We start from the raw sequence: 42,892 nt of genomic DNA on the forward strand, positions 1-42,892 counted from the left end.
ATTGGAACTTCAATTACCATAGACATTCCTTTAAAACAAACATTGTGAAGAAAACAAGTATCATTATAGCAGACGACCATTTGATGTTTTTAGAGGGCATCAACACCATATTAGCCGACATGCCCGAAATTAGCGAAGTGCATCTTGCAACTGAAGGAGAACAGGTAATTCGGTTACTGAAGCAGTTTGAAATAGGATTGGTAATCAGTGATATCAATATGCCAAAAATGGATGGTATTGAATTGTTGACCGAAATAAAAAAGAAGCATACCACTGTAAAAATTATAATGCTAAGTATGTTGGACAACCACAGAACGGTACACAAAGCCATTCAAAAAGGTGCCGATGGGTTTGTACCAAAATTCACCAGTAAAGAAGAATTGCAGAAAGCGGTACGTACCGTTTTAGATGGAGAACAATACTTTTCCGAAGTTATTAAACAGCGTTATATGGAAAGTATTTTTGAGCGTAAAAAATATAAGAATATTGAGCTATCCCCAAGAGAAAAGGAAGTACTCTCGCTTTTAACAGACGAACTAACCTCTAAAGAAATATCAGAAAAATTATTCATTTCGGTTAACACGGTTGAAACCCACAGAAAGAATATTCTTTTGAAAACAGGCTCAAAAACAACTACAGGAGCGGTGAAATACGCCATAGAATCTGGCTTGTTCGATTAAGGTTAACCAATTTTACATTTGAATCCCTTCTGCTTCAACCCGTAATTTGATAAGTTCTAAAGTCTCATCATAGGAAATTTTATCATTTTCCTGAGAAATCATTTCCCCAAAATACAAATGTTCCGTATCTATATCATAATAGGTAACATAAATTCCGGTTAAAGGGTTTTGCCATTTCTCATTTTCATCATTGTTTACCGTTGTGTCTTTCAGATATTGTACCCAAGCAATTTTTGACAAACTGGTTTTATCCAAAATAATTTTGCGATAATTTTCGTCTATTTCATAGTTGGAATATGACTTATCCAAATCGGACTGTACACGCTCTTTTATTTTATTTTCTATAGTATCAAAATCGTTCATTGTATCCGAAAGCATGAACATTTGTGGATACCATTGACCTTCCATACTCTCTAACGGAATATCTATATATCCTTCAGGGTGGGTTTCGGTTTTAATGAATAAGGACATTGTATACGGAATGTCCAATTCCTCATAAGAGCTATTTAGACGGGCAATAAATCTTTCAACTAAGCCATGCAGCGTAATACTTTCAATGTCCCCTGGAACAAAAATTTCAAATCTATCGTTCTCAAAATTTATTTCAGTGATTTCATTTATAAAATCTGCTTTTACTTTTTGTCGGGTACCATAGCGTTTTTGTTCTCTTTCATAAAGGTCCGAAATTTTTAAGTTTTCCCTTCCATAATACGATAAGGTATCATTCTCCAAAATCTCTTTTGGGTTGACATGGCAATAGAACTCAATTTCGGGTATTTCTTTATGAAAAAGAACTACAGTAAACATATTGGGGCTCATGGTAGCGGTATTAAAAAACCGATTCAGTTCTTTAAAACCAAGCTCTCCATTGTGTTCTTTTTCTAAGTATTGCTGCAAATTATTAGCTGCCTTATTCATTGATATTCCGCCCATAAAACGCGAAAAATTACTAACGAAAATTATAAACAGTAATATTAAAACGCCAATAACAATTAATATTTTCATAACTATAATTATATGAAGTAAAATTAGGTTAATTGTAATGCAATCACTTCACGGAATTCCGTGAGTTTTACATTTCTCTTAAATGTGGTGCTTAAAGCCTAACGTTCTAAAACATCCTTGAAGTATTGAAGAACAATATGTAGGAGGTTATCATACAAAAACTATTAAAAAGTAGACAAACATTAACTGGGCAACTTTAATAATAGATTATTTAAAAGTTGCTACAAGCGCATACTCACAGCTTGTCCCAGATGCATTAAAAAAAATGCTCTAACGATTTACGGAAAAAACTATTGCAGAAAGTATTAGTAATATTGAAGTATTCTGTATTGCCAACGAAGATGCAAAAGACAAAAAGAAGGTAAAAATAGCAAATCGGATTTTTTACTTATTGCATGTTGGGAAAATCATCACTAGATATATTTTTTTAATATGGTTTATAGGGAATTCTTAGAGAGCAACATTTAAGAGTTTTGTTTTATAAAGATTATGTTGTTACTAAAAAAAGGAAAGCTATAACAGCTTTCCTTTTTTGCTTATTTTAAATTGGCATGTTATTACAAAGTCAAATAATTAAGTATTAAAACATTGTATTACTATTCTTCTATTTGATTTATAGTCGTCATTCTTTTCAAAAGAATAGGCACGAACAAAGCGAATTTGGCATTGAATTCTTCCTGTGATGCCGCTGTGTTTATTGTCTTAACCATACTGCCCCAACTATTGAATAAAGCCTCTTCGGCATTTTCGCCATCGGTGTCTATATTCATGGCTTTTACCAGTTTAAAGTTTTCATCTTCATTGTAAAAACCAGTGGTTTTTACCTTTTCAAATATGTTTTCTAAGATACTTTGAGTTGCCAATAATTCAGTTACTCTAAGTGTTGCTTCTTGTGATGATTTAATAGATTCAAAAACATCTATCATTAAATTCTGTACCTCATCATTGATACTTGGGTCTAAATATGTCAAAATTGTATGTGTTTTAATTGTTCGTATTTATCTTATAAAATTGTTTTGGTCTTCCTGGTAATTTTAGGTTCTACCAATACGTACCCACTAAAAATGTCATCCGAATAAAGGCGATAACACTTTCTGAGTTGAGTTCTATGGGCTCTTTCAAATCGGTTACCTCATCATCATCTATGAATGCTACAAAGAGTCCGTCTTTGAAAGCCAGCAATACATTATCGATTGCTTTTTGCTCATCGGCGAGGTCTTTGTTAACTAAATCACCAAAATCTACCTTTCCGTTTTGTGCTTGATCTTGAATTTCTGCAGGACTTAAAAACCCGACCACATTAACTTCCGTTCGTTTTTTGTTGAACCCCGCAACTTGGTTTTTTACACAACCTATTAAAAGTTCTTCTAGATTTCGTGGAGTTTCTTCTAAGGTAAAAGGTACTTGCTTCACTTTTTTTTTGCCCAGTCTTTTAAGCTGTAATGTGATTTCCATTGGTTTCTGTTTTGTTGTTACATTAGGGATTGTCGAGGAAAGCCCGACTCCACCTAAGTGGGGTAACGCCTATATAATTTATTACTAGCTGTTTATCTGTGCTAAAATTGTTGGATCTTGTATTTTATTATCTTCTGACAGCAACTTCATTTTTGATATGATTTCGGCAGATTTAGGGTCATCGTCAACGAAGGGTAAGAACATGCGCCCTCTGTGCTGACTGTGTACTGGAATTATGGACAACGACAAGCCTTTTTTGCTCACCTGACCGCTACCTAAATGTATGCTGTACTCGCCCAGCGTACCCTGTATAAATATGTGTCGCTCTTTCACCGTAATATTGTTGAGTTTGAACAATTTTGCGGATTCTTCGGCTAAGGCAGCACGCATTTGCATGGTACTGTGGCTCGCTTCTGGGTCTACGCCGCCAACGTGGGCAACACTTACCACGAGGTCCACATCTCGCATAATCTCACTAAAAACCACGGACGGTATCTCAGTCAGCGGAATGCGCTCATAAGTTTCTATGGAATGAAAACACACTTCCTCTAGCGTTGGCGCCTCTACCTCTGACGGGGAATACCAGTCTGCCATAGCATACATGGTAGCGATAATACCCCGTTTGTGATACACTTTTTGCAAGCCTTCGTCCCTACTCACCGTCCATCCGCGACCTCTTAAAAGTGCCACGGTTTGCTTAGGCTGAATCTGGTGCCCTTGGTAACGTTCTGACCTATTGCTGTTCTCGCGCTCATCTTCAGTGAGTAAATATAATTCTCTAAATACTTGCTTAAACGGCTGAACCAAACGCTCGGCGAAAAGGTGTTTTTGATATACATCCCACTCCACCGCAGTATATAAATGCGATGCGTGAGCAATAACCAACTCATCGTCTTCTTCTAATTGATGGGCTTTGCCGGAAACATCGGTAAGGCTACCATCTTTATAAAAACCAGAGATCTCCTTTTCTGGAGCGAACATTACCAACTTACTCAGCATCACCTTTACAATAGGATGCAGCATCATGTTATGAATCTCAAAAGCAGTAAACTTATCTTCATTCACCATTGCATTTTCTAACGATAAACGGGTTCTGCTGTACTGCCTAGATAAATAGGTTTTGTTTTCTTTAAGCGAGATGACCTGGTTGTCTTTTCTAAGTTTTGCAGGAATAGATTTTAAGGCTTTATCGCCTTTAGTAACCTTAATTTCGGTTTTACCCAAATCATTTATGACCAAAGCAATCTCAGTATCTTCAATAGTCAACACCGCATTTTCCATAATGGCTTGGGTAGCTTTCGCCTCCATTGCCCAACTGAAACGCACACGGTCTTGATAGCCCGCATTTCTAGACAAATTATCTAATGCAATTTCTACTGCTGCCTTTTCGCTTTCTTGACGCTGTGCCCCAAACTTCTTGCTTTCCTTTAAAAAATCTTGTAACAGATTATACCGTTTCAACAAATCTTTTTCTGGTACGGTTTTGCTCAGCGGAATCAACCCCAAAGCACGCACGTAATCTTTATCTCGCTTATCTTTAATCTTCTTTAAGGTCTCGGTGATTTTCACCTCGCCCAACATTACACTAGAGTACAATTTTACCAATCTGTGACCATTACCATCGGTAATATACTTTGCGGCATCATGCAAGATTTTCCAGTTGGCTTTACCCAAACTGCCATACACTTTATTGAACCAATCTATATCTATGGCCCCCAAGGAAAAGTCGGACTTTGGAATGTTAGAGTACCTAGAAATAATGGTTTCTTTCTCGCTAGTCATATGATCAGAGGCATGGGCTTGGAACCACCAAACGGCATCTTCCAATTTTTCTAATCCTAAATATTCACCGATAACACCTGCCCATTGGGTAGCGTAGCAAGCTACTTCTATCAGTCGTTTTTTGGGTATTTTATGCTCATCTGCAAGCGCTACAAAATCGGCATAACTTTCAGTTTCCTTAAACGTAGTTTTCTTTAAAATAGAACTGAACAACGATTTTTTACTGTTGCCATAATAGCTGTAACCACGCTCAAAAGTATCTTTACCTAAACGTTGCAAAATCTTAAATACATAGTCTACACCTTCTACGGTACGTATAGGAAAAATAAAATCCGTTGCGGGTGTCACTAAATCACCACGTTCCAGTTCAGTTTGCAACAAGTTTGTTTTTAAGGGTAAAAACACATGTTTAGGAACGGGGTTTTCTGCAATTGTACTCCTGCGAAATCTATAGCTAGAACCACCATCAATGATAGACATGAGCTCGTTAGAATATAAGGCTTGAAAAAGAAGGTCATCATCATTAATCAATCCTTCTTTATACAATTTTAATGTGATATCAGTATCGGGAAAATTAAGGTTTCCCGTTTTTCTTCTTTCTTTGGTCATTTCCCTTACATCTGTAACCGGATCCGGGTGACCAAGGTCTTGCGCCACTAAAAACATATGAAGGTCCCAATACCTTTTTAGGTTTTCTTTGCTAAGTAGTTCTATTTCATTTGAGCTTAATTCACCTGAAAATGACGTTATAACATGCGCCCAATTAGCGGTAATGGAATAATGATAGCCACTTAATTGAAACTTAGAATACCTTAACCTTTCTGGGAAGGTAGCCACCATATCTTCAAAGACATCTAACTTATAAGAAACAACAGTGCTTCTATCCGCATACGCTTTAAAAAGACGTTTTAAAATAGTACTGTAAGTTCTTATTTTGGAATAATAATTTTCTTCGCTATTGACATTTAGACCCGTTAAATCAGGAAAAAAATGCTTCATAAAAGGCTTCAGTTCTTCATACTGCCCAAAGGGATAACTCTTATGTTTTAGAAAACGAATTGCGGCACTCATTTCAAAATCGTTCAGTTTGCTTTTCTCATACCATGCCACCCAAATATTTGACAAAGGTAGATTATGCAAATGGTCTTCTGCCGTTGCATGCTCATCTAACCTTTTTATATCATGAAGTCCTTTGTTAATGAATGTAGTATCGTTTTCCCCTTGATAACCTTCCATTTGGTATTCATAATTACCATTTTCGGCAACCAAGTCAATAAGGGTATTTACGGTTGTTATAATTTTATCGATATCTATAATATCTTTAAACTTAAAGTCTGAAGATATTGAACTTTTAATACCTAGTTTATCCAAGAAACTAGATTTACTTTCAAAGCGCGGTTGTGGTTGGTACAGGGCACTTAGATTATCATAATCGATAGCCCCAAAACCGTTGCTGAAATTGTACTCCTCCTTATTTTTAATAAACTTATTTAAAAGAATCTGTTCGTTTTTAGTGATTTTAGGTCGCTCGTTATAAGTAGCCACTTGAGCTTCAACAAAATCAGGATATCTGTTATCGGCATCTAAAATGGTCAATATCTCCAAACCTGCCAAGCGTTGGTCCACGCTCTTTGACGTCACCAGATTGGTGGCACTGGTTTTTACATCATCATTAGGCAAACTGACCAGTAGTTGAATTACTGCGGTACGCATGCTTTTCCCCTTCCGTCTCAGTAAATCTTCGGCAATTTCCAAATCTGTATCATACAAATACATCTTTCGGAAAATGTTGAGTCCTGTTGCCATAACACACTCATTTCTATTGTACACCGCCTTTCTTGCCAACGCTCTACGCCATGAGAATTTATCATAGTCTAGTTTTACTTTTTTCTCATCGGTTTTATAGTGGTGAAACGCATAACTGTAGTGTACTGGAAAAACTTTACGAATATAAGTCTCCCTAAATTCTGACGGTAACACATCTAAATCATTCGCTATTAGTTCCAGTTGTTGCTCCGTAGCTTCATGCAACAAGAACTGATAAAAATATTGGGAACTAGGAGTAAAACTCCACCAAGAAAAAATCTTGCTTTCATATGCTTTTCCTTTGTCACCAACTGTTTTTGCAACCTCAAAAAGTTTTATAAAAGTGTCATTATCCAATTCCATTTCTGGTAAGTTTACCGCCATCCAATGGTCTAATGCATAATCTTTACCTAATTCTTTTATAAAATATTCAACCAAAGAATCATTAGTACGCTCCGTTTTACTCATAAAGTAGAGCGCTAAAATCTTCTTATTTCTATCTACTGAAGAATACACGATATCCAAGGCTTTAGCATTTGCTTTATCCACATCTAATATACCAATAGACCATAATGCCACCAGCACCTCAATATTATCTTTGCTCTTCAAAAGCGTATCAACTTCCTTTAAGTTTAGAATCAGCGAATGTGCCAATTCTAAAATACGATTGATGACCGATTTCTTAGGCGCTTCCCAGTTCAACCCAAACCAAGTATTTACCGCACGCACCACACTACTGAAACGCGTAAGGTCATTCTCTAACACCACATTAATCATATATTTTAAAGACTGGAGACCGGCTTCATCCATAGATTCCAAAATGGACTGTCGCAAACCTTCTTGACGTTGTGCCGCCAATAATAATTTACCTACCATTTCCCAATGCTTTTTGTCTTCTGACAACAACAAGGCCTTGATAATGTCTTGACTTACACCACCAACTTCGTCTTCTCCTTGAATAATATCATCCAACAATTCATTGAACATATCACCGCTATTCTGCAAAACAATAGCTAAAAAAACACTGTTGCCATGTGGGTAATATGTGCTGTATTGAAAATGTTCTTCTAAGGTGAGTCCGCAAAAACCTATTCGGCTATTGTATAAAAATTGACTAAAAATATTTAATTTATTCTGTAGAATATCTTCGCTGGGTTTAGACCTAAATGCCTTACGACCATAGCTTCTTTGGTAAGGCATGGTATTTATAAAATCCCACATAGCGGCTAAATACGGTGCCTGCACTATACCAAATAACTGTATACCCAAACGCAGACCTTCTTCTGTAGCCCAAGGATTTACAGTTAAAGGATTATCAAACTCGCTATTGAAGTCATTAATGTTATAGTATGTATGCCCCTCTTTTTTAATCCTTCCTAGAATTTGCCCAAGCCTTCTATACGGTTGAGAAAATTGACGGAATTCAAAACGGTCTACTTCTGGTTTTTGATGTTTGCCAATATATTTATGAGCTTCTTCTGCTGGAATCATATGATGCTATTCTTTATACTTTTATTCTAAAAAAATGATTTGAAATAATGTAATACCATATAAACTTATGCTACTCAATGTTATTTTATAGTTTCAAATAATTTATGGCAAGGTAGACGGATTTCAACTTTTTTTTCTAACGGAATTTGGTGATATTTTTATCTACGTGATAATTTTGAATATGACGCTATTGAGACTATCACTCAGTGGAAGACCTTAAAATATCTTTGATTAGAACATATAAGTAAAGAGATGAACACCTATTCAAAAGCCATAGCAAACTTAAATTTGAACACTTTTATTATTAGCGGTAAATACAGTGAAAGAGAAGTTCCAAAATAGATTGGCACAATGAGCTCTCTTCGTGTGCTAGGTATTGAAAGCTTTACTAAAAACACCTTACCTACTGAGTTAGCAGCACTTACTCAATTGAAGGTTTTGAGTATTATTGGATGTAATTTTGAAGAGCGTGTATCAGAAGAATTTAGAAATCTCAATTTGTAGAAATTCATCTACTGGACTTCTGAATTTTCAGGTAGCAATATGAAGTTTATTATATACGAACCGCTGCAAGACAAACTCGTTCCACAACGCTATTTTGATGACGAGGATAAACTTACCCCGCTTCAATTATAATTTGTTCAATACAAAATAGCGCGAATTATTTGATTTTTGAGACATAATAACTCGCATTTGCATCAATACCCAATCTCCTTTAAAATTATATTATGGTGAATATTTAAATTAATAGACATGGACAAAGAGGTGTTATTGGGAAAAGAATTGTGCAACCTGTATGCAATCAACAAACAGGTTCATCAATATTTTAAAAATAGTGATGTCAGTTTTTTAAGCTGGCGCAGACAACAAACTGTTAAAGACTATATTAATTTTAGTAAAAAAAATGAAGAAAGCGTTGCAGAAATGCTACGTACATTACACATAAACCCAGGGAATACCATCGATTCGATTATAAATGAAATCACCGATAATCTTAATGAAATCACCCAACAAACAAAAGAAAACAAAGCATTAAACGGTTTAGGTTACATGATGTCTTTTAATAGACTTGTAAACTATCATAAGGCAAATGTTGAAAATATTAAGTTCATACTCCATGAATTAGATGAAATAAAAATAGGCTGATACTATGTTAATAGACCAACCTATTTAAAACACTAACCAAAGTCTTCTAATGTAAATTTTACTTATTATAATTTTATACAGCGATTTTACTCATAGCAATAATTTCACTAAGGTTTTTAGCAATCAATGGTTTTGTTATAAAATTTCTGACCAGTTCATATTTTTTTGCTTTTTCTATTTCATCTGTCCCAAAATGAGAACTAACAATATATACTTGAGGTTTATTCACAAAAGATAGTTTAGAAAATTTCTCTAGAAATCCCCAACCATCCATTATAGGCATATTTAAGTCCAGTAAAATAATATCGGGCATTCGCTGTCCGCAATTTAATTGAGAGGTTAAATTTATTAAGGCTTCTTCACCATCTTCATACACGAGAATATTAGCACTCACAAAGTTATTGTGGTTCAAAAGAATCTTAGTGCCATAAACACAAATGGGGTCGTCATCTATAATGCAAACTGTGTCTATCTTCATACCAATTTAATTTTTTAACTCATTTTATATTTTTTTCGCTAAAATACCTTAACAAGATAAAACTTACAAAAAATAAATTACAATAGCTAATCCATATTATATAAAATTCAATAGTCAATGACAAAAAACGTTGACTGAAATCAATGTTTCTCAAAGAATATTGCCTAATTCTTTTTATAGAGAACATAACTGTTATTTATTCTAATGAAAATTTAAAATGTCATCGTTTAAATTAGAATCTGATAAAAATTTAATTTCAGAATCAATTGTAGTATTCTATTTAATTATTGCTTTCAAATCATGTTACCGCTACAACATTAATATCTTAAATTTGAAAAATATTAAACAACAAATACACATGAAAAAAATCACTCTAGTTTTACTTTTTACCTTAATCGGCTTTACCGCTACGCAGGCTCAAACTAATCAAAAAGAAAAAACAGTTACCGTAACAGGTTCTGCTCCGTTAGAAAAAACAATAGTAAAATATAGAATCAAAGCTACTTTGAGTATGGATCAGGTTTACTATGCCGATACTCGAATTGAAAACTTAGCACAATTAAGAAAACAATACTTTGAGGAGTTAAAAGATTTAGATATCGATGTCTCTAAATTCGAAGAAAAAGAAATGGAATATTTCTCTTTAGGATATCAACGTGATGGAACCATTTTGTATTACGTAACCGAATCTAAAGAAGTTGCTATGAAATTAATGAAAACCAATTTATTGGGAGTTCAATTACAATTTCAAGTAAAACAATCCATTTCTTCAGAAAACAGTAAAATTGCTTTAGAAGCTGCTTTAAAAAATGCAAAAACAAACGCCACAACCCTATGCAAAGCAATAGGCACTAAGGTTGGTGACATTATTTCTATTAGTAACAACCCAAATCAGAATGAAGATTGGGAAAGCTATTATATTGACTACACTGAATTATATACTATAAGTGTAGTTTATAAGATGAATTAAGAAAAATTTTCAACAAAAGTAAAAGGCTGATTAGTGATTAATCAGCCTTTTACTTTTTCAATATACCCTACTCAAAGAAAAACCGACACCAAAAAATTAAGGTATACTTCTCAATAAAAGCTAATCGGCACTATTTTCACTGTAAAAATCAGCTTTATAACCTTTTATACTTTGCCTAAGTATTAATATTATTTAAAATCTATAGGTTTAGCAGGCAAATCTTCATCTGTTTTTAAATTCAAAATTTTCATTATAGTTGGTGTAATTTGATTCGCATATAGTTTTACCTTACTTATTTCGCCTTTTGCTTTTACATTAGGTCCAAGAAGTGCTAGCCAAGTATGTTCCGCACCTACAACATCGCTGCCATGGCTTGTCCATTTAGATTCTTCTTGAATACCTTCTCCTCTACCGTGATCTGTCGTTATGATAAAATACGTTTTGTCTTTATAAAAATCATCGTTCTGAACATAGTTCCATAAATCGGCAATCAATGCATCTGTATTTTGCAAAGATTTTATGTAGAAATCAAATTGTCCGCCATGTGCAAAATCATCGGTTTCACCATAGGAAATATATACTAGTTTCGGATGATTCTTTTTCACGTACTCCTTCGCAAAGTGATGCGTAAAAACATCTAACCGTACACTTTTCCAAACAATCGGCGCCTGACGCTGTATCTCATTCAAGAATTTCTCTTTTTCATTCAATTCTCCAACCGCATCCATATAACCCGCATTAACCGGCACCCCACTTCTTTTATCATTTATGATGAACGGAAAAACATCCCAACTGGCAAATGCGGCTACTTTACTTTTAAAAGTTTCTGATCTATTTGCCATTTCTAAAATAGTAACATTATTATTATAATTTTTATCGTTACTATCAATGTTTATATCGTCTGCCTTACCCGTTAATATTTCATTATAGCCCGGATAAGAGAACAACATTTTATTTGTAAGGTTTACATTACTACCTTTATTTCTGTTACCATAGAGTTGTCCTTCTTCAGCAATGGTATTCCAAAAAAATGGCATCAACTTTTTTCTGTTTTCTTCCTCAGACTGTCCAACAAGTTTTTCGGTAAGCCACTCTTTATCTTGGGTGTAATCGCTATTTAGTAAGTTCCTATCTACACCTATAAAAACATCTTGCCACCGTACACCATCCAAGGTAATTAGAAATACATTAGGCTCTTTACCTTCTTGAGCTATAACTTGGATCGAAGCAAAAAGTACTAATCCTAAAAGAATTATTGAAAGTAGTCTCATCAGTAGTTTAATTTTTAGTTTTGAAAGATTGTATTTGAGACCAATCACTCCAATTCAAATGCTGATCACGATAACGTACGCGCCAAAAATAATTAGTATTTGGTTGCAATCTTCTTGTAGGTTCATCAGTTAAATCATCTCCTTTTTGACGATTTTCTAAGTAATACCAGTTTTCAGATTGTTTCCAGCTATCCAACACTAATTTACCAAAATCTTTTGTAGTGGATATTTGCCAGTGAGATGCTGCATGATAGGCATTATCAAATGAACTATAGAACGGTTGCGCCTTTAACATATCGCCCGTAAATGCAATTTCATCTTTAGGTGAAACCACTATTGGTGTTTCCGGTTTATGCTCGTTTGCGTAAATGGTAATTTCATCGGTCTTTTCATTTTCCCTGAACACATGCTCATTACCACGGCTAATTCTTTTAATCGTAAATTTAGGATTGTCGTTGTCACCATCTACCTCAACCATAACAAAGCCATACTCATCTTGGGTTACACTGAATTCATCATAATCCCTGCCTTCAAATTCTCCCCAATTATCAATAGCGCCACCTGCAGTGGCAACATTGATCCATAAGTGCTTATGATTTTTTGATTGACCTCTAGAATACCCATGCGTATGACCAAAAAAATGTAAACTTGGTTTACCGGTTTTGGTTGTGAACGCTTCTAACATTTTTACCACTTTACCTGAGGACTCTTCTTCACCATGAATCCATAATTCTGATTTATGCGGGTGATGTAGCTGTGCGAATACAAAATCGATTTCCTCATTCTTTGCCGTTTCTTCAAGTAACGATTTTAACCATGCAAATTGTTCTATATTATCACGATACCCCTCATTAGAATTTAGCCCAATGATTCTAGTGTTGCCATAATCTTTATACCACCAATGTTCCGCATAAGCAGGTGTACCGTTCTTTGGCAGGCTAAAATACTTGAAATAATAGCTAGAATTTCGTTCATGATTTCCCAATACAGGATAAACGGGTACTTCAGAAATAAGACTTTGCGCTGCCTCAAAGAAATCATTTTGCCACTGATCATATTTTGCTCCGTTCTCTACCAAATCTCCTGGAATTAATACCATAGCCAAATCATCAGAAACATCATTTCCATATTCCGACTTTAAAAAAGGAAGTACACCTTTATTGACTATTTCACTGAACTTATCTGGATTCTGATGGTCTATTTGCATATCGCTCATTGCCAAAAGATTGAAAGACTCGTTATCACTGGCAAACGGTGGTGTTTTAAACTGATAAATATCAGACACGAGCTTACCTGTTTTCACCCGATAGTAATACTGGGTAAATCGTTTCAGTCCAGTTATTTTGACTTCATGAATACGAGATTCATTGAAGTTGATATTATATGCTATTCCGTTTGCCTTTTTTCCTAATTTTGGCGACGTACCATATTCTACCATACTTTCCTCACCCAAAGAAGTCTCCCACATAATGGTCATTTCGTTGGGGTTGGCATCTTGCAAATAAGGCTGAACTAAAAAAATTGTCTTTTCTTGGGCATGTATTACAGCTCCCCACAAAAGGGCAACCATTACATTAAATTGTATTGTTTTCATAAATATCTAATTACACACGCTATCTAGCGCATTTTCTAAAAATAGGAAAGCTTTTTTTAATTCTTTTTTAAAAATAGTCAGTGCAGATGCCAATAGAAGTACATTACCTATAGAGACCTTAAAACTCAATCCGTTTTTAAGGCTGTCGTATATAACTTTCTCCGTTAGGTACACTGCTTTTTCTTTTGTATCTCTAATGGTCACCAATTCTACAGCCCATAATAGTCCACGACCACGAACATCACCAACAAGTTTATACTTCTCTTTTAAAATGGTTATTGCCGTACACATGATTAACGAATCTCCCACCACTTTGTGAAAAATTTTCTTCTGCTCCAAAATATCTTAGGTAGTCAATACTGTCATAGCACCAAGCGGACTCTTTTCATGAGTTTAAAACCCTAATGATATCCCGTGAAATATATTATATCAGTCGCGGATAACAATGACTGCTTGTGGAAAACACCTCTCTATCCATTACCCTAACAAAGAATATCAGGCTCGCTACCGTAATATTTAAAAGCAAACATTTCCTCTATTCTACCAAAGGCAATGGAAATTTCATCTAGAATAAGAACCAATATTGTTCTAGGTTTAAATAAAACTTTAAAATTCCATTATACACATAAAAAAATACGACAAGAAAATTAATTCTTGCCGTATATACCTATTATTAATTTGAATTTAATATCCTTGGTTCTGCACCAAGAAACCTTCTATACCAGAGGCGCCATCAACTGCACTTTGTGGTATTGGAAAAAGTCTGTGGTTTACATCAGTATCTGTTTTGTCTGTCCAAGTATCTTCATACTTTCCAAATCTAATTTGATCAGATCTTCTAAAACCTTCCCAGTACAGTTCAAAACCACGCTCACGAAATAAATCATCAGCGTTAATTGAAGATAATGGATCCGGAGTTTGATCAGGACGTGCCGTTCTTGATGTTCTTACAATATTCACATCTGCTAAAGCACCTGCAGAATCTCCGTTTCTTAATTTAGCTTCTGCTCTCATCAAATAAATTTCAGCAAGTCTCATCAATACTAAATCAACACTACTGTTACCGTTACCGTTTGGTGAAGTACGGCTAAATTGATATTTGGAAACTCTATACCCTGTGTTATGCAATGATCCTTCATTAGTAAAATCTATTGCCAAGGTATGATCTACATAACCTACGTCTCTTGCATCGCTATTCCCTTTTGTTTGTCTTACCGGTAATATCTTTACAGTACCATCCTCACAAGTTAAAAACTGACCATCATCACCTTTTCTAGGTCCCCATTGAATACCACGAAGAATACCTCTATCCATTTCAAAGGCTACTGCGTCAACACAATAGAAACTATTATCTGTTTCTGTTTCCAGCAACTTATCACGTCCTTCCAAATCTGCTAGCTGAGCATCGGGAACCAATGTATTTCTTTGATAAAAACGGGAATCTGCAACTGCAGGATCTACATCGCCATTCGCATCTACCCATGTTTGATAAAAATCAGTTGTTATTGCAGGTCCATCCGTACCATCTGCACTAGGCCATTCCGGTCTAGGAAACATAGCTCCTGCAATAGACCAATATGCCCATCTACTATGCTCATCTGACAATACACCACGCTGATCCAAAGCAAATATTAATTCTGGATTAGAATTATTTTCATCATTGAACAATTCAAAATATTCTGGTGATAAAGAAAAATCTCCAGAATTAATAATACTGTTCGTATAAGAAATTACTTGGTCCATATCTGCTTGGGTAAAATCCGGGGTTCCGTAAGGGTCACGATATACCGCAGCATTTAAATTTAACCTAGCCAAGAAGCCATATACCGCTGATTGTGTCATTCTACCCGGACCTTTATCCGTATTAATTACATCTACCACGGATAACAATTCACTTTCAATGTAATCAATAGCATCTTGTGTTCTTAATACCTCAGAAAGTTCTTCAGATGATTCTTTCTTAAGCACAATACCCCAACTATCTAACAATAGCATATTCAAATAAGCTCTAAGTGCTTTCATTTCATACAACGCACCGGCTGCTTCCGCATCACCATCCTCTGCCAAAGGCTTTAATACTTCTATTGCTGCCAAGGTTCTTGATATATTGGTTGTAAGCTCGTTCCATCCACTGGAAATTAAATCATTTGTTGGAGTGAAATTATGGCTATGCGCTGCCAAAAATTTACCACCATCAAACCAATCTGATCCACCACGATAAGGCAAAATTGCTTCATCTGATGGTATTAATTGAAGTCCATAATAATTGGTATGTCTCCAGGTCCAAGAGATATAGCCATACGCAGGTGCAATTGCCCCGCTAATAACTTCTGCCTGAGCACCCGTTAGCGATTCGTCTAATAATTCTTCGTCTAAGTCTGTACAGCTCCAAGTCAAAAAAGACGCTAGGAACAAGGATGTTATAATTAGTTTATTTTTCATTTTGAAACTATTTTTTTCTTTAAAAGGATACGTTTAAGCCAAACAAGATTGTTCTTGATGAAGGATAGGTGTACCTATCAATACCAAAAGTCTGTATACCATCTACTTCACTACCAGTATTTACTTCTGGGCTATACCCGGTATAATCGGTAATAGTAAATAAATTTTGACCGGTTAATGAAAATCGGATATCACTTACATAATTATCCAAGCCAATTTTACTGGCTAAAAGGGTATACCCTAAAGTAGCATTGTTCAACCTCAGGTAAGCGCCATCTTCTAAGTACCGTGTAGATACCTCATTTGAATTACTAACATCTTCATCAGGAAATTGAATAGCAAAATCTGTAGTATTTAAATTTCTACTAAGTTGCCCTTTTGAAAAAGAAGACATAGCTGTATGATTGTAAATCTTATTCCCAGATACACCGTTAAAATTAAATCCTAAGTCAAAATTCTTATAGTCGAAATTCAAGTAAAATGCATAGATAAAGTCTGGTGCTGCACTACCTGCTGCAATACGGTCATCATCTAAGATTTCACCATCACCATTTACATCTCTAAATTCATTTAAACCATCCGCTCCAATACCTATGAACTCTTTCATATAGAAAGTACCAATAGCTTCATTGTTTAAATAACCATTTATCGTAGCCCCAGTTTGCCCTGCACCTTGTGCCGAACCAGTTGTAATAATTTCGAATGGAGAATCTGTAACTTCATTTTTAATAAACGTAGCGTTACCACCAATATTAAAAGAGAAATCTGAACCGATCATGGTTCTATAATCTAAAGCGAATTCTACACCTGAGTTATGAATTTCTAAATCTTCTAAATTGGTCCAAATCTTTTCCGTAGGCTGAATAGGGTCTACTCTATTTGCAAACAGAACAACATCGGTAGTAACTTTATTAAAGTAATCTACGGTACCTGTTATCTTATTATTAAACAATCCAAAATCCAAGCCAATGTTAGTTTGTGTTGCTACTTCCCATTTTAAGTTAGGGTTTGCCGTACGTGCAGGTACAGTACCAAAAGGATAGCCATCTAATGTGGTAGCACTATCATCTAAAGGATAAGTGTCATTATCACTTTTGCTATCGGTATAACTTGCCAAAGAAACCTTATTATCAATACCTTCTTGATTTCCTGTTTGTCCCCAACTAAGGCGAAGTTTTAAGTTATTTACAACATCGTTTTCTGCCAAGAAAGTCTCTTTGCTAATATTCCAGCCTAAAGCAACCGAAGGAAAATATCCGTATTTATTATTTGCCCCAAACTTAGAAGAACCATCTGCACGCATAGTTGCCGTTAGTAAATACTTATCTTGGTAGCCATAATTTAATCTACCAAAGAAAGACTGCAATTCATTTTTCTCAGCTATTGAAATTAGGCTTGTAGGAAACTCTTGACTACTTATTTGATCTTGATATCTTGGATCAATATCATTATTTGCAAAGCTCTCCAATTCAAATTTCTTCTGCTGAAATAATACTTCTTGATATGAATGACCAACTAAAATTGTAGCACTATGCTCACCTTTATCAAAAGTATAGGTCAAGGTATTATCTATTTGAGTGTTTTCATTTGTTGTCACCCATGAATTTAAATACCCTTGATTTAAATCTTCTAATAATGCATAAGGAGAAAGCTGTTGATCGCGGTTTGTAGAGGAATAATCTACACCTAGATTAAGTTTATAAACCAAACCTTTTACAATTTCTACGGATGGCGAAATATTTGCTAATATGCGATTACTATTAGATTCATCTAAATAAAGCTCATTACGAACTAACGGATTTAATCTGTTATCATTTAACAACGTAGGAGAACCATTTGTATATAACGGAATAGTAGGATTCAACTCTAACATATCTGTCACCGTAGCGCTGGCATCTGGTCTATTGTTTAAAGTTCTAGAAGCGGTTAGGTTTAAATCCACATTCAATTTACCATCAAAAGCTTTCTGATTTAAGTTTAAACGACCAGAATATCTTTTTAATGAACTGTTAGCAAAAGTACCTTGTTGATCATCTATACCTACAGATGCGAAATAAGTAAACTTATCTGTAGCACCACCACTCATAGAAAAATTAACATTCTTTGAAACTCCGGTTCTTGTTAATTCATCTTGCCAGTCCGTATTTGCACCACCATCTAGTAAGGTTCCACCAACTGCTGGCACTTGTCTTCTAAACTCATCTGCAGAGAACACATCAATTTTATTTGCAAGGGTTGCAAACGCCGTAGTAACAGAAACATTCATTTCAGTTTTACCAGCCTTACCTTTCTTAGTAGTAATAACAATTACACCGTTTGCTGCACGCGCACCATAAATAGCAGCTGCAGAAGCATCCTTTAGAACATCCATAGATTCAATGTCTTGAGGATTGATAAAATTCAAAGGATTTGAGCCTACTCCAGTAGTTGTGTTATCGATTACAAAACCATCGATAACAAATAAAGGAGAGGTACCAGATCTAAAGCTACCAATACCACGAATTACGATATTTTGAGACGCTCCTGGTTCTCCACTTACAGAAGTAATGTTTACCCCGGCAACTTTACCTTGTAATAATTGACCTGGATTTGCTACCACACCTTTATTAAAGTTTTCACTTTTAACGGATGAGATAGACCCTGTTACATCTGATCGTTTTTGGGTACCGTACCCAACTACAACCACATCATCTAATTGTGTGGCATCTTCTATTAATTCTACATTAATAGTTGTACGCCCATTTACAGCTACTTCTTGTGTTGAATACCCTAAGTAAGATACTATCAATACATCTGTGGCTTCTGCGTTAATTACAAAATTACCATCAAAATCACTTGTTGTACCGTTTGTAGTTCCCTTCACTTGAACCGTTGAACCTGGTAAGGGTTGCCCGAATTCATCTGTCACCACTCCCGATACATTGTCTTGCGCCCACATAATGGAGGCAAAACCAAGTAAGCAGAAGTTCATTAAAAATTTTAATTTTTTCATACAGTTTGGTTTAATAAAATTTGTTGTTTTTTTATTTCAGGAATTAAGATTGAGTTCTAGAAATTCTTAAATCCTAAAATTAATTTGAGCTGCAAAAGTAGTTTTAGCGATACAAGCGACTGTTAACTTAAGATCACGTTTACATTAGCTTATTTGACCAAAATTGAGCTTTTGTTAACTTAGTATTAAGTTAACGTTTGTAATCGGCTTTAAGAATTCTGCAGCAGAAATCATCTTGTTAAAGTAGATTTATTTTAACAAAATAACAATTAAAATAGCAATAAATAATCAAATTCTAATTTAAAGGTCTAATATTTTAATTATTTTGTAAAAAATCTCATTATTCTCGTAAATACCCTGGAATTCTTGAGACATAGGACCATAGGCAAAAACAGGAACCATTACGCCCGTATGATCGTGCGTAGTAAAATCAGCTTCAATTTCATGTTTAAGTATATTACCTTGAGGAATGGTTAACCCACCAGTTTCATGATCTGCTGTAATAATAACAAGAGTGTTTTTATCCGCATCAGCAAATTTTAATGCTTCAGTGATTGCCCTATCAAAAGATATACTTTCATTTATAACTCCTGTAATATCATTTTCATGACTATAGCTATCAATTTTAGCTCCTTCCGTCATTAAGAAAAAAGGCTTCTTTTTATTATTCAAAAAAGTAAGTCCGTTTTTAGTAGCAACCGACAATTGATCCACATATCCTTCTAAAGATTTTATCTTAATATCAGCAAACCACGCACCTACTTTATCATCTTCACTAGCACCAATGGTGGCTATATCTGAATTCATTTTAAATCCGGACTCTTCAATATTCGCAACAGTGGTAGTTGGTCTCGATATGAATAATTTTAATTTAGAAGTATGTAAGTCAGATGCAATGTCCGCAACCAATCCCCTATCTGTTCTATGGGCAAAAAAGGAAGAAGGTGTAGCTCCTGTTATCTCATCTGTAGTTATTACCCCAGTGTTAAATCCATTTTCAGATAGTATTTCAGTAAGGTTTGGTATTGCCCTACCGTTAACATCTGTACCAATTGCTCTATTATTGGTTTTTTGACCTGTGGCAATTGCACTACCTGCACCAGCAGAATCTGTAGTAAAATCATCGGCAGATTGTGTTTTTATAAAACCTACACTTTTTATTTGTGTTAAGGTTAGCTCCCCGTTGTTAGCTAAAACTGCTGATGAAATTTGCGCAATCCCATTACCATCGCCAATCATTAAAATAATATTCTTAGGCGTACGATTTGCCTTATCAGATTCAAATGTTGGTTTATATACTTTCGAGAAAATTGTATTCTTGACTATTCTTTCCTTTAAAGAAGAAACATACTGCACGCACTTATTAGGCATATCAGTATTTATAAAATCTACACCCATGTTGGCAAAAGCTTTCCAAGCGGATTTAGAATCTGGAGTTGCCCAAAAACGAAATGGCTTTTCTAAATCATGTACCTTTTCTATAACTGTAGTAACCTTATTATAATCATCTACGGTTAGTCTGCCTTTACCATTCCATTCAGAATAATTTTTAAAACTTAAACTTACCATGGCAATTTTATCAAGTGTCTTAGCATCCTTAATAGGTTCTGTACTTTGATAATCGAAAGAAATAAAATCTGGATAGTCTACAAACTCTTCTAAAGCCGGTCTATTACCAGAAATAATGATTTTAATATTTTCATTATTAATAATAGTTGGGTAATCTTGTAAGCTACCAACGATAGCATTTAGCGTTTTATAAGCTCCTGTTTTAACATCTACCATTAACTGAATCTCTTTATCTGAAACCATTTTTAAGGCAATTGCTTCTCTTAATGGATTTAAATACAAACGCTCTAAAGTTTTGTATTGATCAATTTCATTATACTTATGCGCAACCATTAATTTATTATCGACATAAAATACATCTACTTCAATAGATTGCACCTCTGCACCAAATGCTTTCCAGAACGGAACATTCTGTTTGTAATCATTATGAGAATGAACCTTAAAATCTTGAGAAAACCCTGTAGAAATACTAGTTAAAAACAAAAAAATTACTGCTATTCTTACAAGTCTCATAATTCAAAAATATAATGAAGAAAATCTTAATTTGCGGTTTTACCTTAAAAAAATTCGGTTTGCAAATATTATAACTAAAACCCAATATTAACTTAAGCTAAGGTCAAGTAAAGATTAAGTTGATGTCAACATGCTCATATCTATTTACATTTTTTACACGTTTGAAACACTTTTTTATTTATTTTTGGAATCTACCATAACCACCAATGACCGAAAATATAAAACAAATGTTCAGTAAAATGAACGACGAAACTCGTGAGGAAGCCCTTGACTGCCTAATGTCTGAGTTTAACTTGGAAAGCACCAAGTACGTTAAAAAAAACTGGATTATAGGAGGTCGTATACCGGAAGAGAACCAGGAGAAAATTGTTCGTATTTTTCAGAACTTATTAAGAACTCAAGTTTTTAAGATCAAAGAAATAAAGGTTAAGCTTTAAGATCTAGCTTTATAATATTTCACCAACTTCAAGTTTTAATGCTACTCCGCTAATTTTTAAAGCGAAAGATTTTTCAATTAAATAATTTAGAAGTTGAGCACCTTGTTTACCACTTAACCCGTTGGCATGAATATTTGAAATACAATTTCTACGCTCATCGGTAAATCCTATTTTTGGGCTATATGTGGTGTAAATACCCATACTTTCTGGAGAAGACAAACCTGGTCTTTCACCTATACATACAGCCACAAAATCTGCATGAAACAATTCTGCCACAGCATCACCTATTGCTACCCTACCCTGTTCCACAAGAGCAACTGCAAAAGAATAGTTATCGTTTAAATTTAGTAAAAGATGATCTAGCACCTTAAAAGCATTGGTGTTTACCGCTTTTGCCGAGAGTCCGTCAGTAATAACAAAAACAATATTTACCCTTTCAATCTTTTCTAAATTAGCATTTAACAGCAGCTGTCTACCAAGATCAGGTCTTTTTAAATATTCAAGCCTATCGCTTGCTTCACTTTTAAACATATAATATGGTATTGCTTGCTCTTTACATTTTTGAGACAGAATACCAACATCTAACTTGGTTACAATAGCATCTTTTGCCATCGCATGTGCATGTTTTAACGCCAATACTTCTGTCAACGGCAGACCCGTACCCACATTACCTAGTGCTACTCTTGCTTTGGTATGCTGTTTTAGTTGTTGCCATTTATTAGCTAGGGGTATATTCTTACTCATAAATTCAATAACAACTTATTTGTTTCACCCACCCTACATTTGTTGCCCAACTCATCAATTATACCCATTTTCAACAACCAAGCTTCAAACTCTGGCGCAGGTTTTTTACCTAATACTTTACGCAAATACAGTGCATCATGAAAAGAGGTAGATTGGTAATTTAACATAATATCATCTGTACCTGGCACACCCATAAAAAAATTACATCCTGCCACACCTAGTAAGGTCAGTAAATTATCAATATCATCCTGATCGGCATCTGCATGATTGGTATAACATACATCCATCCCCATAGGTAGCCCCATAACTTTGGCACAAAAATGATCTTCCAATCCGGCTCGTATGATCTGCTTTCCGTCAAACAAATATTCCGGACCAATAAAACCAACGACCGAGTTCACTAAAAAAGGATCAAAATGTCTAGCAACTGCATAAGCCCTAGCCTCCATTGTTTGCTGGTCAACACCATGATGAGCATTTGCAGATAAAGTGGACCCTTGACCGGTTTCAAAATACATACATTGTCTACCTACGGTACCTCTATCCAATTCTAAAACAGCACCATGGGCTTCTCTTAAAATACTTAAGTCTATACCAAAAGATTTATTGGCTTTTTGTGAACCGGTGATAGATTGAAACACCAAATCGACCGGAGCTTTATCCATAATCTGTAATGCCGTTGTCACATGGCACAACACACAACTCTGGGTGGGTATATCATACTTTAAACGAACATCATCAAGCATTTTCAATAAATTGATAGTCACATTAGGACTATCTGTTGCAGGATTAATACCTATAACCGCATCACCACAACCATACAACAAACCATCTATAGTACTTGCTAAAACACCTTTCATATCATCCGTTGGATGGTTGGGCTGTAACCGCACTGAAACATGACCTTTTAAGCCGACCGTATTTCTAAAACGGGTAATTACCTGAATTTTAGAAGCAACGGCGATTAAATCTTGATTTCGCATCAACTTACATACAGCAGCAACCATTTCTGGAGTCAATGCTCTGCTAATTTTTAGAATATCTTGACCAGATGTAGTGTTTTCTAGCAACCAATCTCTTAGATCACCTACCGTAAAATGAGAAATATTTTCAAAACCTATATTATCATGAGTATCAATTATTAATCGGGTGACCTCATCTGAATCGTAAGGTACTATGGCTTCATTTAAAAAAACTTTTAAAGACAATTCACTCAATACATATTGAGCCGCAATTCTTTCCGTATTACTATCAGCTGCCAAACCAGCTAAAGCATCGCCCGATCTTAACGGACTAGCTTTTGCCAAAACAGATTTTAAATCATCAAAAAGATAATTCTGTTTCCCCAATGTAAATCGATAAGCCATGCTACTTTTTCCGGATTAAAAATACATACGCCAAGCTACAAGCAATAAAAATGATGAAGGCCGTAAATTGAAGGTATGCAAAAGCCAGTACACAAATTAAGGAAATTACGACCGCGGTCATAGCACTAACGGTTGAAAATAATGCATTAAAATCGGCATGCCGATACAAATCTAACCCAGGTACCGATGACGACACAGAAGCATTCTTTTTTCTTAACACCAATAAGGATGCACTAACTGCTAAATACATACATACCGCTCCAAAAACCGACAACTCAATTAAAAACCCAGTTTGGCTACTCCAAATAGCAACAAGGCTAATGATAAAAACTAACGCCGAAGCAACGGCTCTCTTAGAAATTCCTTTAATTTTTAAATCTGGTAACAAAGGTTCTAGCTGTGTAGTAGCTGCAAAAGCAATTCCCTGTAAGGATGCTATGAGTCCAAATAAACCAATAAATGTAAATAGTTGCACTAAAAAATGCTCTTTACCCAATATCAATGCCATAGATGCCGGCATGGGGTGATTTTCATTCAATATATCCATACTCTCTGGCAATGTCCAATCTATACCTCCAGCAGCAAGAAACAGTACTAAGAGAGCTAAAGTCAATAAGGTAAAAAAAGCTAGATTATACCCTTTGGTGATTGTTTTTCTAAACCCCTTTCTATCTATTGACTTAGTCATAAGGGATATTCCTTCAATGGCCAAAAACAACCAAATTGCATACGGAATAGCCTGAACAAAGCTATCAACATCTAATGACCCAACTCCTGAATTCATGAGGTTTTCCATTTGAAAAGAGCCAACGACCGAACCTTGATACAAAAATAATTCTGCAATAGCCAATAAGGTCAAAATCACCAATAGACGCACCCCTACGTGCATTTCAAAAAGATTTATGATAGAGAAAAATAATATAAATAGTGTAGCTATCCAGGGAGACATTGTTAAATCATCTAATAAAAAACCTAAATATTCACCTAAAGAACTGGCAATTGCCGGAGTGGCAAATAAAAATTCGAACAGAATAGCAAGTCCTACAAAATAGCCCCATTTCGTACCAAAAGCTTTTTCTACATACGAATGCGGACCATCAGCATTAGGATAAACACATGCCAGTTCAATTAAATTTTGCACTAGACCAAAATACATTAATGCTGCAACTGCCACAGGAACAAAAAACCATAACGGCCCGGTAATGGCCCAACCTAAATTCCAACCGAAAGATTCACCAGAAATAACCATGCCTACACCAATTGCCCAAATAGCAAAAACTCCAATTTTCTTAGATATGGCTGGCTCTTCGGTAATCTTCATTTAAATATGATTTATGATTCTAATTACTAACATTCACCTTAAAGCTAAGATTAATTATGAAAGCATATGTCCTTTACATATTTAATAAGCTAGAATTTACACAGAAGTATGAAATCAATAAAAACAATAGCTTCATTTTTAAATATCAATAATTCAAGATTGTCGTATTTTAAATTAAAATAAAAATTAGTGCATAAAAAAACCGACACATTATGAAGATGCATCGGTTGTTCAACTAACTCAAACTTATTCTAAACTCGCTGCAAAGATGCATTGATTAATTATATTCAAGTTTATGTAAACATCAAGCTAACTTTAAATTCCTGCATTTTTTTATTCTTGAAAAAGAAATAAAAAGCATTTAAAAATCTACCCGAAATTTTACTTTCTACCATTTTACTATAATTCACTTTCAAAACAAAGAATAGTTAACCGTATTCAATAACATAATTAGATGCATTAAAGAAATAAGAAATAGTTTAAAATTAAAGAGAAAGATAGATGATGTACTGTATTACAAATTTGTATTTGACCGACTCGGTAATTATATTAATACTTAACCATTTAAGTTCTTATCATGAAAAGCCAGCAATCAAGATACTAAGCAAACTTGTGACACTAATTAATGACTTTAATCATAAAAAAGAAAGAGAAAAGGTATATGAAGGACTTAATTTTTCTTTTTTTTATAAAAAAATCACTTACAATATTAGTGAATACACTAATAAACAATCCTCATTTTGTTATTAACAGAGGGTGTTAATAACATTTATGTGCATTTCATCGAATAAAACCAACTTTTCGTCGTTAATGAATAAAGTTTAAATATTTTCGGAATGCGCTAATAAAATAGCGAGATAAAAACTACCACCATTTACATGAAATTTTTCCCTACCAAAGCCTTTTTCGTCCCTGTAGCAGCCATTGTATTTCTTTTAAGTTTATCCTCTTGTGGGAAAGACTATGACCTTGTTTCAGAGTTCGTAGTAAGAGATAACGTTGAAAAAATAACTAACAATGATTCTGAAAACACTAATTTTGGAATAACCGTAAGTAACAACGTTAGTAGCACTCAAAGTAAATAAAGTACACTTTCTATTATAAAAGTTTATGTCCGGTTTCAGTAAACCGGTGAATTTAACTTTACTTTATTCTAGTAAGATATATCACATTATATCAATCAGCGGCATATCCTAATTCTCTTTTTTTAATTAAAAAAAAGGTAATCACTTTTTATCTTCTAATTTCATTGGCCTAAATAGCTAACAAGGCATCCTTTATTATTCAAATATCAAACCCAAATACAATACAATCATATTGTAGCATTTTCTAGTAACTTTGTAGTACTAAAAATTCTTCGCTATTTGTATACGATAATTGACATAGAAACTACCGGAAACGGTATAAAGGGCAATCGCATTACCGAAATTTCAATATTTAAATATGACGGACATGAGGTTGTAGATGAATTTACATCTCTGGTAAATCCTGAATGTGAGATACCCTCTTTTATTACCGGACTTACCGGCATTGATAATGACATGGTAAGAAATGCTCCATTATTAGAAGAAATAATTCCACAAATAGTAGAGATTACCAAAGACACTATTTTTGTAGCCCATAGCGTCAATTTTGACTACAATGTCATAAAAAACGAGTTTAAACTATTAAGTCATGACTTCTCTAGAAAGAAATTATGTACGGTTCGTTTGTCAAGAAAATTATTACCTGGCTACAACTCTTACAGCTTAGGTAAATTAACCGCAGCATTAGGCATTCCTTTAACTGACAGACACCGAGCAAGAGGTGATGCACACGCAACAGTTCTTTTATTCCATAAATTACTTAGAGCAGAAAATGCCGATTCTGTTTTTAAACAATTCTTGAATTCAAAATCTCAAGAAGCAACTTTACCTCCTGGACTACCAAAAGAAGAATATCTTAAACTCCCTACCACTGCAGGAGTGTATTATTTTAAAGATCAAAAGGGTAAGATTATATATGTTGGTAAAGCTAAGAACATTAAAAAAAGAGTGTTAAGCCATTTCTATGATAAAAAAACAAAGGAGATAACTTTATGTGCCGAAACTGCATCTTTAGATTTTAATGAAACCGGCAACGAGCTTATTGCTTTACTAAAGGAATCTGCAGAAATTAAACACCACTACCCTAAATACAACAGTGCTCAAAAAAGATCCATTCAGAAATATGGTGTTTTCACCTATGAAGACCGAAACGGCATTATACATCTTGCATTCAATAAAATTAAGATGACTCCTAATCCGGTTGCTATTTGTTATAGTCCTACAGAAGCCAGACAGTATTTAGAAACCCTTTGCAGCACTTTTGAGCTTTGCCCAAAATATTGCCATCTTCAGGAAAACGTAGCTGTGTGTTCTCATTACAAAATTAAACAGTGCATTGGTATTTGCTCTGACCTAGAAATGGTAGAAAATTATAACCAACGTGTTCAAGAAGCTTTGCAAAGTATTAAAGATGTTGCTTCAACCTTGGTCATAAAAACCAATGGCAGAACTTTAGATGAAAACGGATTTGTGGTTATCAGAGAAAACAATTATGCCGGTTACGGCTTTGCTCCTGCGGATATAGCCATAGCACAATTTGAAGATCTTGAAATGTTCATAACACCACAAAAAAATACGCTGGAAACCCAGCGTATTGTTGAAAGCTATATAAGAAATCATCCTAATGCCGTTTATGCCCTATAATCTTAAACGATTATAGGGTTGTAGGACAAACATAATCTGTCTTCTCTAAATCTTCGTTTTTAAGTGCTCCGTATCCACCTTTAACATCAATTAGGTTGTGAATTCCTCTACTCTTCAATATTGAAGATGCTATTACAGAACGGTACCCACCTGCACAATGTACTAAGAATTCTCCTTTTTCAGGAAATTCTGACAAATGCTTGTTCAGCTCACTTAACGGAGTATGTACAGCACCAACTAAATGCTCACTTTGGTATTCCCCATCTTTACGAACGTCAAAAACACCAATATCACCTTTATCTATAAGAGCTTTGGCTTCAGAAGAGGTAATAGAAGTTATTTGGTCTATCTCCTTCCCAGCATCTTTCCAAGCATCAATTCCACCCTTTAAATATCCAATGGCGGCATCGAAACCTACACGAGACAATCTGGTGATAGCCTCTTCTTCTTTACCTTCTGGTATTACCAATAATAAAGGTTGTTTGGTATCTGCAATTAAATCTCCCACCCACGGAGCAAAATCACCATTAAGCCCTATAAATATTGACCTTGGTATATGACCTTTTACAAATTCATCTTGATGTCTTACATCCAATACCAAAGCTTCGGTATCATTTGCCGCTTTTTCAAATTCATCTGGAGATAGCGCAACATTACCACGATTTAAAACGGCATCAATATCTTCATATCCCTCTTTGTTCATTTTTACGTTCAAAGGAAAATATTTTGGTGGCGGTAACAACCCGTCCGTTACTTCTTTAACAAACTCTTCCTTGGTCATATCAGCCCTTAAGGCATAGTTCATCTTTTTCTGATTGCCTAAAGTGTCAACCGTCTCTTTCATCATATTCTTACCACATGCAGAACCCGCACCATGTGCTGGGTATACGGTAATATCATCTGCTAAAGGCATAATTTTGGTTCGTAAGCTATCAAACAACGTACCTGCCAATTGTTCTTGAGTCATATCGGCAGATTTCTGTGCAAGATCCGGTCTACCTACATCACCTAAAAACAAGGTGTCTCCAGAGAAAATTGCATAATCTTTGCCATTTTCATCCTTTAAAAGATATGTGGTACTTTCCATAGTATGACCTGGTGTATGAAGTACTTTAAAAATTATCTTCCCTAGTTTAAATTCTTGACCGTCTTCGGCTATGATAGCATCAAAAGTAGGATTAGCGGTTGGTCCATAAATAATGGGCGCACCGGTTTCTTTAGATAAAGTTACATGCCCACTAACAAAATCTGCATGAAAATGGGTTTCAAATATATACTTGATCTTAGCATTGTCATTCTCTGCTCTTTTCACATACGGACTCACCTCTCTCAGCGGGTCAATTATTGCCACTTCACCATCACTCTCTATATAATATGCTCCTTGAGCCAAACAACCTGTATATATCTGTTCTATATTCATACGTTACTATTTTAAAGTTCAAAACCTCTTCTCTTTTAAGATACGAGATTTATTTAATTTAAGCTTCTTTTAGCGTTAGCCATTCTACTATTTTCATAGGCTATTTTTGCAGCCAATAATGAAATCTCATTGGGATCATCAAAGAAATTAACCGCTTCTTTTGTTTTCACGAATAAAAATTCTCGCTGCAGTTCTTTAATAATTCCGGTATTGAAAATGATATCTCGCGTTGGTCCAATTGCTCCCGCTATAAAAAACTGAAGTCCTCTTTCTCGAATATCATGTATTAGTTTAGTTAACATATCTGCTGCGGTAGCATCTATATAATTAATAGATTCCGCATTCAGTATAATACCTTTTAATTGGGGTCCTTTTGCCTTTATATGCTTTAATAACTGCTTTTTAAAATAAGCGGAATTACCAAAATACAATTGTGAATCAAATCTGACAATTAAAAGATCATTACGCACTACCACCTCATCTGCAAAACGAACAACATTCTTATAATAATCAGAATTACCAATATTACCTATCTCTACAAAATGTGGTTTAGATGTTCTATACACCATTAATAGCAAAGAACATAAAACACCTATTAGAATACCTTGGGTTACACCTACAAACAAAGTGATTACAAAGGTTATCAACATGACAAAAAACTCGTCTTTACGGTTTAGCCATAAATGTTTGAAGTAGGATATATCTATAAGTTTTACAACGGAGACCATAATGATACTCGCCAAAATAGCATTGGGCAAATACTGAAACAACGGTGTCAAAAACAATAAGGTCAATACCACAAGAACAACGCTAAAAATAGCCGATAAATTAGTTTTAGTACCAGCTTCATAACTGATTGCCGATCTAGAAAAACTTGCCGTCACCGGATAACCTTGAAAAAATGACCCTACAATGTTCGACGACCCAATAGCTATTAATTCTTGATTTGCATCTATAGTATCTTCACCAGTTTTATCTTCTATGGCCTTACCAATAGAAATAGCTTCTAAATACCCAACCAAAGCCAGGGCAATTGCAATAGGCGCCAATTTCTCCATATCTATTACATCTAATATTGGCATTACAAAAGATGGAAATCCGCTAGAAACTTCACCCACTAATTTTATACCATAAACATCTAGGTGAAATAGATATACAGCCAATATACCTAACACTACTATTATTAAAATTCCAGGAATGTTTTTACTCCATTTTTTAAAGCCCAACAACAACCCTATACCTACCAAACCAATACTAAAATCTACCCAATTGATTTCACCTAGTTTGTAAAAAATATTAAATATGGTTTCGTAAATTTTATTGCTTCCGGCAACGGAAACACCTAACAAATGTTTGAGCTGACTTAGTACAATAATTATCGCTGCGGCAGAGGTAAACCCACTAATTACAGGTTTAGAAAGAAAATTGACTAAAAAACCCATGCGAAGCACGCCTAGAATAAACTGAATAGCCCCAACCATTAAAGTGAGCAAAACAACCATTGCAATGTAGTTCTCCACTCCTGTAATTGCCAGCGTACCAAGACCCACGGCTACCAATAGCGAATCCATAGCAACAGGACCCACGGCTATTTTACGTGATGTTCCTAAAAATGCATAGGTAAGTATTGGTAAAAGCGAAGCATACAAACCGTGAACCGGCGGAAGACCAGCGATCATAGCATACGCCATACCTTGTGGCACCAATACGATACCCACGGTAAGACCGGCCAACAAATCTTTTATGAAGTAAGCTTTTTTATAGGTAGAAACCCATTCCAAAAAAGGGAATATGTTTTTCACGCTGTAAATTTAATCATTCTTTAGGGTACGGAAAGCAGATTCTAAGATAGTTCCTTTATGCATTTAAAAGTCTATTGAACTCCAAAGCTTTCGCTACCCAAAAATCAAGGTCATCTTCCGCATCAAATCCGTCAGGACCAACAAATAGAAAACCTCGCAAAGGCTTTCCCGTAAAATCCATTGGTCTGCTACCCGGTTTATTTAAGAGTTCTTCATAATTCAATTTACCAACACGCACCATCAACTTATCTTCTTCACTTTTTTTATCGAACATTATACCCAAACACATTTTTCCATTAGCCATAAATATAAGACCACCCATCATTTTCTTCTCCTCTAATTCCGCTTTTCCTTTTAAGCGAGGTCTAACCCTATCTGCCAAATACTCACTATATGCCATAGCCTAGAAATTAAATTCTTCTGTTTTCAATTCTGTGTACACTACTTCTTCTGAAATTGAAGCGATATTACCAGCATAGTTTTTACCGCGTAGTTTGCCCACTGTGTGCGCTTGTAATTCTAGATTGTTATCTGTATTCAGCAGTGCGGTCAATTCTTTTTCAAAATCTGCATGTGATGAAAGCCATTGCTCTTCCATATCTTCAGAAAGCATTAAGGGCATACGTGGTTCTTTCAATTTTGGGTTATTATGAATTTTAGCCATCATACCATTACCCACGGTGGTCACTATTGAAAAAGAATTGATTATACCACCATGTTCAGGGTGTACCCATTTAGACCAAAGCGCAGCCAGCGCTAATGGTTCATTATTTTTTCGTTGGATAAAAAACGGATAAGTGTTATTATCAAAGTGATGATGCTCATAAAATCCGTCTACATAAAATATGCAACGTTTCTCATTAGCGGCATCTCTAAATGCGGGTATATCAAAAATGGTTTCTACCCTAGCATTCAAGGTGCTGTTCCAAATTTTCTTTTGTTGTTCAACGTTATTTACCCAGTGCGGTATCAACCCCCAAGTAGCTACTATGGGATAAAATGGATCTTCATTGGTATACACCAAAACCTCAGGATGTGAAAAACCAGATGCATGATGAAGCGGCAAATCGGTTAAAGAACCCAATTTTTCAACAATCTCTTCAATTGCCTTTAAATCTTGGCTTTTCTTTGCTCTTTTTAGTTGCGCCTCTAAACTGGTTTTTACATCATAACACATACACTATATTTTAGCGATGAATTTACTTTATAAAGGTTTTAGTACTACTTTAAAAATTGCAGGTTCATTCTTTAAAACCATAAAGCCTTCTGCCAGGTTTTCTTGAGCCACAGCATATGGATAAAAAGTAATTGGTTCTATACATACCATATTTGGTACTTCTGTCCACAACATAAAATGACTAAACCCTTCAGAAGAAATCTGTAATGATTTTTCATCTTTTAAAGTAATAACATCTGTATTTGGCACTTGCAATGCCCTACTACCAACTTCCATAACTTCTGGTATGGTAATATTTTGTTCTGCTGTAGCAATGATAGCATTTTTAGAATGCAGCATAAATGCCGGGTGATACCCTAACATAAACGGCATACCTTCCTCTCCTGTGATTGAAAAGTTTACCGCTAATGAACCATCAACCAATTCAAACGTCTTTACAAACTCAAAATCATAGGGCCAACTTAGTTTCTCTGCCGTTGATTTCGCCGGAAACTTAGAATTTAAAACTGAGGTATTTGCCGTGTATTTTTTAGAAAATACAGCTTTACTATCTGTATGTTCCAATAAGCTATACTTCATTTCACGTAATAGTCCATGTTGGTCTTGTGTGGCGAATCCTTTAGGTGTGTGCACTTTAAAATCTGCTTCGTTGGTTGGTCCAATAAGCGGAAACATTTCCGTGTCTACACTACGCCAACCAGGGTTCCCTTTTTGGTGCATATACTCATGACCAGAAACTTGGTAGCTTACTAGCTCCCCAACCTCGATTTTTACTTGTTGATCTCCTGCTTTTAATATTGTTATATTACTCATTTATCAATCTATAAATTAATAATGCCGTTCTTTTCGTTAAAGCTTCAATGGTATTAAGATTTACTGTTTCATCTGGTGTATGAGCACCGGTACCCATAGTTCCTAAACCATCTAAACAATCTACATATTCCGCCACAAAAGAAGTATCTGCCGCACCTCTCTTACCTGGGTCATATGCCAAAACTTCGCCTTGCTTTAAATCTAAACTCACCTTGTTCAGTTTGGTCAATAATGCCTTGTTCCCTTCCGTAGGTTGCATGGCAGGGTAACTATCCCTAAAGGTTACTGTAGCAGAGGTGTGCGGTAAATTATCTGCAACTATGGCTCTCATATTATCACTGGCACGTTCTTTTTGTTCTTCTGATATAAAACGTAATCCGCCACGAACCTCGGCTTTCTGGGCTACAACATTGGTCTTACCAAACACACTTCCCTTACTGGTTATTTCATCAAACTCTACAAAAGTACCACCAACTAAAGTACCAGGATTAAAGGTCAATAAATCTTCTCCCTTTACATTTGTATAAAATCCGTTTAAAATTCTTGACATTTCAAAAATGGCACCTGCACCAGTGTTTTCACTGAATATACCAGATGAATGTGCTCTCTTACCTTCTACCTCAACCTTCCAATCAGAAGAACCTCTGCGGGCAACAGTGGCATAATTAAACCCTGTAGAGTTCTCAAAACCCAAACCGATATCGCTACGTTTTGCAGCTTCGATTAAATCATATCTACTTTTTGATAACGGACTACCGGAACTTTCTTCATCTCCCGTATAGGCAACAATTATTTGAGCATCGTCTAGCAAACCGTTCTGCTGTAACGCTTTCAATGCATACAACACAATGACATCACCACCTTTCATATCATTACCGCCTGGCGCATGTGCTATAGAATCATTGACCATTTTAAAAGTCTGAAATGGACTATCCTCTTCAAAAACCGTATCTAAATGACCTATTAACAATAACTTTTTTCCTTTTGTTCCTTTAATTTCTGCAAATAGATGTCCCGCTCTATTCATTTCTTCGGGCATAGGAATCCATGTGCTTTCAAAACCAATATCCTCAAAAGCTGTGGCAAATTCCTTACCAACCTTTTCTACACCTTTAAGGTTTAGCGTTCCGCTATTGATATTCACAACTTTTTCAAGAAATGAAATTGCTTCAGCATTATTTTGCTCAATAGATTTTACAACCTTTTTCTCGGTTTTTGAAAGTTTCTGTGCATTGACATTCGTCAATAAAAACACAGCAATAAAGGCAAGTAGTAGTTTGTGATGCATGTGGTCTGTTTTACATCAAATTTACCAAAAAGGGGTCTAAACAAAGATTAATTATGTAATAAGGTCTAGAAAATTGAACTACTCGAACCTTATAGCTTTTACAGGTGTTATTTTCGTAATAATATATGACGGAATTAACAGCATCAATAAACACAGCAACAACACCCCTGCATTTAAAAGAAGTATAGTCCACAAATCGATACTTACGGGTATGTATTCAATGTAGTACTCTTTAGGGTTTGGAAATTTGAATACCCTGAACTTATCTTGAATAAATATAACACCCAAACCAATAAGGTTTCCCCAGAACAAACCGACAGCAATAAGGTAAGCGGCGTTGTATAAAAATACTTTTCTAATACTCCAATTAGTACTACCCAATGCCTTTAAAATACCAATCATTGGCGTACGTTCTAAAATTAAAACGAGTAACGCCGTAATCATATTAATACCGCCAACAATGACCATGATACCAATAATAAGGGCAATATTAAAATCGAACAAACCAATCCACTCAAAGATTTTGTAATATTTATCTTTTATAGTTTTAGTATCTAAACTGGCAACCGTCTCTCCGTAAATCTCATTCGCTTTTTGATCAATATCATCAAAACTATTTAGAAAGATTTCAAAATTACCTACTTCGGTATCTTCCCATTTATTCATACGTTGAATATGCCGTATATCAGTGAATATATAGAGTCCGTCAATTTCCTCAAATCCGCTATCGTAAATACCGGTGATAGTAAATTTTCTTTGATTGGGTATTTTATCAGCCGCATCATCCCGCAAGAAAAAGGTAAAAAATGAATCGCCTACTTTTAAGTTCAGACGATCTGCCATAATTCTAGAAATAAGCACATCAGAATTCAACTCACCAGAGTAATCGGGTAAAACGCCGTCAATTAAAAACTCATTAAACGAATCCCAATTATATTCTTTGCCCACACCTTTGGCAATAATACCCTCAAAAGTTTCTTCGGTTCGTATAATACCTGCCTTAGTCGCTACAGCTTGTATATGCACAATGCCATCCACCATTTTAAAGTCGGGATAAAACTCTTGGTTCGTACTCACAGGCACAACAGAAACCTCAGAATTATTGTTATCGTAATTATAGATTTGAACGTGACCGTTGAAAGCAGTTATTTTCTCACGTATTTTTTCTTTTAAGCCTAAACCGGTGGCTATGGCAATCAACATCATAATCACACCTATTGCAATTGCTGCAATGGCTATTTTTATTATTGGTGCGGATATACTAATTTTATGCTCCTTACCCTTTATAAGCCGTTTGGCGATAAAATATTCTAGATTCAAATGATGTTATTTTTATCCAATTTCAAAAGTACAGTTTTATTATGGTTTTTGGTATTGGCAACCTGCGGAAACGACACCAAAGCAGATGCTATTGCCACAACCCCAACTAAAGAACTTGAAATAGAACAAGAAGTAAAAGAAATTATAGTAGCCGCTAACCGAACAGAAGCCTATTTACCGCTTTTAAAAGGAAAGAAAATAGCTATAGTCGCCAACCAAACAAGTGTCATTTTTAAACCTGAAGGTCATACTCATTTGGTAGATTCATTATTATCATTGGACGTAGACATTAAACACGTATTTGCACCAGAGCACGGATTTAGAGGAAATTTTGATGCGGGTGAACATGTAAAAAACAGCACGGATGTAAAAACGGGATTAGATTTGATATCGCTACATGGTAAAAACAGAAAACCAAGTCAAAAACAATTGGATGGTTTAGATGTAGTATTGTTTGATATACAAGATGTGGGGGCTCGTTTTTACACCTATATTTCTACTATGCAATTGGTGATGGAAGCTTGCGCCGAAAAAGGAATTCCTGTTATAGTGCTAGATAGACCAAACCCAAACGGACACTACGTTGACGGACCCACCATGGAAGCAGCACACACTTCTTTTTTAGGAATGACCGAAATACCCTTAGTTTACGGAATGACCATTGGTGAATATGCCAACATGATCAATGATGAACTATGGCTAGAAGGTGAAAAAAAAGCAGATTTAACCGTAGTCTCTTTAGAAAACTGGACGCATGATATGTTTTACAGTCTACCAATACGCCCTTCTCCAAATTTACCTAATGATACTTCCATTAGTCTATACCCAAGTTTAGGAATGTTTGAAGGCACCAATATCAATGCAGGTCGCGGAACGGAATTTCAGTTTCAACGTTACGGAGCTTCATTTTTAGATCCCCACGTGTATGATTTTACCTATACTCCCGAGCCAAATTTTGGTTCTAAATACCCAAAGGAAGAAGGTAAATTGTGCTACGGAAAAGACTTATCTAAGTCTGAACGCATGAACGAAGTTACTATGGATTACATTATTGACGCTTATACCAATTCGGTCGATAAAAGTAAATTCTTTATCACTAGCGGTTTCACAAAACATGCAGGTAACGAAAAGCTACAAAAGCAAATTGTAGCCGGTGCCTCCAATACCGAAATAAAAGCGACTTGGCAAGAAGGCATTGAAAAATTCAAGAAAATTAGAGCAAAGTATCTACTTTACTAAAGGTTGTTCATTAACCACATCTGCTAGGTTACTACCATCTGTTGTAGGTTTTCTGTACCCAACAAATGGATATTTCAGTAACGAGCTAATTTGACCGTTGGCCACCTCATCTGGGAATGTGTCTACGCCGTAGATAATTTTCTCTCGATCTAAATGCATGTAGGTACCGAACAAGCGATCCCACCAAGAGAATATATTACCGTAATTAGAATCTGTATATGGTAACACGTAGTGGTGATGTACTTTATGCATATCTGGCGAAATCAACACCCAGCTAATTGCTTTGTCCACACTTTTTGGCAATTTTATGTTCGCATGGTTAAATTGCGACAATACTACAGATAAACTTTGGTACAACATTATAATGCCTATAGGCGCACCAACGATAAAAACCCCAACAAGGGTAAACATATACCTGATCAAACTTTCTAAAGGATGATGTCTATTTGCTGTGGTAGTATCTACATTATGATCCGTATGGTGCACCAAATGAACCATCCACAAAGGTTTTACACGGTGCTCTACCAAGTGCGCCAAATATGCCCCTATAAGGTCAAGCAAGGCAACACCTAAAAACACATACGCCCATAATGGCATTTCTGGCAACCAATTGATAATTCCGAAATCATTGGCAACCGTCCAGTCAGACGTTTTCAAAAGAAAGAATGCCAACGGAAAGTTTACGATTATGGTGGTCAAGGTAAAAAAGAAATTGGGTACGGAATGCTTCCACTTATTATAAGCACCATTGAATAAGGGGACAATACCTTCCAGTATCCAGAAAAAGGTAATACCACCCACCAAAATTAAAGAGCGGTGTGCAGCAGGTATCGATTCAAAATAGGTTATTAATTGTTCCATTAAATAAGTAAGTAGTTAAATTATAAACTGCAGAAATCAACCTGCAACTCAATTATAGTATCATCAGTAAAATATTCAAAATTCTAATGATTTTGTAATTAATTACGTAATATAATAAAGTTTTATTGATTTAACCCGCTACAAATACAGGATACGTATACCATGTCATCCTTGAATTAAGGACATTAAAAAATTAAAATTTTACAACAGGGTAAACTTTATTGGGTCCATTACCCGCCAAGTACCTTGTATTTTATATGACTTTTTTAAAACGATCAGAAACTTCTTATCGTTACTTGAACATTCCATAGTAATACTTCCTCTTTCAACAGGTACGTTATGGTCAGGGTTACTTTTATAACTTACTTTTTCTAAAATTATATCTTTCCACAATACCCCGAAAGAGGTTCCTCTTTTACTAATGTTTTTAAAATTCTCGATAGCTTTAATCTCAAAGTTTGAAATTATGGTATCTACTGAAGGAATATTTTCGTTGGGCTGAGCATTTTTAACAATTGGAATCAAATATTCCACTTCGTTTTTAGTAGGTAAGATTGTTAAAAATTCTTTTTCATTCTGAGTTTTCAGGGCATTAAAAACAGTTTTTACAACCTCAGTATTTCTAAAATTTTCTTGCGCAACGGAAGTATAGGTTACCAATAAGGAAATCATCAATAAAGAAAAATAAAGGGTACGTTTCATCAATAAAGTTTTGGTTGAATAGTATATCTGAGGTAAATAAAAAACTATTAGCTAATCTAATTCAAAAACAACATTTCTTTCGGTATTTGTCTTATACCTGATTTTGGGAGCAATCTCTAAACTAGCCCCATAGCGATAATTTTTACTACTTGGGTTTAGCATATAATCAAGTTGATGTTCAATCATTTTTTCAAACGGGACTAGGAAGTCCGCCGTATCACATTGTTCAATCGTTCCTTTATTCAACAAGTTTAAAACGGTATAGACCGATTCTATGGTACTAAGACAAAGTGCTTCTGGTTGTTGTTTGATGATGAATTTTGATGCTATGCTATTATCAAAACTAACCCTATTTAACTTTTGCAAGTTCTTACTCAATTTAAGCATCTTTCTGGCACAGGGCCAGGTACCATCGAGAATGAAAATATTTGCACCTTTACCTATAAAATTATGCATTTCAGCACTACTTCTTTGAGATAGGTTAAAACTGTTTTTACCCGGGTAAAGTAAAAATGAATTTTCATTACTGTCCAATAATTCATTTACACGAGTATTATCACTAAAATCTACGCCCACTATTATTTCAGAATTTTCAAGTTGAAGATTCGTCATGTAGCCTGTACCGTTCCTTTCTTTTTTATACTCTTTTGGGTGCATTAAAACAATGAAACGCGTTTTAGTCTCAATGGTATTAATATGCTCACAAATACAAGTACTTGAAGGTCTCATGCATTTGTAACATTTTACTCTTGGATTTTTATTTTGGGCTTGCAATATGAAATTCTCTTTATTATTCTAATTACTTCATCAACTTCTTCATCTCCTCCACAATGTTAAAAGCAGCTGGACAAATAGCTACATTCTTTAAAGTAAGGTTACTAATTTGTTGAAATTTTTTTCTATCCGTATGTGGAAACTCACGACACGCTTTTGGTCGAACATCATAAATAGAACAATAATTGTCTGTTCCTAAAAAAGTACACGGAGTTTGTTGCAGCACATAGTCATTTTCTTCATCGACCCTTAAATAGGTTTCAATGAATTTTTGCGGCTTCATTCTAAACGATTTTGAAATACGCTCCACATCTGCATTGGTAAAAAGTGGTCCTGTCGTTTTACAACAATTGGCACAGGAAAGGCAATCGGTACGTTCAAATTCCGCCTCATGAAGGTCTTGCATTATATAGTCAAGATTCTTTGGCGGCTTCTTTCTTAGCTTCACAAAGAATTTCTTATTCTCGTTATGTTTTTCTTGTGCCTTTTTAGGCAAATCCCGTAAAACCTCTTCCATGTCTGAAATTAATTCTTCAAAACTAGCGAAGTAGTACCAAAAAGCGAGACTTTTGTAACTAGAAATACAAGAATTTTGAACAAGGACATTTTAGGAACGGCACTTTTAGATTATCAAAACGGAAACTATACCGAAGATATCACCACACATTCATCTCTGCAAGAAGAAGATATTTTGCCACTACCCTATATGTTCAGGAGTTTCAAAGATATGCCAGAGCTAGAGCAAAAGGCTTTGCAATTATGCAAAGGTGAAGTTTTGGATGTTGGTTGCGGCGCAGGTAGTCATAGTCTTCATTTACAAGAAAAAGGGTTTTCCGTTACTGGTCTAGATACATCTAAAGGCGCTACTGAAGTTAGTGCTATACGCGGACTAAAAAACATTGCACACTCTGAACTACTTAATTACGAAGGTGATAAATTCGATACTATTTTAATCTTAATGAACGGCGTAGGGTTGGCAGGCACTCTAGACGGATTGGAACAATTCTTCACCAAATTAAAATCACTCTTAAAAGATGGCGGACAAATACTTCTCGATTCCAGCGATATTATTTACATGTTCGAAGATGATGAAGATGGTGGGTATTGGATTCCTGATAACGTTAATTATTATGGCGAAGTAAGCTTTAGTATGAAATATAAGAATGAAGAAAGTGAACTTTTTCCATGGTTATATGTAGACTACAATACTTTACAAAGAGCGGCTAATTACAGTAATTTAACATGTGAACTTGTAATGGAAGGCGAACATTACGACTATTTAGCCAGATTAACTCATATGAAGTAATAGGTCACTTATTTTTCCGTTATTCTTCCTATACAAAAGAATCAGTATGTTTAAGTTTAAAAGTTTATTGCTGACAGGTATCTTAGCGTTTGCTATTTCTTGTTCCAAAAATTCGTCAGATTCTGACGAAAACAATTCGCAAACCGAAGTGAATAGAAGTTTAAATTTATTAGCTACCGGAGATTCTGCGAACGATATACTTTCAAACGACACTTACGACAAACTTTTAATAGAAATTGCATATGTCAGCGGTTTTAAACCTACTGATGAAGCTATGGCAGATTTTACGGAATATCTAAAAGAACATACGTTCAAAGAAGATATTGAACTGGTGTATAAGGAATTAACTAGTCCGTCAGAAGATGAACTTTCGCTACAGGAAATAGCAAATTTAGAAACTTCTAATAGAACAGCATTTAATACGGGTAGCACATTGGCCATCTATATTTATTTTGCAGATGCACCGGCAGAAGGTGATGACCTTGATGGCGGTTTAGTAACATTAGGTGCCGTTTACCGTAACACTTCTATGGTTATACATGAGGTAACCGTAAGGGATTTGGCTAGTCTAAGTTCTTCTATTAGTGAAGCAGACGTGGAAACAACTACCCTAAACCATGAATTTGGACATTTATTTGGTTTAGTTGACTTAGGAACCGAAATGGTCAACGATCACCAGTCTGTATCTGAAAATGAAGACGGGCAATTAGTTCCTGATAACCATTGTAATCAGGCTGGCTGCTTAATGCAAGCTGAATTACAGTTTGGTGGTTCTTCAAGAAAATCTTTACTATCAAATTCCCTTGCCCAATATGAGGCCGGCGTAAAATCTGGCTGTAGATTATCTGGCAATACCGTGCTAAGCTTATTACAACAGAATACTGCAAAAACTACTAACACAGTACCTTTAGATCCCGAATGTTTATTAGATATTCGAGCCAACGGCGGTCGCTAATCAATAAACCTATATTTTAAGGGATATTCAAATACTTATGCGTCTGCAATGACACTTTCCATTTAGGGTTGTTCATTACATAATCAACAATCATAGGTACGACCTTATCTCGAACACTCCACTCAGGTTGTAGATATAAAATGCAATTCGAATTGGTTTTTACAGCTTGTTCTTCAGCAAAAATTAAATCGTGTTTGTTATAGACTATCACCTTTAATTCATGAGCTTCGTCATAGATTCGACCTTCAGGTAATTTATTCTTTTTTGGTGAAAGACATATCCAATCCCAATCACCAGAAAGTGTATAGGCACCAGAAGTCTCAATATGGGTTTTTAAACCTTTTTCCTTTAAGGCTTTTGTAATTGGGTTCATATCCCACATTAATGGCTCACCACCGGTAATCACAATAGTATCGGAATATTTAGCTGCATTATCAACAATCTGTTCAATAGCTGTAGGCGGATGCGTTTCTGCATTCCAGCTCTCTTTTACATCGCACCAATGGCAACCAACGTCACATCCACCAACACGAATAAAGTAAGCCGCAGTTCCCTTATGAAAGCCTTCTCCCTGTATGGTGTAGAACTCTTCCATTAAGGGTAAATACACCCCTTTATTTACTTTCTCAAGTACCTCCTCATTTTTCATTCGGCAAAGATACGTTTTAGTTCATTAATTCTATAAGAAGAAGACATTGGTAAATTCTATGCTCATACGCCTACTGTTCGTACATCAAATGTTAAAAAGTAGTGATATTTATGGCTAGTCTAGTCTTTTGGATTGGTTAAAAATGCCCTATTTTTATCGAAAATATAAATAATGGCCGGTACCGCAGATTTTTTTGACCATATAGAAAAAGGATATTCCACAAAAGGAGACTATATTAATATGGGTGCAGCAATGCTTAATGGTGAGGCTGTAAAAGATGCTTTTGTAAAAATTCCGCTAAAAACATTAAACAGACACGGACTTATTGCAGGTGCTACAGGTACAGGTAAAACAAAAACGTTGCAGGTATTGGCAGAAAATTTATCTGACAAAGGTATTCCTGTAATGCTGATGGATTTAAAAGGTGATTTAAGTGGATTGGCACAACCTAGTCCCGGTCACGCAAAAATTGACGAACGTCACGCCAAAATTGGTTTTCCTTTTGAGGCTAGTAGTTTTCCTGTAGAAATACTTTCATTATCTGAACAAGAGGGAGTAAAATTAAGAGCAACGGTTTCTGAATTTGGTCCTGTATTATTGTCACGTATTCTTGACCTATCAGATACGCAATCAGGTATTGTATCCGTAGTATTCAAATACTGCGATGATCAGAAAATGCCATTATTAGATTTAAAAGATTTTAAAAAAGTACTACAATACGCTACAGGTGCCGGTAAAGCAGATTTCACCAAAGAATATGGTAGAATCTCTACAAGTTCAACCGGTGCAATTCT

The 42,892-nt window shown here is 35.2% G+C and carries 37 protein-coding genes; 11 read left to right on the plus strand and 26 right to left on the minus strand.

The genetic code is table 11. The features are described 5' to 3' along the window. Nucleotides 1-680 (plus strand): response regulator transcription factor (locus ABJI11_RS15770; protein ID WP_348354280.1); only part of this gene is annotated, 680 nt, incomplete at its 5' end. A 12-nt stretch (nucleotides 681-692) separates the two neighbouring features. Here ABJI11_RS15770 and ABJI11_RS15775 read toward each other — a convergent pair. From ABJI11_RS15775 to ABJI11_RS15790, 4 genes are all read right to left on the minus strand, one after another. Beyond that, nucleotides 693-1,685 carry a hypothetical protein gene (locus tag ABJI11_RS15775; protein WP_348354283.1) on the minus strand — a complete coding sequence of 331 codons (993 nt, stop codon included), beginning with the start codon at nucleotides 1,683-1,685 and terminating at the stop codon, nucleotides 693-695. Nucleotides 1,686-2,281: 596 nt separating this feature from the next. Continuing rightward, the gene (locus tag ABJI11_RS15780; protein WP_348354286.1) at nucleotides 2,282-2,656 is read right to left on the minus strand and encodes a hypothetical protein; all 375 of its coding nucleotides are present in this window, start codon (nucleotides 2,654-2,656) and stop codon (nucleotides 2,282-2,284) included. A 70-nt stretch (nucleotides 2,657-2,726) separates the two neighbouring features. After that, the gene (locus tag ABJI11_RS15785) at nucleotides 2,727-3,140 is read right to left on the minus strand and encodes a hypothetical protein (protein ID WP_348354289.1); all 414 of its coding nucleotides are present in this window, start codon (nucleotides 3,138-3,140) and stop codon (nucleotides 2,727-2,729) included. A gap of 84 nt (nucleotides 3,141-3,224) precedes the next feature. After that, entirely contained in the window at nucleotides 3,225-8,219 is a 4,995-nt protein-coding gene (locus ABJI11_RS15790) for a DUF5724 domain-containing protein (RefSeq protein WP_348354292.1), read from the minus strand. Between the two features lie 351 nt (nucleotides 8,220-8,570). Between ABJI11_RS15790 and ABJI11_RS15795 the strand changes: the two genes are divergently transcribed. Continuing rightward, nucleotides 8,571-8,723 carry a hypothetical protein gene (locus ABJI11_RS15795; protein WP_348354295.1) on the plus strand — a complete coding sequence of 51 codons (153 nt, stop codon included), beginning with the start codon at nucleotides 8,571-8,573 and terminating at the stop codon, nucleotides 8,721-8,723. A gap of 249 nt (nucleotides 8,724-8,972) precedes the next feature. Beyond that, nucleotides 8,973-9,365: a hypothetical protein gene (locus ABJI11_RS15800; RefSeq protein ID WP_348354298.1), complete on the plus strand. Its 393-nt coding sequence runs from the start codon at nucleotides 8,973-8,975 to the stop codon at nucleotides 9,363-9,365. A gap of 73 nt (nucleotides 9,366-9,438) precedes the next feature. On the opposite strand, the gene ABJI11_RS15805 is transcribed toward ABJI11_RS15800, so the two are convergent. Continuing rightward, nucleotides 9,439-9,843, minus strand: a complete 405-nt coding sequence (locus tag ABJI11_RS15805; RefSeq protein ID WP_348354301.1) for a response regulator — start codon at nucleotides 9,841-9,843, stop codon at nucleotides 9,439-9,441. Between the two features lie 358 nt (nucleotides 9,844-10,201). On the opposite strand from ABJI11_RS15805, the gene ABJI11_RS15810 reads away from it, so the two are divergent. Beyond that, nucleotides 10,202-10,813: an SIMPL domain-containing protein gene (locus ABJI11_RS15810; RefSeq protein WP_348354303.1), complete on the plus strand. Its 612-nt coding sequence runs from the start codon at nucleotides 10,202-10,204 to the stop codon at nucleotides 10,811-10,813. A gap of 188 nt (nucleotides 10,814-11,001) precedes the next feature. On the opposite strand, the gene ABJI11_RS15815 is transcribed toward ABJI11_RS15810, so the two are convergent. The 6 genes from ABJI11_RS15815 to ABJI11_RS15840 form a co-directional block, all read right to left on the minus strand. After that, nucleotides 11,002-12,084, minus strand: coding sequence for a phosphoglyceromutase (locus ABJI11_RS15815; RefSeq protein ID WP_348354306.1), 1,083 nt, complete (start codon nucleotides 12,082-12,084; stop codon nucleotides 11,002-11,004). Between the two features lie 7 nt (nucleotides 12,085-12,091). Beyond that, a complete protein-coding gene (locus ABJI11_RS15820; RefSeq protein ID WP_348354309.1) occupies nucleotides 12,092-13,678 on the minus strand; it encodes a metallophosphoesterase family protein in 1,587 nt (528 codons plus the stop codon). Nucleotides 13,679-13,684: 6 nt separating this feature from the next. Then, the gene (locus tag ABJI11_RS15825) at nucleotides 13,685-14,017 is read right to left on the minus strand and encodes a hypothetical protein (RefSeq protein WP_348354312.1); all 333 of its coding nucleotides are present in this window, start codon (nucleotides 14,015-14,017) and stop codon (nucleotides 13,685-13,687) included. Nucleotides 14,018-14,362: 345 nt separating this feature from the next. Then, nucleotides 14,363-16,120, minus strand: a complete 1,758-nt coding sequence (locus ABJI11_RS15830; RefSeq protein WP_348354315.1) for a RagB/SusD family nutrient uptake outer membrane protein — start codon at nucleotides 16,118-16,120, stop codon at nucleotides 14,363-14,365. A 19-nt stretch (nucleotides 16,121-16,139) separates the two neighbouring features. After that, the gene (locus ABJI11_RS15835) at nucleotides 16,140-19,112 is read right to left on the minus strand and encodes a TonB-dependent receptor (protein WP_348354318.1); all 2,973 of its coding nucleotides are present in this window, start codon (nucleotides 19,110-19,112) and stop codon (nucleotides 16,140-16,142) included. A 300-nt stretch (nucleotides 19,113-19,412) separates the two neighbouring features. Next, complete coding sequence (locus ABJI11_RS15840; protein WP_348354321.1) at nucleotides 19,413-21,194, minus strand: alkaline phosphatase; 1,782 nt, start codon at nucleotides 21,192-21,194, stop codon at nucleotides 19,413-19,415. A 206-nt stretch (nucleotides 21,195-21,400) separates the two neighbouring features. Between ABJI11_RS15840 and ABJI11_RS15845 the strand changes: the two genes are divergently transcribed. Continuing rightward, entirely contained in the window at nucleotides 21,401-21,631 is a 231-nt protein-coding gene (locus tag ABJI11_RS15845) for a hypothetical protein (RefSeq protein WP_348354324.1), read from the plus strand. A gap of 9 nt (nucleotides 21,632-21,640) precedes the next feature. Here the strand turns inward: ABJI11_RS15845 and eutC are convergent, their stop codons facing one another. From eutC to ABJI11_RS15860, 3 genes are read right to left on the minus strand one after another with little or no spacing between them, the layout of a single operon-like run. Beyond that, nucleotides 21,641-22,375: an ethanolamine ammonia-lyase subunit EutC gene (eutC, locus tag ABJI11_RS15850; protein WP_348354327.1), complete on the minus strand. Its 735-nt coding sequence runs from the start codon at nucleotides 22,373-22,375 to the stop codon at nucleotides 21,641-21,643. Then, complete coding sequence (locus ABJI11_RS15855) at nucleotides 22,372-23,742, minus strand: ethanolamine ammonia-lyase subunit EutB (RefSeq protein WP_348354330.1); 1,371 nt, start codon at nucleotides 23,740-23,742, stop codon at nucleotides 22,372-22,374. Before ABJI11_RS15855 ends, eutC begins: the two co-directional genes overlap by 4 nt. 1 nt (nucleotide 23,743) lies before the next feature. Further along, nucleotides 23,744-25,063 (minus strand): amino acid permease, encoded by a 1,320-nt coding sequence (locus ABJI11_RS15860; RefSeq protein WP_348354332.1) that lies wholly within the window; start codon nucleotides 25,061-25,063, stop codon nucleotides 23,744-23,746. 878 nt (nucleotides 25,064-25,941) lie between these two features. On the opposite strand from ABJI11_RS15860, the gene ABJI11_RS15865 reads away from it, so the two are divergent. Then, on the plus strand, nucleotides 25,942-26,148 hold the full coding sequence (locus ABJI11_RS15865) for a hypothetical protein (RefSeq protein ID WP_348354335.1): 207 nt from the start codon (nucleotides 25,942-25,944) through the stop codon (nucleotides 26,146-26,148). A 279-nt stretch (nucleotides 26,149-26,427) separates the two neighbouring features. After that, nucleotides 26,428-27,792, plus strand: coding sequence for an exonuclease domain-containing protein (locus ABJI11_RS15870; RefSeq protein WP_348354338.1), 1,365 nt, complete (start codon nucleotides 26,428-26,430; stop codon nucleotides 27,790-27,792). 10 nt (nucleotides 27,793-27,802) lie between these two features. Here the strand turns inward: ABJI11_RS15870 and ABJI11_RS15875 are convergent, their stop codons facing one another. The 7 genes from ABJI11_RS15875 to ABJI11_RS15905 all read right to left on the minus strand — a co-directional run bounded on the left by ABJI11_RS15875 (nucleotide 27,803) and on the right by ABJI11_RS15905 (nucleotide 35,612). Next, the gene (locus tag ABJI11_RS15875) at nucleotides 27,803-29,212 is read right to left on the minus strand and encodes an MBL fold metallo-hydrolase (RefSeq protein ID WP_348354340.1); all 1,410 of its coding nucleotides are present in this window, start codon (nucleotides 29,210-29,212) and stop codon (nucleotides 27,803-27,805) included. Between the two features lie 53 nt (nucleotides 29,213-29,265). After that, entirely contained in the window at nucleotides 29,266-31,014 is a 1,749-nt protein-coding gene (gene sulP, locus ABJI11_RS15880) for a sulfate permease (RefSeq protein ID WP_348354343.1), read from the minus strand. Between the two features lie 55 nt (nucleotides 31,015-31,069). Beyond that, entirely contained in the window at nucleotides 31,070-31,414 is a 345-nt protein-coding gene (locus tag ABJI11_RS15885) for a TfoX/Sxy family protein (RefSeq protein WP_348354346.1), read from the minus strand. Between the two features lie 3 nt (nucleotides 31,415-31,417). Continuing rightward, a complete protein-coding gene (locus ABJI11_RS15890; protein ID WP_348354349.1) occupies nucleotides 31,418-32,191 on the minus strand; it encodes an SOS response-associated peptidase in 774 nt (257 codons plus the stop codon). A 27-nt stretch (nucleotides 32,192-32,218) separates the two neighbouring features. Further along, complete coding sequence (locus ABJI11_RS15895; RefSeq protein ID WP_348354352.1) at nucleotides 32,219-33,004, minus strand: aldose 1-epimerase; 786 nt, start codon at nucleotides 33,002-33,004, stop codon at nucleotides 32,219-32,221. After that, nucleotides 32,997-34,292: a M20/M25/M40 family metallo-hydrolase gene (locus ABJI11_RS15900; protein WP_348354355.1), complete on the minus strand. Its 1,296-nt coding sequence runs from the start codon at nucleotides 34,290-34,292 to the stop codon at nucleotides 32,997-32,999. Before ABJI11_RS15900 ends, ABJI11_RS15895 begins: the two co-directional genes overlap by 8 nt. Nucleotides 34,293-34,370: 78 nt before the next feature. Continuing rightward, a complete protein-coding gene (locus ABJI11_RS15905; protein ID WP_348354357.1) occupies nucleotides 34,371-35,612 on the minus strand; it encodes an FtsX-like permease family protein in 1,242 nt (413 codons plus the stop codon). 3 nt (nucleotides 35,613-35,615) lie between these two features. On the opposite strand from ABJI11_RS15905, the gene ABJI11_RS15910 reads away from it, so the two are divergent. After that, nucleotides 35,616-36,851 carry a DUF1343 domain-containing protein gene (locus ABJI11_RS15910; RefSeq protein WP_348354384.1) on the plus strand — a complete coding sequence of 412 codons (1,236 nt, stop codon included), beginning with the start codon at nucleotides 35,616-35,618 and terminating at the stop codon, nucleotides 36,849-36,851. On the opposite strand, the gene ABJI11_RS15915 is transcribed toward ABJI11_RS15910, so the two are convergent. The 4 genes from ABJI11_RS15915 to ABJI11_RS15930 all read right to left on the minus strand — a co-directional run bounded on the left by ABJI11_RS15915 (nucleotide 36,840) and on the right by ABJI11_RS15930 (nucleotide 39,705). After that, nucleotides 36,840-37,712 carry a sterol desaturase family protein gene (locus ABJI11_RS15915; protein WP_348354360.1) on the minus strand — a complete coding sequence of 291 codons (873 nt, stop codon included), beginning with the start codon at nucleotides 37,710-37,712 and terminating at the stop codon, nucleotides 36,840-36,842. The two genes, ABJI11_RS15910 and ABJI11_RS15915, sit on opposite strands and share 12 nt — an antisense overlap. Before the next feature lie 201 nt (nucleotides 37,713-37,913). Next, nucleotides 37,914-38,414 carry a hypothetical protein gene (locus ABJI11_RS15920; RefSeq protein ID WP_348354363.1) on the minus strand — a complete coding sequence of 167 codons (501 nt, stop codon included), beginning with the start codon at nucleotides 38,412-38,414 and terminating at the stop codon, nucleotides 37,914-37,916. 51 nt (nucleotides 38,415-38,465) lie between these two features. Continuing rightward, on the minus strand, nucleotides 38,466-39,188 hold the full coding sequence (locus ABJI11_RS15925) for a tRNA-uridine aminocarboxypropyltransferase (RefSeq protein ID WP_348354366.1): 723 nt from the start codon (nucleotides 39,186-39,188) through the stop codon (nucleotides 38,466-38,468). 25 nt (nucleotides 39,189-39,213) lie between these two features. After that, the gene (locus ABJI11_RS15930) at nucleotides 39,214-39,705 is read right to left on the minus strand and encodes a YkgJ family cysteine cluster protein (protein ID WP_348354369.1); all 492 of its coding nucleotides are present in this window, start codon (nucleotides 39,703-39,705) and stop codon (nucleotides 39,214-39,216) included. Nucleotides 39,706-39,780: 75 nt separating this feature from the next. Between ABJI11_RS15930 and ABJI11_RS15935 the strand changes: the two genes are divergently transcribed. After that, nucleotides 39,781-40,494, plus strand: coding sequence for a class I SAM-dependent methyltransferase (locus ABJI11_RS15935; protein ID WP_348354372.1), 714 nt, complete (start codon nucleotides 39,781-39,783; stop codon nucleotides 40,492-40,494). A 46-nt stretch (nucleotides 40,495-40,540) separates the two neighbouring features. Further along, nucleotides 40,541-41,449 (plus strand): hypothetical protein, encoded by a 909-nt coding sequence (locus ABJI11_RS15940; protein ID WP_348354375.1) that lies wholly within the window; start codon nucleotides 40,541-40,543, stop codon nucleotides 41,447-41,449. Nucleotides 41,450-41,465: 16 nt separating this feature from the next. Here the strand turns inward: ABJI11_RS15940 and ABJI11_RS15945 are convergent, their stop codons facing one another. Next, nucleotides 41,466-42,098 (minus strand): 7-carboxy-7-deazaguanine synthase QueE, encoded by a 633-nt coding sequence (locus ABJI11_RS15945; RefSeq protein WP_348354378.1) that lies wholly within the window; start codon nucleotides 42,096-42,098, stop codon nucleotides 41,466-41,468. Between the two features lie 171 nt (nucleotides 42,099-42,269). On the opposite strand from ABJI11_RS15945, the gene ABJI11_RS15950 reads away from it, so the two are divergent. Further along, a partial coding sequence (locus tag ABJI11_RS15950; protein ID WP_348354381.1) for a helicase HerA-like domain-containing protein occupies nucleotides 42,270-42,892 on the plus strand: 623 nt, incomplete at its 3' end.

Source organism: Maribacter sp. (assembly GCF_039968975.1).
In the GTDB taxonomy this organism is placed as follows: Bacteria; Bacteroidota; Bacteroidia; order Flavobacteriales; family Flavobacteriaceae; genus Maribacter.

Bases quoted from the DNA above. Each gene is read 5' to 3' on its own strand.
- ABJI11_RS15775 (WP_348354283.1), bottom strand. From the start codon at position 1,685: ATGAAAATATTAATTGTTATTGGCGTTTTAATATTACTGTTTATAATT.
- ABJI11_RS15785 (WP_348354289.1), bottom strand. From the start codon at position 3,140: ATGGAAATCACATTACAGCTTAAAAGACTGGGCAAAAAAAAAGTGAAG.
- ABJI11_RS15790 (WP_348354292.1), bottom strand. From the start codon at position 8,219: ATGATTCCAGCAGAAGAAGCTCATAAATATATTGGCAAACATCAAAAA.
- ABJI11_RS15795 (WP_348354295.1), top strand. From the start codon at position 8,571: ATGAGCTCTCTTCGTGTGCTAGGTATTGAAAGCTTTACTAAAAACACC.
- ABJI11_RS15800 (WP_348354298.1), top strand. From the start codon at position 8,973: ATGGACAAAGAGGTGTTATTGGGAAAAGAATTGTGCAACCTGTATGCA.
- ABJI11_RS15805 (WP_348354301.1), bottom strand. From the start codon at position 9,843: ATGAAGATAGACACAGTTTGCATTATAGATGACGACCCCATTTGTGTT.
- ABJI11_RS15810 (WP_348354303.1), top strand. From the start codon at position 10,202: ATGAAAAAAATCACTCTAGTTTTACTTTTTACCTTAATCGGCTTTACC.
- ABJI11_RS15815 (WP_348354306.1), bottom strand. From the start codon at position 12,084: ATGAGACTACTTTCAATAATTCTTTTAGGATTAGTACTTTTTGCTTCG.
- ABJI11_RS15820 (WP_348354309.1), bottom strand. From the start codon at position 13,678: ATGAAAACAATACAATTTAATGTAATGGTTGCCCTTTTGTGGGGAGCT.
- ABJI11_RS15830 (WP_348354315.1), bottom strand. From the start codon at position 16,120: ATGAAAAATAAACTAATTATAACATCCTTGTTCCTAGCGTCTTTTTTG.
- ABJI11_RS15835 (WP_348354318.1), bottom strand. From the start codon at position 19,112: ATGAAAAAATTAAAATTTTTAATGAACTTCTGCTTACTTGGTTTTGCC.
- ABJI11_RS15840 (WP_348354321.1), bottom strand. From the start codon at position 21,194: ATGAGACTTGTAAGAATAGCAGTAATTTTTTTGTTTTTAACTAGTATT.
- ABJI11_RS15845 (WP_348354324.1), top strand. From the start codon at position 21,401: ATGACCGAAAATATAAAACAAATGTTCAGTAAAATGAACGACGAAACT.
- eutC (WP_348354327.1), bottom strand. From the start codon at position 22,375: ATGAGTAAGAATATACCCCTAGCTAATAAATGGCAACAACTAAAACAG.
- ABJI11_RS15855 (WP_348354330.1), bottom strand. From the start codon at position 23,742: ATGGCTTATCGATTTACATTGGGGAAACAGAATTATCTTTTTGATGAT.
- ABJI11_RS15860 (WP_348354332.1), bottom strand. From the start codon at position 25,063: ATGAAGATTACCGAAGAGCCAGCCATATCTAAGAAAATTGGAGTTTTT.
- ABJI11_RS15865 (WP_348354335.1), top strand. From the start codon at position 25,942: ATGAAATTTTTCCCTACCAAAGCCTTTTTCGTCCCTGTAGCAGCCATT.
- ABJI11_RS15875 (WP_348354340.1), bottom strand. From the start codon at position 29,212: ATGAATATAGAACAGATATATACAGGTTGTTTGGCTCAAGGAGCATAT.
- ABJI11_RS15885 (WP_348354346.1), bottom strand. From the start codon at position 31,414: ATGGCATATAGTGAGTATTTGGCAGATAGGGTTAGACCTCGCTTAAAA.
- ABJI11_RS15890 (WP_348354349.1), bottom strand. From the start codon at position 32,191: ATGTGTTATGATGTAAAAACCAGTTTAGAGGCGCAACTAAAAAGAGCA.
- ABJI11_RS15895 (WP_348354352.1), bottom strand. From the start codon at position 33,004: ATGAGTAATATAACAATATTAAAAGCAGGAGATCAACAAGTAAAAATC.
- ABJI11_RS15900 (WP_348354355.1), bottom strand. From the start codon at position 34,292: ATGCATCACAAACTACTACTTGCCTTTATTGCTGTGTTTTTATTGACG.
- ABJI11_RS15910 (WP_348354384.1), top strand. From the start codon at position 35,616: ATGTTATTTTTATCCAATTTCAAAAGTACAGTTTTATTATGGTTTTTG.
- ABJI11_RS15915 (WP_348354360.1), bottom strand. From the start codon at position 37,712: ATGGAACAATTAATAACCTATTTTGAATCGATACCTGCTGCACACCGC.
- ABJI11_RS15920 (WP_348354363.1), bottom strand. From the start codon at position 38,414: ATGAAACGTACCCTTTATTTTTCTTTATTGATGATTTCCTTATTGGTA.
- ABJI11_RS15930 (WP_348354369.1), bottom strand. From the start codon at position 39,705: ATGGAAGAGGTTTTACGGGATTTGCCTAAAAAGGCACAAGAAAAACAT.
- ABJI11_RS15940 (WP_348354375.1), top strand. From the start codon at position 40,541: ATGTTTAAGTTTAAAAGTTTATTGCTGACAGGTATCTTAGCGTTTGCT.
- ABJI11_RS15945 (WP_348354378.1), bottom strand. From the start codon at position 42,098: ATGAAAAATGAGGAGGTACTTGAGAAAGTAAATAAAGGGGTGTATTTA.